Genomic DNA, 57,671 nt, shown 5'->3' on the forward strand with positions numbered 1-57,671 from the left:
TGGGCGAGATCAAATCGGAAAGGTGGGCGACATCGTCTCGGAATCCACGGGCGACTTCATATCGGTACGCCTGGGCGACTTCGTCGGAATCCGCACTTTCAGGCCCACTGATTCACTTAGCCGCAGTGCTTTTACCCAACAATCTCTGGCGGCTCGACCGCCACGGTCCGGACCCGCTTCCAATCCATGCCATCCACCAGTGCCATCAACCTGCGCGGGATTCATCTGCACCCGATGATGCCCGATCCGCGGCCAGTAAAACTTCGCCTTTTCAAGACGTTTCAAATAAAGGCACACGCCAGAAGGGTGCGCACAATGCACCACCATTCAGACGACATAAGACGACCGTCGCCGCGTATCGAAGTGTATACTGGCTCAGGTCGAAAGCAGTGGCCGGCGGCGGATACACTTTCGTTCGTACCCCGTCAGCTAGCCCTCGCATACACCTATGCGTCCGGTCAGCTTCGTCTCGAATAGGTCCGAAGGACGTTTGGCCTACCCAATAAGCTTGGGTGATGCTCATCTGTCATCACCGCGTGTTCAGCCGGCGGCCGCAGGCTGGAGCGAAGGACGGTTCGCCAGATTTTGACCGCGTCCTCCTGGAGGGTCCGTTGCCTAGATGCACTCCCCCGCTTTGGGATCATGGCGCCGATTAAGATTAGCCCTCGTGCTGAGCCTCCATTGGGCATGATATGAACTGCTCAACAAGCCTCGAATGTACTACATCCGGGCTCGCGATAAATAGCCAGAGCAGGTGACGCAGAACGCAGTTTGGAAGTTGTTAACTCGCATGTCCTTCGCCTAGGGTGCGAACTGATGAGGAGACATAGGCAGCTGAGACGAGCTTGTAGCAACAGCACGCCTTTTCCTTGAGTGATTTGGGATTGTCGATCTGCAAGACACCCCGCATCTTGCGAATCAGCCCTTGCTCCTCGAAGTGGATCAAGGTTTCAGTCACCCCGGCGCGGCGAAGTCCCAGCACCGAGGAAAGGTAATCGTGAGTGACCGGCAGCACGCGGGCATCAACAGCTTCGCTAGCAAGGCAAATCCAGGTCGCGAGGCGCTCTTCGCGATGGTGCCGAACCCCGCATAATCCTGTCTGGACGCACTGAAAGGTCAGCGCTTGCACATACTCGAACAGATGGTCTCTGATCTCGGGATGCACTTTCATGATCCGACGAAGAGCCTCGACACATATTCGGTACGCGCTGCCGGGGAAGACGACGACGGATTGATGCGTTGAAAAATGTCCTCCCCACAAAAAGGATGTGCCGACCACGCCCCGATAGCCGATGACGGCCGTTTCGAGCATACTGCCCGCGGCAACAACTTGGAGCGAGACGAGGCCGCTCTCTACAAAGTAGACGTGCTCGACGGGCTTTTTTGGTTCTTGCAGAACCATCCGTTCTTTCAAGACGACCGGCTCGAGACACTCCCCTATTGCGGCAAGCTGTTGAAGTGAAAGACGCGCCAGGATGACGTTTTTCACGAAGGGCCGTTTCGCAGGACGCGCCGGAAGTGAACGCACAGGCTCGGGCCGTGTGACAGACAGCTGCTTGAGAGCTTCATCTTGACAGCAGTCATGCACTTCGAGGACGGCGGGCACGCGATCGGTCATGGTCCCTCTCCCGGCAGGAGACCTTTGCTAGCCTGCACCTGACCGTAACGAGAACGTGACGACGACTATACCGGCATCTTCATCTTGATGGATGCAACGAGTAATCCAACAGCGCGCAAATCCAGCGTTGAGGGCCCTATCTTCGACTAATTTCGACCAAGCCAATGGAGGCGCTCGCGCCATGTCCGGACATAGCGCGCCACATTCTTGCTTTTGCACCGTGCCGTTAGAATGCTGGCGTCCACGACTCTCTATGACGGGGTTTTACCTGCATCTTTTGTGAACGGTCAGGTCAAACCTCGATTGCGGGCGCGAGACGATCGCCCGCATCGGCGCAGTCAATCGTCTCGGGGAAGCTCGACAGGAACAGCAAATCCAACCTTTACACGATCCAATATGACCATGCTCTTGAAGCCCTTGATGTCGCGATTTTCGTAGAAGAAGCGCCGCGTGAACTGCTCGTACTCCTCCATGGACGGTGCGGTGATGTACAGGACGAAGTCGGCATCACCCGTGACGTAAAAGCCGTTGACGACGTCGATTGATGATTTGATCGCTTTTTTGAACCTATCGATGATATCGGCGCTTTCGCGCTCCAAGGTCACCAGTGCAAGCACTTGAATAGGTCGTCCGACCGCCCTCGGCGACACAACCGACACGTCGGCCTGGATGATGCCCTCCGAGCGGAGCCTCTTCAACCGTCGTTGGCATGCGGTAGGAGAAAGCCCGGCCATCTCGCCAATCACATCTGAAGTCAAACGGTTATTCTTTTGCACGATCTCGAGAATGCGGGCGTCTATTCGATCGTACTGCATAATCACCTCCAGCCTGAGACGAATTCCTTCGCGGGATGACCAGTCCGCGCAGGAAATCCTCGATGGCCAAAAATACGATGAAATTTTTCGTGCCAAAGGCTCAACTTGATCAAAACTAATCATGACGGGTCTTGCCATCGGCATTCTGCGGTGCTCCAGGCAGCGAGCCGCAATGCCGGCCTTTCGGATGGGAGATCCGAGCCTTCGTTTTTGGGCGAGGATGTGAACCAAATCGAAACCGAAGCGCAGCCGAAACGTGCCGCGCGATAGGTTTGTGCTGAAACGGCATCTTGATTGAGGTTAAACAGCTACTCGGCCGCTGACGAGCGCTCGCCAAGGCGCCGTTTTGCCTCTGAGAGGAAGAAAACCTTTGGCTCGACTTCGTGCTCCAGCTCGATAACCGCCGCAGGAGCTTCCCTAGCGGTGTTCCTGTTAGCCGTTGACCGGAGATTGCCGCTGGTCAGCTTTTCACCTTTACTGTCTCGATTTTGCAAAGATCGAAACGGTGCTGGCACTGCATGTTTGTTCTCAGCCCCTGCGACGCGCAGCTCATTTTTGGTTGCTCGCCTCGCGTGCGCGCGTCGTCGAGGCGCCGAGCTCGCGATCTTACGCGGGGACATTCCGGATGCCTCGGGAAAGTGCAGCGCCTTGCCGGCGGGCCGGGATCCATCATCACGCACGCGAAAGCGCACTGGCTCGGAGAGAAATGGCCAAGACGGCCGAGCGGGTAGATCCAGAAGCAGCAGAAGTGGTCCGCGTGCGCAGGACCGGCAAGCGCCCGCCGACCGTCATCATCGACGAGGGCATAACCGTAGGCGGCCAAGATTAGAGGCACCCGCGAGTAGACAGACGTGTCTAACGTCGCGCAGGAGCTGCCGCAGGGCGCTGGCCCGTAACTTCGGGCGGAAGCAGTTGCCATCGGACATACGGAAGTTGAGGCTGATTCTCTACCCGACCTTTAGCGGTCAATGGCATGAGTGAGTTCGTCGGAGGGCGCCTAAGCTCCGGCGGCATCAAATCAGGGCCAGGACCGCCGCGGCCCGACTGAAAAAAGATCGAAGATCTTGATCTCTTGCGCCGTCGCCGATAGCAGCCGCCGGAGCAGCGAACGAACTATCTGGCCCATCCAGCACTTTGGAGATCACTCCGAGCCGCTTCCGGCCACAATGAGCATCAAGGGGGAGGTCACTTTTCAGGCTATTCGCAAAAGCGTGGCTGCATCGAGACCGCTCATCTCCGCGACGCTGTCAGGATGCGAATGCCAGTCGCCGAGTAGCAATGGCGCCCGGAAGAGCGCTGGGGCCGGGACCGTGCAGATCGACGATGATGTGGCCCCTTTCGAACGTCATTCCAGAAGGACGCCTCCATTCTCAAGGGCCAGAGATCTCGCGCATACTCGCTTAAAATCTGCATTACGTGCCAGGAGAGCCAAACCGTCATCGTCCGGCTCCGCAGCATTTGGGGTGGGGAGGGCAGCGATGAGCCTCCCAGCGAGGCCGCATGCGGGATCCGTGCTCATTCTTGAGCGTCAATACGACTACGGTCCAGCGCCCGGATCGTAATCTCCATCCGACAGCAATCCGAAGGCCATATGCAAGATTCCGAGCGAAACTTCCTGCAGGTCGAAGCCGCCACCGATGACGGTCGGGGCATTGCAACCGACTGGGATCACCACCGTCTTATCGGAGCCGTGGCTGTGGAATTTCGACCGTCCTTCCAATGTTCGTTGAGGCAACCGAAGCAATTTTCTCCTCAAGGAGGAAGCGCGCGACCAAACCGCTCGCCAGCCCGTGCGTCGCGTAGCCAAGCACGTACGGTACGCCGAATCTTGCAATAGTGCGCTATCGTTCAACTTTACCTGATCACCGTAGGCGAGAGTTCATGTGCAGGGCTCGAGCTTTGGAAAAAATCATCTGCTCCTATCTCAAATGGGACTGGCTGCCACCTCGGGATCAGGTAGTTCTACTGGTGATTGAGTGCTTGAGAAGTGGTTTTCGACAATTGATCCCACGCAAGGAGAAATCCAATGGACGTCAAAAAGCTCTCGGTGAAAGAAGCGGCGGCGGCAGCCGCTAAGTGTGCCGCGACGGCCGCGCAATGCGCCGCTACGGCTGCCAAATGTGCGGCGACTGCCGCGCATGCCCAGGCAAAGGCAGCAACGGCCCGATGCGCGGCCACCGCGGCGCGGTGCGCTGCAACCGCAGCGAGATGTGCCGCCACCGCGGCGAAGTGCGCGTCAGATCATCCCTAACTGATGGAATCCTAATCCGGCGTGGCCTTGGCGCGTCGCCTTTTGCGGGGCTGCCAAGGCTATTGGAGGTCTCGGAAATGAGCGTTCCGCGCTTGGGCGTTGGGCTTCAGTTCAACCCGGAATTAATTGGGTGGTTTCCGTTTCTGAACCAGCCTCTTGACGCGCTGGAAATACTGTTCGACTCGGTCATGAGTCCTCTTGATGGGCCCGGTCTCGTATCCCCTCGCGCCATCGACCTCATGCGCGACATTATGGATGAATATCCGCTCCTCGGACATTCGAACTACGGCGGTGACTTTGGTTTCGACGATCTGATGAGCACGGCGGCCGTAAGACGACACGTTCCGCTGTCTCAGAAATTCAACGTTGCTTCGGTCGCCAACCACTGTTTTTACGGCGATGCCTCCTGGTCAGACGTTTGGAGCAGTCCGTTACAATTCTCGCGGGCTGAAGCCGTTCGTGTGGCGGCGAGGGCGCGGGCGCTTCAAGATCTTTACGGCGTTCCGCTCGCGCACGAAAACGCTGCGTACTACCGCGTGTGCCCCGGTAGCGATCTGCCCGAAGAGGAATTCCTCGCGCGAATGCTTGAATTATCAGGCACCTACCTGCACCTGGACTTACACAATCTGTACGCGAACGAGCAGAACCACCGCGCAAGGGGGTATTCCATCCGCCGGTTTCTGAGCACCATACCGCTCGACCGTATCATCACTATTCATATGGCGGGAGGGCGGTGGATCAAGGGGCAATATCACGATCTTCACGATACCCAGGTTGCAGAAGCAGTTTGGGACCTGCTCGATGATGTTCTGTCGCGGGCGCGGCCTGGCGCCGTCATTCTCGAATATGAGACCCAATCTCTCTACTGCGATGGAGAAATGGCTGATACCGGGCGTACCACCGATCTAATCCTCTCGGACCTCGAACGGGGACGTAAGGCGTGGGATCGCGCCTACGGGGGAGCGAGCAGGCGTACGACGCGCAGCGAGGCTGCCTAGTGGACGCGCGGCTGGTCTGGGATACGTGGCGGCGCGTGCTGAAAGACGATCGCCTCGCGAATTGGGTCGTGAATCCCACGAGGACCGAAGATGTCCATGGCTGCACGGCGGATGAGCTTGCAATCCTGGTGGACTATGCGGGCACCCCCGCGCCGACCGAATCCAACATTGGCATGTATCGCCGCGGATTGGTCAGGAATGCTCTGGGTGCGCTGGACCTTGTCCCGCTTACGCGCCGTCTCCTGCACGCGAGTGGACTCGATATTGAAGCGGTTGCGTCGGAATTTGTGCAGTCAGGCGGTTACGCGGACAATGGGCCTTACTTCTGGCGGACGGCAGGATGTTTTGTCGCATATTTGGCCGGTCGTGCGGAGTTCTTTTCCCCTCGGCACCAGGATGTGCTGGCCATCGACGCGGCTGGCGTTGCGCTTGCGCGCCGGCTCGGCGAAGCCGCTCCCCTGAAATGGCCCAACACCGTGGTTGAGGCCTTCTCAGCAGGGAGCCCGAGTAGGAATTCGCAGTCGGCTCGCTTCGCCGCCCATCCAGCGGCGACCATGATTTCGTCCTCCCATGATCTCACTCCTTGGATTGAGAATCCGTTTGACTTCGACGCCGGTCAGGACCTCGAAGCCTCTTCACGACATTGGCTGATCTATGTTCCGGCCGCTGAGGCCGCCCATGAATATGCGGAGCTTTCGCCGCGAGCTGCGTGCCTCTTTGATGTTCTTCGTGTCCCAAAGAGCTTGGCGGAACTGTCGATGGCACTGAACGATGTCCCCCAGGCCGATGTACTCGCGTTAATCGATTCTCTGGCAGGGCTCGGTGTCATCGTAAGCGGATCGGATGCTCAACCTAACCCGTCGAGAGGTGCAATTGCTTCCCGAAAAGCCTGATCGGCGGCGGCGCGCCCCATGAAACTGCTTGAGAACCTTAAGACCTCCAGACCGGACAGCCTTTCCAAGAAGCTGCCAGACGATGCATTTGTCATGCTCGACCCGGCTGTCGAGGTTCTGGACGCCGAGATTGCCGAACATCGATTGCTCAGTCACGGTTACCTCGAAACCGGCATGGTCGTGCCACCGGGCGATGGTCTGGTGGACTTTGTCACCACGCTCAGCAACGAGCCTGTTAATGTGGCAGTTCTACGCACTCAATTCGATGATCAGTCCCTGATTGACGAGATGCTGGCTTCGCTGCGCCAGCACGGCTTTATGCACATGACCTCGCAAACGAAGCCGTCGACCGAGGAGCTTGAGCATCTGCGACGCATCGCGGAATGTGCACGCACCGCAAGCTTGCGTCGCTCCATCGTAATCGACCTCGATGCTGAAACTTCGCTCGAGCAAATCTCCACACGTTTGAAGGACGAAACGCATCCGCCGGAGTTGCTGCTGCTTTGCGCGCGGCTGGCAGATCACAAGTTGACTTTGGGTGAACTGGCCCGCCTTCGCCAGAAAGGCATTGTTCGAATGCACCAGACGGCGGTGCAAACGCAATGCCTGTCGAGCGACAGTGAACTCCGGCGTTCCCTTAATCGTCTCAGTGCCGCGGTCTACCTGGACGCAATTTCTTGGCCGGCGCCAAAACATCCAATTGCCGGGCTTGAGGAGATGGTTCGCGATTGCGTCGCCGTCCATGTGCTCATGACGCCCGGCCTGTCGATCATGGACGCGGCTGAGCGGAGACGCGTTCTGACCTGGGCGGCCTCGGCCTTCATCTCAGGTCTGTGCTTACGGCTTGAACCGGACGCTCTCTGGCCTGCGGGCGATGCCGCCGAAGATGATTTTGATGCCATTTTCAAAGCCGTCCGCGCAATCGAGAACGCGCTCGGTGACGTCCTGATCGTCAATTTGCCGAGCGACGAGGTGTTGCTGGGCAATGCGGCGTCTTCTGCTTTTCCCGGCCGGTTGTCCGATTTTGCAAAGCGTTTTCGAACCGCGTACTTGCGATGGCGCCTCCCTTTGTTGAAGGCATGTGAGAACGACAACAGCTGGAGCCAGGTACCTGAAGTCGAAGACAAACTGGTCCGTGCGCAAGAGGATCTGCTTCCGAATCACCCGGAACTGCTGCTGCTCAAGCCGGGGAGCATCGTGGTCGACGTCTGCGGCGGGCTCGGACGCGTTGCACGACGCTTGTCGCCGGCTGTTGGCGAAGACGGACTCGTCATTTCTGTCGAGATGTTTCGCTGCCTGAGCGATCGGGCGCGCCGGTTCGCCTGTGAACGAAACTTCACGAATCTCGATTTTCGCCCTGGTCTTGCGCAGCGTCTCGCTCTGCCCGATGCGTCAGTTGATGCGGCCGTCAACGAATGGACCGGAGGCATCTGGGAACTGGGACTCGGAGCCAGTATGGTCAAAGAAATGGCTAGGGTCGTACGCCCCGGAGGCCGCATCGCGGTCACCCATCGGCTTGTGCAGCTTCATCTCGCTTCGCTCCGGCAGCCATGGGTCCAGTACGACGACATCTACGCGTGGATTCGCCAAGCCTTCGTGCATCCGGATCTGACGATCATCGCGGAGCGCATCTGGGGTCAAATCGTCCCTTCGCTCATAGGCGAGCATGCAACCCTTTGGCGCAAGCAGTACATGCCGCGCCTGATAAATCCCTACGACGTAATCTACAGATGCGATGACAGTCCGGATACGCGCGCCGACGTTTATCTAACCATCATCGCGCAACGGCGATGATCTATCAACTAAGTAGCGCGATAACGTGAGGTGCGACCATGAGATCGCGGGAATCCGCACTTGAGCAAGCATGTTCGTCGCTGCGACGGCTCGGAGTTCCGGCGATGTTGCCGGCACTTCATGCCGCCGGAATCGGCATCAGTCGGGCGGTCCTGGGCGGATCGCACTCGGTGGCGATCTACCCGCCCATCGACTCCTTGACACCGCTCGATTCAAGAAGCGTGATCGATAAGATCGATTGGGGCAAAGAAGCCAGTCTCTATGTTCACATAGCATTCTGTGAAACGCGCTGCACTTTCTGTCACTACACGGTCGACCACTACGCTGGAAAACACTCTATCGAGGGCGACGCCAAAGTTGCTCGTTATCTGGCGGCGCTAAAACGAGAACTCGCGTTTTGGGGCGCGCGGCTCGCTCGAAGCGGCACCGTGGTGTCGTCGGTCTATATCGGCGGAGGCACGCCGCTCGTTCTCGATGAGTCAGCGTTGCGAGATTTGATATGTGCCATTCGAAGCGAATATGATCTGCGGTCCGGCGCGGAGTTTTGCATCGAAGGCAGCCCCCTCACGATCACCGCGCCTGAGGGCGAATACAAGCTGCGGTCTCTTAAAGCTCAAGGCGTGACGCGCCTGAGCTTTGGAGTGCAGTCGTTCGATGATGAAGTCCTCAAATATGCGGCCCGCGGCTACAAGCGCGAAACTCCGATTCGTGCATGCGCAATTGCAAATCGGATCTTCGAAAACTGGAATCTCGACCTGATCCAGGGGCTCTATAAGGGGTCGACGTCTGAAGTATGGGACAATCTTGAAGCCATTGCCGAGATCCGTCCACCACACCTCACTTGGTATCACGGGCGATTCGGGGACCGTCCTCAAGGGCACTGGTTTAGGACGGAAACAAAGCGAGTGGAGTTCGAGGACGAGTTCACGACACTTCTTGGCCGGATCCTTATTTGGCAGGAAATGGCCGCGCTCGGCTATGACCAGACAGACGGCAACCGCTTTGTGCGATCGCAGGAATTTACCGATCCATTCAAGAGGATCCGAACGACGGCGGCGAGCGATCTTCTTGGGCTGGGGGCGGGAGCCTACTCCCATGGTGGCGTCAAAGTGGCGAAGGCAAACAGTCTGGGGCACGTGTTTCGCAACGACCCGAATATCCCGTCATATGTGGATGCCGTTTTGACAGGCAACGTTCCGATCGCCACCGGACGCGCCGTCAACGAGGAGGAATTGCTGGCCGCCTCTTACGCGACAGGACTGCGTATCGGACGCATTGAGGACGAGAACCTGCGGTCGCTCCGCTGCGCTCATCCGGAGCTTTCGAGATATTATGACGGTCTTGTCGACGAGCTGAACAATGCCGGCGCATTAGAGGCTTATCTCGACGATAGGGGCCAAGCCGGGCTGAGACTTTCCGCACTCGGTAAACTCTTTGAAGACGAGGCCTTGTGCCTCTTTTTCAGCCCCGCGGTCAAAAGCGAATTGGCCAGAAGAACGACGAGCGAACGCAAAATGCAGCTCGCATAGCCGGAAAGGCCGGGAGAGGTAGTCATGGACAGCTTGGAGCAGTCTGCTGCAAGACAGAGGGGCCCTACCGGAGATGGCATCCGGGCCGAACGCGCCGGCTGGAGCTTCGGCGGCGACACACCTCAATATTTTGATCGCCACGTTGCAAGGTCCGTTCCCAACTATGAAGCCGGCCATAGCCTGATTGAACAGGTGAGTGATTTTTTCGTAAAGAAGGACTCCGTCGCCTATGAAATCGGTACTTCAACCGGAACGCTCCTGCGGCAACTAGCGAAACGCCATCCACACGGCACGCGTTGGATCGGGATCGACAACGAACGCGCCATGATCGAATACGCCCGTAGCGCTCAGCCCAAAGCGCCGAACGTCGAGTACCTGCTCGCAAACGCATGCGAGGTCGACTACGAAGCCAGCGATTTTATCGTCTCCTATTATACGATACAGTTCGTTCCGCCACGACACCGGCAAAGCTTGATAGACTTAATCTACAAGTCGCTCAACTGGGGCGGAGCATTCCTGTTTTTCGAGAAAGTCAGGGCGCCAGATGCGCGGTTTCAGGATATTATGAGCGCGATCTATATCGATTATAAGCTGGAGAACGGCTATTCCCCCGAAGAAGTTCTGGGAAAAGCAAGCAGCTTGAAAGGCGTTCTTGAGCCGTTTTCGACCAAGGGCAATCTCGATATGTTGCATCGTGCGGGGTTTATGGACGCCATGACCATATACAAGCATGTCTGTTTCGAGGGATTTCTCGCCGTCAAATAGGACTGTTTAGCCTATAGTTTGCCTTGGGCAGCTGCTTGGTAAAGATTGTCCCTGATCCATTAATCAGGGTGTTCACCTCGCCATGTCTCTAACGTCGAGATCGCTTGCCGGATCTTCTCCCTTCCGGTCATGGTCGCAGTAGCCAACGTGACCTCCGGCAGCTGATAGTTGCGCCGGAGCGCCGCTCCGCGACAGCCATGTTCACGCCGTCGGTTGGCCCGGGTTCGGCCCTTCCATTGTGGCTGAGGCATCGCCGAGTTGGGGCGATGGGGGGCGCCATGCGCCCACCCGCAATACGACGAGCTATGACGGCCGGACGCATGACGACCGCTTACAACTCGCACACGCGCTTGGTTATCATTTCCGCGCTGCAATGCGCGTCCTTGGACATTGATCGTAGGACCGTATGTCTGTCTCTGACAATGAGGTGGTTCGCCCGACACTGCGGGTCCGAGGGTGTCTCGGGTAGCCCAGCCGATCCTCAACAGGAGGACGAGCCCTGACCTCGTTACTCTCGATGCGTAGTCCACCGCGGATAGTTGGCAAAAAATGTGAAGCCCGTTTTCAATGCGTTTGCGGCACTCGCTCCCGATGCCAGACAATGCGGCAGTTCAAGCGGCCATGCCTCGCGAACGCATCAGGCAATCTGGGGCACTGATGAACTGGAGGAACGCTCGACCAGTGCGGCCGACTTCTGGCTCATGATTGAACCGCCGGAGATCAAGACCTTCGACGATCTCTCGAGTAGCTCTGCAACGATGACTTCAAGCAGGTTTTCGCGCTGTCCGAACTCGCGCAGGCCAGCCAGCAACACGGAGGAGTCCACCATCATTTCTTTCGCGCGCGAGCGGAATCCGACCGAAAGTTACCGCAGGCGCGACAACAGAGATACCAGCTCGGCTTGCCGTCTCGTCCCGGTCCGTAGAAAAACGGCTTTGAGATGATTGCGCGCTGTCCCTGGAGAAATTTTCATATCGAGGGAAATTTCCTTAAGCGTCTTTCCTTCGACCAGCAGCGATCCGAGCCGGGCCTGAGAAGGCGTCAGTCCGAAGATCTCCATCACAGAATTCTGCGATACCTGGAGGGTTTCGTTGAGATCGGTGAGGAGAAGAAGGGCGCCCAAAGCCGGAAATAAGTCCTCGTCCCCCAATCCTTGCACAAAGGCATCAACGATGACCGGACGGCCTTGGCGTCTGGTGACGACAGTTTGCAAGGTGGTACGACCTGCTTCTCTCGATGCGAGACGGATCTGGTTGACCAGCCGATCCAATCTCATTCGTGATTGAAGGTCCGCCGCGAACAGACGCTTTCCCTTGATCGAAAGATCACCATCAAAAAGACTATGGGCCTTCTCGTTGACATCCAGCACCATGCCGTGACGATCGACTACAATCGCCGCTCGTTTCAGCAATCCAAGCGCACCAATCATCCTGCGCTGTTCCCACGAGTGATGCGCATTTTGCTTGGGCAAGATAAAGCTCTCTTTGGACCGGCGCCCGTTTCCTCTTCAGTCTTGAGCATTGATTATATGATCGTGCTTGCCGTCACTAAATAAAAACCAACAAACCCACGGATCAGCCGGCAACTTATAGCTGCGTGCCTCTACGTCGACAGTCCCGTTTGGGATATGCGTCCTTAATTCTGGTCAGCTTCGGACTACGTCGTCTGCAGCCGGACTTTTGGTCTGGAACTGCTTGGTGCGTTTCAGGCAGGCGGCCCTAATGATGGAACCCGTTGCGGTGCGTACGGATGTGTCTATGGCGCACCAGTTCGGTACGTTACGTACTATCAAATCCAGCAGGCATGCTCGATCGGACATTGGCAACTCCCGCGTCATCAGCGAAAAGCTCAATGGGGGCTCGGCACCTATCGCTTGATAAGAAAAAAGCCATTGGCGCGCACGCTTGCAGATGAGGGGAGCTTGGTTGTCACCTCTGGCCAGCAATCGCGATGCGAAGAGTCGGAAAAGCGCACCGCCCGAAGACGAGCGGGTGAAAAGCCGCGAACTTCGGGCAGACGGAGTTCGGCACTTGCGTCGAATCGTACCATCGCGCAGGGCCAGAACTGTTAGCGCGAAGGTTGTGAGCCGCGGCAGTTTGATAGTAGAAGAAGGTTCTATGCAGGCTTTTACCTCGTATTCGGATGCGCGCTGATGCGCCCTCGGCGGACCAGGCAAGGATCCGTATGGGGAGCCCGGGAGCGGGCGGCCGATCTTGGCGAGCAATACCTGCGACATTCAAACGATCGACTACTCCATAGGCCCGTCAATGCGCGGTGGCGCCATTCAAATGGCGCCTATCAAGACGGTGACCTCGCCACAGCGTCCGAGTCTTCCTAGCGTCGAAGCCGATTGTGGGTCGTCACGTATACCGACAACCCTCTGCGTGTACTCAGCAGGTCGAAGCCAACCGTCCTCCTGCTTTAATCCGACATCTCGTCACCTCATCGGCCATGACCGCCTCGAAGTCCTGGACGGATGCAGCAATCCGACATTTTTCCGGACCGGTCAGCTTCTCGAAAGCTAGACCTATCATCCTGGCGTAGTGGAGATATCTCGGGACTGATCTGCGACTACAGCGAAACATCGTTTAACGGAGTTGCGAGATGGTTCGAATCCAAGACGCGCTCGATACGGCAACGTTAGACCCCGCCAGCACGTCAGGCGCCACTGGGCGATGAAACGATAGGTCAGGCGGCGTTTGACCAGCATCTGGACGACAGCTCGCAAGAGCAACAGGCTAGTCCAGGTCCTTCCGATCTCACTATTTTAGACGAGGTGGAGGATCGCCTTGATGCTGTCAACCAGCAGCCCGATTTGAAGCTTGTCGTCATTTCGAACCGCGCTTGAACCCTTCGACCCCAATAAACCCCAGACCGGCGGGCTTGCCGCGGCTCTCGAGCCGGTCGTGGAACGTTCCGGCGCGATTTGGATAGGCTCGTCGGAGATCCGCGGCGACGGGATCGAGCGGCCCCTGCCGCTGGTGCCGACTGGTGCAGGCCACGTCGCCAAGCTCGATCTGCCGGCCGCGGACCGTCCTGGCTACTATCGAGGTTATTCGAATTCAACATTGTGGCCAGCATTGCACTCCTTGCCGGAGCGGATGTCGGGCTCGGAAGAAGATTATGACAGCTATCGAAGGATCAACGACTTTATCGCGCGCGCGGCTTTCGACGTACGAGATAGCGACGCATTCTGGGTGCATGATTATCATCTACTCCCGCTTGGGGCCGAGCTGAAAGACCTTGGCATTGAGCGGCCAACCGGCTTTTTCCTCCATACGCCATGGCCCACGCCCGACATGATAGAGTGCATACCCAACCATCGCGATTTGATGAAATCGATGCTGGAGTACGATCTGCTCGGCTTTCAGACAAACTGGGATCTGAACAACTTCTTGGCATGCCTGCGAACCCATTTCGGCTTGGAGAGCAAGGATGGCGTTGTGACCACAGAACGTGGCCAGACGCGACTTCAAAAGTTCCCAATCGGTATCGATGCCGAGCGGTTCGCAGCGTATCTTGCGGCAGATCTCTCTCCCGCAGAGCAAGAAGAGGTCTCGTCGTTGTTGCAAGAAGTCCAGGGCGCCAAGTTTGCAATCGGCGTAGACCGGCTCGATTACACGAAAGGCATCGATAGACGGGTCGAAGCGCTCAATGAGCTTTTAAAGAAGGAGCCGCAGAGCATCTCACTCGTACAGATTGCCCCCTTCTCGCGCGCCGACGTTGACGAGTATCAGAACTACAAGGAGGACGTGGAGAATGCCATCAATCACGTCAACGACGATCACGGCACAGACGAGTGGAAACCGATCCACTACACGAACGAATCGTTCAGCCAGGCTGCACTCGCGCGTCTTTACCGCGAGGCCCATGTCGGCGTCGTGACACCGTTGCGCGACGGGATGAATCTGGTGGCGAAGGAATATGTTGCTGCCCAGGACCCGAAGAATCCCGGCGTTCTGGTACTGTCGAAGTTTGCAGGGGCGGCTGAAGACTTCAACGAGGACGAGGCGCTGCTGGTGGATCCAAACGATCCCAAGGAAATTGCTGACGCTATTTCAAGAGCGGCCAACATGCCACTTGAGGAACGTATCGAGCGCTGGCGGTCGATGATGGATAAGATTGAATCCTATACCATCCACGACTGGTCGGCAGACTACGTCCGGGAGCTGGACAAAAGCCGTGTCACCGTTCCGGCTGATCAGTGCCTTATTCTCGGTCGCGGCTGGACCAACGTGGCTCAGATGCCGCTGTACCGGAACCATGCCGGGGCGCTCGCCACCTACAACGAGATCGACTCCGCGGATGTCGCTCTGAAGGAGGTTGCCCGTGCAGACGAGAAGAAGGCCTATGAGGCGCTTGAGGCCAGACTGATGCACACACAGGGCAGGCTCTGGGATCTGGGGATAGCCACAGCCTCGCTCAGTGGACGTTCCGAAGAAGAGCCTGGTGCTGGCGCGGACTGATAGACCAGGCGCACAGAAGGCAGATTACGCTGTTCTACAGCAGTCGAGAGAGGAACGATCGAAATCTTTTAGCGCTGACGCGATTCTTGCAGGTCATGCAAACCTGGATCATGCCGGGAATGTCGAGGAGCTGCATTAATGTGTCAAGCGGGTGATCCACAGTGGAATGGTGCTCAGCCCAACGCGTTGTTCCGTACTCGTAAACCACGCTTCTGGTAAGCGTTGCGATGGGAGGCGTGGGCGCGTTCCGCTTCTGGCCGCTGAAACCCAAGAGGCCAGTGCCGTCTGACGGACTGTCCGCCGACACGTTGTCGCTGTCTGCTTAGTAACCTGTGTTGGGAAGCCGACATCGTGCCGAAGCGCGAGCGACTGAAACTTGCGACTCTTTGGCCGGCACGCAGCTTGCAGCTATGGGGCGCGACATGGCGCAAGCCGCGCTATGTCATGCGCTTTAGTGTGCTTTCCGCCGCTTCGGCTTGACGCTCCGCGGCCCGCGAGCGTGGCCGCTCGACCTCAGCCGGAGCACATCTATGAAAACATCACTCCTTCTCGCCGTTGATTTCGATTGCCTGCTTCATCTCCCCGACGCTTTCACAGGAGCGAACCGATGCGGCAGTAACTGATGATCCACTCCGGTGACTCCAGGAGATCGAAGGCTCAACCGCAGTGGCTTGGGTTCGCGCCGAGAACGAGAAGACGATCGGGGTGCTTCAGTCAGATCCTCGCTACCAGCACTTCTACGAACAGGCGCTCTCCATCCTTAAGGATCGGATGGCAGATATTCCATTGGAAGGGCGCGGTTTGGAGCGTTTCTGGCAAGATAAGCAGATCAAATCGAGACCATTCATTGGCTTAACGCGTTCAGGTGCTCCGGTGAATTCATCGAACCAAAGCGAGCCGCCGGCGGCGCGGCGAAGTTCGTCGGATGCGCAACTTGCCGGTTTGAACAGCGGCCGGCTTTTCCGAGTGGGTTTGCCGATTTCCTAAATACAACATGACAAGCGGATAAGTTGCCAAATGCGCTTCCTCTCTCGCCAGACCCTGTTCGTTCGAGAGGGCGCGACGCGCGGTTCACAGCCGAAGACGAACAGCAAAACCCCGTCCCTGCTGCCGTCTTCGTGCTTGAGAAATATGTCAGTCAGCGCGAATGCAGGCATGCGCGGATTGATGATCCGGCTCCGGGGTGTGCGCAAGGCAATTCACGACAGCCCTGTTGTTCGACCTCGATGAAAACGATCCGCCGGCTCTGAATCAGCACGGCGTTTTCGAGGCGCCGCAACTCTTCTGCAAGCCGGGGGCGCGCGAGGAGTGAAGCGAAGGTCAAAAGGTCATCTGGGCTAGAGCGTTGAGGCGAAGTGCCGTCGACGTCAGGTTTTTGTCGCTTGCACAATGCGGCCGCAGCTAGGCAATGCGACAAAAAGCGCAGCACGTGATCAGCGCAGCGAGGCCGGGCCTCTTTTGCCGACCGTCTTGATGGCCGAGAGACTCTTCGCTAGATCATAATGGTTCACTATGGAGATGCCGCCGTGGCAATGGGTATTGTGAAGTGGTTCAATCCGACCAAAGGTTATGGATTCATCAGGCCTGAGGACGGGAGTCCCGATGTCTTCGTGCACGTGAGTGCCGTCGAAAAAGCCGGTTACACCACCCTCGAAGAGGGGGCCCGAGTAAGTTATGAGCTCAAGGCCGGGCGTTCGGGTAAGACATCAGCTGAGGATCTCCGGGTAGGCTGATCTGCCCCGCCTTCCGGAAGCTGCTCTCTGCAAAGCTTGTTCTCGCACCGTCCGGCGATGTCTTGTCACGGCCCGCCGGGCGTTCGACCTCTCGACCGTCTCTTCGAGGCATGGGCTGTCTCTCAAAGCGCTTAAGCCTCGATCTTCTGAAACTGGCGTTACAGAGGTTGCCCAGGCCAGTCGCAGTGCGTGGTGGCAAGATATTTCTGCCAACGGGCGGCGAATGGTTCGAACTGTACGCTCGCGACCAACACGCCGGGAAGTGCACGCCGCGCGGGTTGTCCCAGCCAACGATGCAAAAGCTGGTGCTCTCCTATCCAGGCACGATGCTCATGAAGTGGCTCGCACAACCGCGGTCGTCCGTTATGGACCTGTCCGGCGACAATGCTGATGCCGCGAGCCTGCGAGCGCCGCCAAACAAAGCCGCATTAGCTTGTCGCGCGCGGCGAGCTCAGCTCCCTCACCAATGCTCCAGCTTTGTTTGTATACAGCAGATGCGCGGCTGCGGCCGTCAATCGCAATGGCAGCCGAGCTCTAAGCATGGGGATGCCGGAGAGATGCAATCGCGCGCGTGATCAAGCACGCAGCTTCCTCAAGAGTTGTCAACTATCAGCATCGTCAGTTGTCCCCGCGATGACCGCCATGCAACAGCTGTTTTTAGGCGTTTATATTGGAGAGTAACGATATGTTTTCCGAGCTTGAAAACGAGTGCATAAACCGGGAAGTCGAGAGGCTCAAACTCCCCAATTCTCGGATCAAGCACTTCGCTCCAGCTAGCTACGCACAAGGCGGAGAAGACGTTATTCTGGAAGGAATTTTGACCGCAAGACTCTACAGATGTCAAAGATCCTGGGAGAGTGTGTTCTATATCGAGATTGGCGCCAATCACCCTATTTCCACCTCGAATACCTACCTTATGTATCAAAGAGGCGGACAAGGTGTTCTAGTCGAACCCAATCCTGAATTGGGAGCGCTGATCCGGACAGTGCGCCCAAGAGACGTTCTGGTGCCGTCCGTTGTCTTGCCGGCTCCACAGGCCTCTGCCACGCTCTTCATCGGAAATGCCCATGAACTGTCTTCCTTGGATGAAGCACATATCAAAAGCTTCGGCGACTTCGACGGCCTGGGAGGTATCCGAGAGCATATCAAGGTGAGCGCCGTCGGCATCAACGAGCTCTTGGCCCCTTATGCAAACAAAATCGATTTCTTGTCGATCGATTGCGAAGGGCTGGATTACCAGCTCGTCAAGGCCATCGACTATGAGCGCATCAAGCCTGCCGTGATCCAGTGCGAACCAAGTGAGCATTTTCACGATGGCAACACGGCTCGGATCATAAACCTGTTGGAGAGCAGAGCGTATCGTTTTGCTGCAATGACGGAGAGAAACGTCATCTTCGAGCGATTGACCTGATGAAGTCGCCGATCTTGTCATCAAGGACTCACCTGCAGGCCCGCGATCTCTTCGAGCGGTTGACCGCCGGCATGATAAACTGTACGGCGCGAGCACTGGGAGGGATGAGCCGGTGTATTGGCATCCAGCCCACGATAGAGTTGCGCAAACTCTTCTTGGTTGAGCCGGTGCATGGCCTGGACCTTCGGCGTAGACAGACGTTCGGAGCCGGGTTGCAAGGAAGCTAGAGTCGCGGGGATCGGCTCCGATCGTCGTTGTCGAAATTCATGCCTCAAGTGTGGGCCACGAGGAACGCAACATCATTGGTGGTCGGCCATCGACCGGGTGTCGCATTCGCAGGATCGGCTGGATGAGCTCGACAATCTCAGACTGGATATCGCGCGCGAAATGGTCGCGCCGAGCCTTTTCAGCGATCTTGTTGAGGCCCTCCTGTGGCGCGTCCCGCCGAGTGAAGCTGATGCGGCACCTCCAGGAAGGGCAAAACCAATGGGCTCCACGGTTCGATGAGCGCGCTCGCGTTGACTTTTTCGGCGTCAAGGCTAGGCGCTTCACGCCAGCCACGAGAACGCGGGAAGGGAAGACTCCCTGGTAGCGCGAGCTGTTGCAAACCGCGCGCACTATGTCCGAGGTGCGACGATGTGTGAAGATGCCAACAGGCTGCTTTGGCCGACCCAGTTGTAATTCAAAGAGTTCCTCTTTGGCACGACTGATGCTTTGGGGTAGCCGGCGACGCGCCGGAGCCTTCCCCTTCGTAATCCAAAGCATGGAGCAGCAGAGAGATGACGTTGATCATAATCTCATTCCTTATCCAGAAGAAACTGCGGTGGAGCTTGCAGAAGCGTCCGCCGCTCCGGCGCGCGGCGAACCATACTGGAATCAATGTGGCATCCAAGCAGCCGCCCCATCGTGCTTTTGTTGCGAAAAGTCTAGCTCGAGTGCGGTCAAAGCTGCTGGCATCTTCATCTGCCTCGGTTGCTTGCCTTTTAGCGCTGGCCCTGACCTGCGCCTTTCTGACAGATGGTGTGTCAGCCGAGACTCCCTCCAACTCCGCGCCGTCCACCACGTTCACGCTTGGCAATGGCCTGCAGGTGGTCGTGATCCCGGACCATCGCACACCCGTGGTGACGCAGATGATTTGGTACAAGGTGGGCTCCGCAGACGAGGCGCCGGGCAAATCGGGGCTGGCCCATTTCCTCGAGCACCTGATGTTCAAGGGCACCGAAAAACACCCGGCCGGCGAATTCTCCGAGACGGTGCATCGCATCGGAGGCAACGAGAACGCCTCCACCTCGCTTGACTACACCAACTACTATCAGCGCGTGCCCCGCGAGCAATTGCCAACCGTGCTGGAGTTCGAGGCCGATCGCATGACCTCGCTCGTGCTCAGGGACGAGAATGTGCTGCCCGAGCGCGATGTGGTGCTCGAAGAACGCAACATGCGAGTTGCCAATAGTCCTGCCGCGCGGCTGAGGGAGCAAATTGAGCGGGCACTCTACCTCAATCACCCCTATGGACGGCCAGTGATTGGTTGGCGCCAAGAGATCGAAAAATTGAATCGCGAGGACGCGCTGGCTTTCTATCGCCGCTTCTATGCGCCGAACAACGCGATCCTGGTGATCGCCGGCGACGTCGAGGTTGCCGACGTGCGGCCGCTGGTCGAGCGCAATTTCGGTCCGATCCCGGCTCAGCCGGCTATCCCAGCGCAACGCATCCGTCCGCAGGAGCCGGAGCCGGCCGCTCCGCGCACGGTTACGCTTTCGGATCCGCGCGTCAAGCAGCCCAGCGTGCACCGCCATTATGTGGTGCCCTCGGCGATGACCGCTGCAGCCGGCGAGAGCGCCGCGCTCCACGTGCTCGCGCAACTGATGGGCGGGGATTGCAACTCTTATTTATACCGCGCCCTCGTCGTCGACAAACCGCTCGCGGTATCGGCTAGCGCCAGCTATCGGAGCATGTCGCTCGACTCGGGCGAGTTCTCGATCTCGGCTTCGCCCAAGCAGGGCGTCAGCTTCCCCGTCGTCGAGCAGGTGATTGATGACGTGATCGCAGACATCGTAAAGAACCCAATCCGCGCCGAGGATCTCGAGCGAGTCAAGGCCCAGCTCGTCGCACGCGCAATCTACGCCCAAGACGATCAGGCGGTGCTGGCGAGCGTGTATGGCAGCGCGTTGACGATAGGCCTGTCCATCGAGCACGTGCGCAGCTGGCCTGATCGCATCCGCGCCGTGACCGCCGAACAGGTGCGCGCAGCTGCGCAGAAGTGGCTCGAGAAGAACCGCTCGGTGACCGGCTATCTCATCAAGAACACCGCCATTGCCAAGCCCGAGGAGAAGCGTTCGTGACCTATCCCTTCCTGCCGGTGCGCCGCATCGCGCTCTCCCTCGCCACTGCCGTGACGCTCTCGTTGGCGTCCATTTCGCCGTCTTCGGCCGCGGCCAACATCCAACATCTGACATCGCCCGGCGGCGTCGAAGCCTGGTTCGTCCAGGACTCGTCCGTGCCGCTGATTGCGATGGAGTATTCCTTTGCCGGCGGCACGTCGCAGGATCCCAAGGGCAAACCGGGCGTCGCCAATCTCGTTGGTGCCCTCCTCGACGAAGGCTCCGGCGATCTCGATTCGAAGGCCTTCCACGAGCGTCTCGACCGCCGCGCCATCAAGCTCTCATTCAGTCCTAGCCATGACACGTTCCGCGGCAGCCTACGCACGCTCCGCGACAACAAGGACGAGGCTTTTGACTTGTTGCGGATGGCACTGACCTCCCCGCATTTCGACGCCGCGGATGTCGAGCGCATGCGTTCCCAGGTCATATCCCGCCTGCATCGCAACACCACCAATCCGACCGCGCTTGCCGTCCACAAGTTCTGGGAGATTGCCTTCGGCGATCATCCCTATGGGCGCCCGACCAGCGGCACGCTGGAGAGCGTGCCGAACATCACGGTTGCCGACATGAAGGATTACGTCGGCCGCGTGCTAGCCAAGGATACGTTGAAGGTGGCGGTCGTCGGCGACGTCGACCCGGTAACGCTCGGCGAACTGCTCGACAAGACCTTTGGCGGCCTGCCGGCCAAGGCGAACCTCACACCGGTCGCTGACGTCGAGCCGGTGGCGCCGCCGCAGCGCGCCTTCGTGCCGCTCGACGTACCGCAGACCGTAATCACCTTCGGCGGCCCGGGCGTAAAGCGCCGCGATCCGAACTTCATGTCTGCCCTTGTCGTCAATCATATCCTGGGCGGCGGATCGTCCTCGCGGCTCTATCGCGAGGTGCGCGAGAAGCGCGGGCTGGCTTATTCGGTGTTTGACCAGCTGGTGTGGATGGAGCACACGGCCCTCTTCGTCGGCAATACCGGCACGCAGGCGGACCGCGCCGAGGATACCATCGAAGTCGTCGAGAGGGAGGTGCGCCGCATAGCCGAAGAGGGACCGACGCAGAAGGAACTCGAAGAGGCCAAGTCGTATCTGAAGGGCTCGCAGATGCTCGCTCTCGACTCCTCCTCCAAGCTCGCCAAAACGCTGTTGCACTATCGGCTGGACAACCTGCCGATCGACTATATCGAGAAGCGCAACGCCAGCATTGATGCCGTGACCATTGACGACGCCAAGCAGGCCGCCAAACGGCTATGGGGGCAGGGCCTCCTGACCGTCGTCGTTGGCCGGGCGCCCCAGGCGGCCACGCAGCCCGCCGCAGTGACGGCGCCAAAGTTGGACTGAAGTGTTCTATTGCCAGTGGCGCTCGAAAAAAAGCTCGGCACTTCGCCGGCGCAAAAGCCCAAACAATGGGGTTTTTCTGCACAGAATCGATTGCAGTGGGCTGGACTGCAGTTGCTCACAATGCTCATTTTGAACCGGGGGGCCTCCGGCAGCACCGTCGGCGCTTCCTTCAAGGAGAAGTGGCTGAGCGTTGGACTGCCCTTTGTGGCAACAAGCGCCTCGGCCATGCGCGGGAGAGCGTCAAATGCGTGATTGGAAGAGCGAACTCGATGCGCTCGTTGCTGAAGCGATGGCGTTCGCCGGATCGCTGAAGGTGGAGCCCGCACCTCCCCGGCCTCCACTGAAGGAAGTCGACGACATTGATGGCCCAATCGTATCCGACTATAGCAGCAGCGAACGTGATCAAATCAGGAAGCGGGTCGAGAGATTCAAAGCACATCAAGAACGACTCATGCGCGAGCGCGAGGAATATGCCAATTCCCTGCTGCGCCGAATCAGGCCCATCGAGAAAGATTAGAAGAGCTCCTTGAACTTTTCGCGAGCGCCGATCGGCAGCCGCGGATTGCGGCAATGTTTGCATAGCTCGCGATGATGTCCGGCGGCCATAAAGCTTCCGCCGTTCTCATCTGCCGCCAGAAGCGCAGCGTGCTCCGTGTACACGATTGAATTGACCGCGATGTCGGGGATCGAAAATCCCAAGGAGCGTCCTATCTAATCGTCTGCGCTGCCGATGCGGCTAAAGTCGTCTTACCAGCTGTCGGTCACAGCCGCATCCGCGACGTGGTTGAGAGAAGTTTTGCGTCTGTTTTCCTGATCTCGCGCCGCCCCTCGCTCTCGGCTCAATGAGAGCTTTATCGCATGCCACTTTCATAATGCTTGCCGAAGCGAAGCCGAGCGAGAAGCTCTCAAAATGAAACATCAGAATTGGTACAGGCCGACGAGGTTTCTTCCGCGTGAGCAGGATTAGAGCTTCTTCCCGTGGATCTCGCGGCCGATCGACGCCGTCGTAAGCTGGCAAGTCTCGCATCTTCGAATCGCAATTCCGAAGGTAGAACTTAGGCACGAGATGGTGTTTCTTGTTGTGCGGCATTCAACCAGCTGACTTGAAGCGCGCGACCGATCGCGAAAGTGGCGTGCATGAAAGTCTCTCAAAAGCGATCTGATCTGGGCGGGTCCGCAACCATGGTCGAGAGTTAGACCTTTCCTAGGATACGTTGGCAATCCTTTGCTCTTGCGATCAACTGTTTGGCTAAGCGCCCGATAATGGCGTTGTCGAGCCCCTGTTGCTTTGCGCTAGCACACACGGTAGTCGTGTTGTCAGCGATCTGCGCGGCCATAGAGGCCAAGGCCGCAATCACTTTGTCGGGGTCCAATCGGGCTTCGCGGGCGAATCTCTGCCAGTCGCGCAAGCTGATCTCGTTCAGCTTGTATTCGCCACCGATCTTCATGGCGAGCTTGACCTTCTTTAGATCGACGCCGTCGTAAGGAAGAATGCTGGCGATATCGTAGAGTGGCGCAAGCCGCACCGTGGGGCCGCTGGCTAGAAGCAGTGAATAGTTTTTGCCGTGCGCGTCCGTACCGGCAATGAGCCAGTTAAAGGCGAGGGCCTCGACGAATGTATCAACGTCGGTGACGCGATCCGTGGAGTGGGTACGCAATAGTTCAATGATATCGCCGGGTGTCGGTCCGCCTTCACTTTGATATTTTTGTGTCGGCATCGTACCGCGCGCCTGGCAGATGTCTTCCTGATGGACTCGGACAATCCGGTTTCCGCTGAGTTGTCGGTCGTAGCGTTCGATGACGATGGCAATTTCCTTTTCGAACCGCATGACCTTGGTTTCGGCGACGGGCAGGCCAAGATTGCGTCCGAGCATGAGGCAGATATGCTCGTTCTCGGCATGGCCGTCGAAATGGCCGGTCGGCGGCTTCAGAATATGGGTTGTCGGAATGCGCCCGGACGGGATGCCCCATTGGTTCTTTTGCAGAAGCAATGCGGTTTTGGGTTGGGCGCCGGCAAGACTGAATTGCCCCGTATCGCGCGGCAACCGCCATGCAGCGTGGTCTTCACGGAGCGTTTGCAGGCGATTTGCGATGGCTGCTTCGTCGAGCCATTCGACCTTGTCGGCGGCGCCGCTTTGTAAGACGTCCAAGCGCTCGGGGGTGACGAACTGAACGGCGCCAGCGCAATCTTCGCCAACATGGGAGATGAGCGCAAATACGTTTCGGGCTGAGACCTGAAATTTCTTGGCCCACCGATCGAGAACGCGCTCGTTATCCGGCAGAAGCCCCCAGAGAAAAGCCTGAACGGCAGAGGGGCCATGCTCTTCAGCCGCAAGCGGCAAGGAAAGCGATAGCGGATAAGCTTCCTGCGCGTTACGCCAATCGCCGTTATAGACAAAAGTCAATCGGGCGCGCGCGGCGTTATGCACCCGGCCAACTTCCTTGCCATCGAGCAGAGCAATGAGCTCCTTTGTCATGTCTTGCTCTTTTTGGCTTTGGCGACGATGGCATTGATATCGACCGCAGGCTTTTCTGAGGTGCGGCTCTTGGTCGGCTCGCTGCTCGCGTCCAGGCGAATATCCAGGGCATCAAGGGCGCGGAGTACAAGAGCGAGTTCGGCGCGCGCGTGTCCCTGCTCGACCTCGATCACCCACTGACGACTGACGCCAATGCGTTTGGCAAAACTCGATTGGTCGAGTTTCAGCCGCTTGCGTCTGTCGCGAATGACGGCGCCGAGATCGGTGGCGGTGCGGATTAACATGGCGAGCCTAGATGTCAGCGTTCGCTTACAGTTACCATATGTCGCTGAGCGACGACAATTGGAAATGTAAACGATCGGCGACATCTGGTGATGTCGTTGATCGTTGATATAGGAGCCGCAGTATCGGCAAATAAATACATAGTATCAATGGTTTATGGCAAGATCTGGCGGGTCCGCTACCAACCATATTCCCAAGGTGAGACACGGTCCAATTCGGCCTCCTGCGCCCGAAATCTCTGTCTCAGTTTGAATTTTCGACGCTTCGCGCTTCTTGTCGGGGCCGCGAACAGCCGTGACCGGGTTGGCGGCATCAATCAGCGCAACCACGCCAACCTTATCCACAGTCCAGAGGCTATTGCGGGGGTCACGCCATCAGATCTTGTGGACGAGGCAAAAGTTGTAGAACTGACCCTAAGCATATTACAGGTCGCTCCTGCGTCGAAGGTCTGTGTGAATTTGGGAATTACAGGGCCTAAACGGCGAAAGAGGCCCCCTTTCGGGAGCCTCTTTCAAAGATGTTTAGACTCAGGTAGCGGCCCAAAGGCAAATGTCGCGACGCGGCATCACTCCCGGAGTGGTCAGGGTTATCGCTGACTCACATGAACCTGTCAAGTTCCTTAAACAAATAGTCGGTAGCAGGCTAAATGCCAGGAATGCCGTTTATCACCATCGCTCACTTTCCGGGATGTCAGACGTCGTGACGGCGGCGGAGGAGATTTTGGACAAACTCAATTTCTGTCTGAAATTCGTTCACGGGAAGATTTTGGAGTGCGAACCAAAAAGCCTTTCGTTTTTGGTCGATCCAGAAAAGCGTCACCGCGCTTGGACGCAGTGATTTCAAACTGAGACACTACCCGATGCTCGTTGCCCGTACGAAGACATTTGGCCTTGGCCGGTTCGGGATGATTCCAGCCTCGGATCAAAGGTGCCCTCGGCTTGGCCGACGGCGACGACAAAGCACACGCCATTGCGAATGAGAAATCGGGTAGTCAACCGTTCTGCGTTCGGCGGGGACGCTAAATGTCCGTACGATTGGGGCCGCGACAACGATTTCTCGCAATTGCATCGGTGTGTCGTTCGAACCTCGTGAGAGCACGGACTTGCAATTTGGCGGCCCGCAATCATCCGCCAGGTTCATGAGTGCCGCCATGAGCAGACCGCCGGGGCAGGTCAGGTGCGACTTCGTGCTCCAGCGAAATGTGTCTGATCGTCAACGCTCCAAATGCTTGTCTGCGCCGTTTGATGGATTTTGATCAACACGGTCCGGGATTGCGGGCATCGGCCTCAGTATCACTGATCTCACTATTTTGATCTTCGGAAGAACTGAGGACGAAACGGGAGGATGACGACAGGCACGGAATTGCGTGCGGGGCTGATCAATTTGGCCGATGAGCCAGGCTCCTTGTTGATCTTGATTCTGTCGACGGCTGCGAGACTGCCTGTCTTGGAGCTCGGGCGGTATTGCGCCTGCCCGGGCGTATCGTTCCCCCCAATCGTCTGTTGCTTAGCTTGTGAACCGGAAGCTGGTGAGCTGGAGGAGATCTCCGATATGAGTATTGAGCTTACGATAAACAACAAGCCTCACATTGTCGATGTTGCGCCCGACACTCCGCTGCTATGGGTCCTCCGCGATGTGATCGGACTGACGGGCACGAAATATGGGTGCGGAATTGCCCAGTGCGGCGCCTGCACGGTGCATGTCGGCAACGATGCGGTGCGTTCGTGCATTACGGCCGTAGGTGACGTTGCCAAACCAATCACAACAATCGAAGGGTTGGATGCAAACGGCAACCATCCCGTTCAGCGCGCATGGCGCGAGGAGGGCGTCCCCCAATGCGGGTATTGCCAGGCAGGGCAAATCATGCAGGCAGCGGCGCTCCTGGCTGAGACCAAGAATCCCTCTGATCAGCAAATCAGCGATGCGATGTCGGGAAATATTTGCCGCTGCGGCTGCTACCAACGAATTCAGTCTGCGGTGCGCAAAGCCTCAAGGGGGGTCTAACCATGAACATGCTTGCGCCGAGAACCTCATCCAGTCCTTGCGTGAGGCTTGAGAACGTCAGCCGCCGTCAATTCCTTCGCTCGACGGCCGCGGTCGCCACATTTGTTTTAGCTGCCGAGATCTATAGCCAGAAGAGCTTCGCATACGAGACCGGCGGAGCTCAGATGCCGCATGGTATCGTCAACGATCCACACGTCTTCGTATCGATCGACCCCTCTGGTATCGTTTCGATGACCGCCCACCGCGCCGAGATGGGCACAGGGATTCGAACGTCACTTCCGATGGTGGTGGCGGACGAGTTGGAAGCGGATTGGTCGAAGGTTCGCATCGTCCAGGCGCTGGCAGATGAGCCGCGCTATGGAAATCAAAATACCGACGGCTCGCGCAGCATGCGCCACTTTTTCCAGCCGATGAGACAAGTCGGAGCGGCTATGCGCCAGATGCTGGAACAGGCGGCGGCGATCCAGTGGGGCGTCCCGTTAGTAGAGGTGCAAGCGACAAATCACTTGGTGATACATCGACCCACAGGACGCAAGCTCGGTTACGGTGAACTTGCCAAAGCTGCGATGGAGTTGCCGACACCGCCGGTAGAGAGCTTGAGATTCAAGCCCGACAATGCGTTTCGGTATATCGGCCACGGCAACATCCCCCTTTATGACCTGTTCGACATCACTGTCGGAAAAGCGCAGTACGGATACGATATCCGGTTGCCCGGGATGAAATACGCGGTGATCGCTCGTCCTCCCGTTGTTGGCGGGAGGATAAGATCATTCGACGCAACGGATACCCTCAGAGTTCCGGGCGTCGAAAAGGTATTGGAGCTCAAGGTCGACTGGGCGCCGCCGGCCGCATACTCACCTCTTGGAGGAATTGCGGTGGTGGCCACCAACACGTGGGCGGCCATAAAGGGTCGAGAAGCCCTCAAGCTTGAGTGGGAAGACGGCGAAAACGGCGGTTATGAGTCCGCCGGGTATCGACGACAGATGGCCGAACGCGCCAATAAGCCGGGTCGCATCGAGCGCAATCAGGGAGATTTCGACAAGGCGTTCGCCGCCGCCTCGAAAGTGCTATCCGCCGAGTATTACGTGCCGCACCTTGCTCAAGCAGCGATGGAGCCGCTGGTCGCCACCGCAACCATTCGCAATGGCCAATGTGAGGTTTGGGCTCCCTTGCAGGATCCGTTCGGCGCACGCGAAGCATTCGCGAAACTGCTTGAGCTGCCGATCGAGAAGGTGAAAGTGAACGTCACTCTGCTTGGCGGCGGCTTTGGCAGGAAGTGTCAATCAGACTTCGCCCAGGAAGCCGTACTGCTCTCCAAGGCACTCGATGGCGCACCTGTCAAGCTCGCCTGGACGCGGGAGGACGATTTCCATCATGGATTCTACCATACGGTCACATATTCGCGCTTGGACGCAGGCCTTGACCCATCGGGCAAGGTGATCGCATGGCGACATCGTTCGGTCGCGCCGACTTTGTTTGCGAATTTCAAGCCCGATCCAAAGCGCGAGCAATCAATTGAACTTGGTCTCGGGCTTGCAGATATCGCATTGGACGTCCCTAACGTGCGGGTTGAGACCGGCGAAGCGGCGGCTTTGACGCGAATTGGCTGGTTTCGGTCGGTTAACAACATACCTCATGCGTTTGCCGTCCAATCCTTCATCGCAGAGCTGGCGCACGCCTTGGGGCGCGATCCCAAAGACTTCCTGCTCGAGATCATCGGCCCACCACGAAAACTTGAGCTTGAAAAACTCGCGCTGACGGATCCGCTTTGGAATTACGGCGATCCGTATTCAACCTACCCAATCGATACCGGGCGTCTCGCCAATGTGGTGAGCTTGGCGGCTTTGCACGCGGACTGGGGAAGACCTCTCTCCAAGGGGAGCGGGCTTGGAATTGCAGCACACCGGAGCTTCCTCTCATATGTGGCGACCGTCGTCGAGATTAGCGTGGACAGCCGGGGAAAGCTGACCATCCCGCGTGTAGAAACCGCAATCGACTGCGGTTTTGCGGTCAATCCCGAGCGGATCCGGTCCCAGCTAGAGGGGGCGGCCGTCATGGGTCTCAGCAATTTCATTGGCGAAATTTCGTTTGTGAACGGCCGCGCCGAGCAGGGTAATTTCGATAACTATCCGGTGGCCCGCATGGACAATGCACCGATAAATGTGCGTGTTCACATTGTTCCGAATGGCTCTGACGTTCCTGCGGGCGGTGTCGGAGAACCAGGCGTGCCGCCCTTTCTGCCGGCGCTCTGCAACGCGATCTTCGCCGCCACAGGCAAACGTATTCGTTCGCTGCCAGCGAGCGATCAGATCCGCCTCTAAGACGACCAGCGACAGACTCGATCGCCTTGAGCCGCGATTGAGCTCGAACAAAATCGACAAACAATCAGCCCGAGAGGAGCAAAGGGATGTTCAAGGCGGATGGGACAAGAGTTGGAGCTTGGGAGACCCTCAGTAGGGTCTTGGGGTTTGGCCTAATGGCAGGCCTGCTCGCAAGTACGGCGGCTGCTTCCGATGAGACGACGGACAAGCGGCTTCTCAACGCAACGCAGGAAACCAGTAACTGGCTGCATCATCACCATGACTACACGGCGCAGCGGTATTCGCCGCTCAACCAGATCAATCGCAACACCGTCAAGGGGCTACACGTGGCCTGGACGATGGCTCTTGGCGGTATCGAGGGTGGCGGTATTTGGAGCCATGGCGGTCTTGAGGGCACTCCGATTGTCGAGAACGGATTCATGTATGTGACCGATGGGTGGGGATCTGTCTACAAAATCGATCTCCACGGCGGCAACGGAAGCCTGGTCTGGAAAATGGATCCAAAGACCGATCACGACTGGGCCGGCGCCATTGCTTGTTGCGGGGTCAACAATCGAGGCGCCGCGCTTTGGGGCAATTTTGTCGTCTCTCATACGCTCGACGGGCGATTGGTTGCGACCAGCAAGGAGGATGGCAAAGTCGCTTGGGAGCGCAAGGTCGCCGATCCCGACAAAGGTGAAGTGATCACGGGCGCGCCGTTGATCGTCAACAACATGGCTATTACGGGCGTGGCGGGTGCCGAGTACGGTATCCGTGGCTGGATCGCTGCCACTGACTTGAAGTCCCAAAAGGAAGTTTGGCGAACCTATACGATTCCGGGCAAGGGCGAGCCAGGCAACGAGACCTGGAAGGATAATCACGATGCCTGGAAGACTGGCGGGGGATCGACCTGGGTGACCGGGTCGTACGATCCCGATGTTCACCTAATCTACTGGGGCGTCGGAAATCCTGGGCCGGATTTTGATACCGAATACCGTCAGGGCGATAACCTCTATACCAACAGTACCCTTGCGCTGGACCCGGACACCGGGAAGGTCAAATGGCACTTTCAGCACACACCGAATGATCCGTTCGACTATGATAGCGTTGCGGAACGTGTGCTGGTTGACATTCCGTTGAAGGGAAAGACGCGCAAGGTCGTACTTGAAGCCGATCGCAACGGCTTTGGTTACGCGCTCGACCGTACTGACGGCTCTTTCCTTTGGGCAAGCCCGTTCGTGAAGAAGGTGAGCTGGACCAGGGGTATCAACCCAGAGACCGGAAAACCGATTGAGTACGATCCTACTAAGGCGGTGCAAACCTATGATCCCCAGGCGACGCTGAACCGGAAGAACACGCACGTCACCATCTGCCCCGGACATAACGGTGGCAAGAACTGGCCGCCTACCGCGTATAATCCAGACTTGAGGACCTGGTACATCCCGGTCATCGAGAGCTGTGACGAGTTGGACAACAAGGAAACAAGCCCTGGCGATTGGAAGCCTCGTGAATTCTTCACAGGAGGCGGTCCAGTCGTGAAGACGCCGATAACCGGAAGTGTCACCGCCATTGACGCGACCACAGGCCAGGTCACAGGCAAGTACGAGACCAAGTATCCAATGCTCGGCGGGTTACTTGCAACGCCCGACTTGGTGTTCGCTGGCCATCCGTCCGGAGAGCTCTACGCCCTGGATGCGAAGACTCTGAACAAGGTCTGGGAATTCAATACGGGCGGCGGCCTCAACGCTCCCCCCATGACGTTCGCGGTCGACGGAAACCAATATATTGCGATCCTCGTCGGGCTGGGCGGCGCCTGGGACAAGTGGAACCTGGATTCCACAAAAGGCCTGGAGAAGGTCCCACCGGGCTCCATGCTGTACGTTTTCAAGCTGTGATCCGCAACGCGGCGAAGTGGGACGCAAATATGCTCGTCCCACTTCGTAAGAAGGCTAAGAGGCAAGGATGGAATTGAAAGTCGTACGCCCGAACATGGGGGCAAACTGCGCACTTCGCCTTAGCGTGATCGGCTTGATCGTGGTGGGTGGCTTGGCTTTTCTCGCCACAGGAGACTCTGCTTGGAGCGAAGGCGGCACGCCTGTACCGGGGCAGGTTATCAACGGCGCGCACCGCACGCAGGATGAAGGGCAGCGCATCTATGAAAAGGCAAATTGCGTAGGCTGCCATAAATGGCATGGCGATGGGGGCGGCGGCTACGGAGGCGCAGCGCTCTCCTTGCGAGCTACGCAGCTCACGCGCGATCAAATCGTTGAGGTTGTCCATTGCGGACGGCCGGGAACTGGAATGCCGCATTTTGATCGCGAGGCGTACAAGGACTACCGGTGCTATTCGGGCCTCACGGCTCAGGATCTGAGCAGGGACCTGCCTCCGGATGCTGCTACATTTCTCCGGGCGAGCGAGATCGAAAAGGTAGCTGATTATGTTCTGAATCATATCAAAGGTAAGGGACCGGCAAGCTATCAAGACTGCACTGACTTCTTTGGAGAGGGCTCAAGGGCTTGTGATGTCTACAAGAACATCTCAGGTCGTCACTCCCAAGCAATTGGCACGGAAGATCAGCAATGACGCCTCGACTGTTGATGTGGGCGTTGCCGCTGTCCCTTCTCTTGGCCGTTGGCTCCAATGCCGATGTAGGCCAAGCTGCCGACTTGCGCGACCTCAGTCTTGGGATGTCGATCGCTAACATTCCAGCGCAGGAATATGTCGGCCTTGCTTGTGCCGACAAGAAAGGAGCCGAGCTGGCGGCGTGGGGCGAATTTCGAACATGTCCTCCTGATGAAATGGGCTTGCGGGCTATTTCCTTTCGTTTCAACATCGAAACTAATCCGCTCGCGGCTGTGAACGACAAATATCAGGGCACGAAGCTCGGCGGCCATCCCGTTCTGCTGACGGGGCTCGTCGAGGGAAGCGGAGTGTTAAAGCGCATTCGGATCGACACGGATCCGAACGCACGCCCGTTCTGGCATAAAAAAGCACATCTGTTGGCACTCATAATCAGAGCTCGATATGGCGACGACGGTTGGACTTGCCGAGACGCCGAGCGCGACGAGGGAGAAACGTCGGTGGGCGGGTTGCTTATCAAGGAACGTTGCGAGAAGCGCTCAGAGCACCGTCAGTTGATTCTGTATCGGGAGGTTTATCGTCGTGCCGGTCAGCCTCTGTCGGATTTTGTCAATGCCACCCATTTCATCATCGAAGAAGCGATGGACTGATGAACGAGCGGTGCGAGCGACTAGCTCACGACATCCTTCATTCTGCGCTGTCTCTGCCCACCAAGACTGCTAGCGTGGAATGGTGAGTGGCGCCGCTCACTGTCCCAGCCTGCTATGATGAGCCAATAGGCGCGCGCCTTCTGTGCCGGCTGTGGAGCTTGTCGTGGCCGAGCGCAATGAACCCGCTGGCAGACCGGCCTCGTCTGCTTCCTCCCTCAACTTAAGCCGCTGTTGGACAGGTCCAGCAGCGGCCTTTTTCTTTTGCGCCAGTGCCGGGGGGCGACGATCGGACTTCAGCTGACGAAAGCTCGAGCTGATCGATAGGAGCCGCCACACGCGGATCGAGAGGTTCTGAGCGGGAGTGGTGAGAAACTGGACAAGGACGCTGCTCACGTTCACATCGATAATCCGAGGCGACGAAGCACCGTATTGAGCGAGCGCGGCGCTTGGGTTTCCTGCGCCTCCTCGATGCAGATGTCCATCAAGCCGAGCCGCAGACGCTTTGCAGTCCTGAGCGTAAGCGCGTGTCAGATCCAGAAGATCTTGGCGGAATAAACCTTCTACGCTGCCGCGATTTCCTCTGTTCCGGCGCCCACACTGTCGGGCGCCTCAAATGCCTGCCTGCAGTGGTTGATGGATTTTGATCAACACCGAACGGGATTGTGAGCTCTGGCTTCGGCTTACTGCTTCGACCTGATCTTCCGCAAGTAAGGACCGTTGCGGCCGAAAGTAGTAGGCGGTTTTCACCGCGACGGCCGCACTTACAAGCGCTCGGATAAAATCTTTAGGAGAGCCTCGTGTCAGTTGCCCTTCCAACCTCAATCCAGCTTCGCAGCGTCGCCGAACAATGCGGCCTCTCACTGACTGACGAAGATGCCGCCTCGTTTCGCAGCCTGATGAAGAGCTCGATCGGCGCCTATAACCTCATCGCGGCTATGCCCGACGAATTGCCGCTGGTCAAATACCCCCGCACGCCAGGCTATCGGCCATCGGCGGAGGAGAACCCGCGCAATGCCTGGTACCGCAAGACCAAAATTCAGGGCGCGACAAGTGGAAAGCTGAAGGGCAAGACGGTGGCGCTGAAGGACAATATCTTGCTGGCCGGCGTGCCGATGATGAACGGCTCGGCGACGCTCGAAGGCTATGTCCCCGAATTCGACGCCACCATCGTCACACGCATGCTCGACGCCGGTGCCGAGATCGTCGGCAAGACTCATTGCGAATCGTTCTGCCTCTCTGGCGGTAGCCACACCAATGCGACCGGCGCGGTGCACAACCCACACCGGATGGGCTATTCGGCTGGCGGTTCGTCCTCTGGAAGCGGAGTTGTGGTCGCGCTCGGCGAGGTCGACATGGCGATTGGCGGCGACCAGGGCGGTTCGATCCGCATGCCATCCTCGTTCTGCGGTACCTACGGTATGAAGCCGACCTGGGGTCTCGTTCCCTATACGGGAATCATGCCTATCGAGATTTTTATCGATCACACCGGACCGATGACGGCAACCGTGGCCGACAACGCGCTGCTGCTTGAGGTGATCGCCGGTGACGATGGCTACGATTCGCGCATCAAGGCACCTAAGTTTGATGAATACACGAAGGCCCTAGGAGCGGGGATCAAAGGGATGAAGATTGGTATCCTCAAGGAAGGCTTCGAGCAGCCGGGCGCGGAGGCTACGGTCAATGAATGCGTGCGCGAGGCGGCCAAGCGCTTTGCGGATCTCGGTGCGAGCGTCGAGACGGTCTCGATCCCGATGCACCTTTTGGGGGCGGCGATCTGGACCCCGATCGGCACGGAGGGGTTAACCCAAACTCTCATGTTCGGCGACGGCTATGGCATCAGCCGAGGCGATCTATACCCGACCTCGCTGATGGATTTCCACCGCGGCTGGCGGCGGCAGGCGGATTCGCTGTCGAAGACGAATAAGTTATTCCTGCTGCTCGGCGCTTACATCAACAACACCTTTGGTTCCCGGTTTTACGGCAAGGCCCTCAATATCTCCCGCCGGCTGGCTGCCGCCTACGACAGGGCCTTGGGGACGTACGACCTCCTGCTCATGCCGACGACGCCGATGAAGGCGACGCCGCTACCGCCGGCCGATGCCAGCACCGAGGACTACTTCACCCGTGCGACGGAGATGTTCACCAATACCGCTCCGTTCGACATTACGCATCATCCAGCGATGTCCTTGCCCTGCGGCATGGTTGACGGGCTGCCCGTTGGCCTGATGCTCGTCGGCCGCCATTTCGAGGAAACCACCATCTACCGAGCCGCCCATGCCTTTGAGCAGATCGGCGACTGGAAGAAGATGTGAAACAGAGGTGATCGTGGCTGGATGGATCGCAGCTTATGGCTAACGCGTTCGTCGCTTTGTTCGAAATCCTGAGCTTCGGCGCGATCATCGTCCTGATCGTGCTAGGCCTGGGAATCATCGCCAGCATGATGGGAATTTTCAATTTCGCCCAAGGCGAGTTCGTGCTGCTCGGTGCCTACATCACTTACCTCGGCCATAGCCGGGGCCTTCCGGTCTGGATCGGTATGGCGGTCGCCCCGTTTCTGGTGGGGCTGGTCGGTTTTGTGCTCGAAGGGCTCCTTATCCGTCGTTTCTATGCGGCGCCGATCGTGGCGATGCTCGGCACGTACGCGCTTGGCTTGATCATCCGCGAAACGGTGCGCGGCCTGACCGGCGGCCTCTATCTGACGGTGCCGGAGCCGATCGGCGGCTCGATCGATCTCGGTACCTTCCATATATCGGCTTGGCGCTTCACCATCGTTGTCATTACGATCCTTGTCATGGGCGCCTGCCATGTCCTTCTATCGCGCACGAGCTTTGGCCTGCGCGTGCGGGCGACGCTGGAAAATCCGGCGCTGGCGCGGGCCTCAGGCATTTCGACGCCGTTGATCTATGGCGCCACCTTTGCCTTCGGCGCGGCGTTAGCGGGCCTCGCGGGGGCACTGATCGTGCCGGTGTTCACCCTCTTCGCCGATCTCGGCATTCGCTTCCTGATCCAAGGCTTTGTCGCCGTCATGGTCGGCGGCGTGGGCTCCTTCATAGGGCCGGTGATGGGTGCCGGTGTTATTGGCGCACTGAGCGCGGCGCTGCCCTGGGCGATCACGCCTGTCCTCGCCGATGTCTTCGTCTTCGTGCTCGCCATCGCGTTCATCAAAATCCGGCCGCAAGGCCTCATCGCGGGAAAGAGAGTATAGCCATATGATTGCTGATCGCGCTCAACTCACACGCCGTCGTTTTCTTTCGAAATTTGCATTCGCGGCCGGTGCAATGACCACGGGTGCTGGGAGCTGGGTCATCCGTCCCGATTGGGCCAATGCGGCGGAAGGCCCGATCAAGGTCGGTATCGCCACTGATCTGACCGGACCGATCGCCTATGCCGGGAACGCTGACGCCAATGTCGCCAAAATGATAATCAAGGAGATCAACAATGCTGGCGGCCTTCTGGGCCGTCCGCTGGAGCTCTATATCGAAGACACCGCCTCCAATGAATCGGTTGCGGTCGGCAACGTCCGCAAGCTGATCCAACGCGACAAGGTCGACATGGTGTTAGGGGGCATCACAAGCTCGATGCGCAATGCCATCAAGGACCCGATCACGGCGCGCGGCAAGACGCTGTACATTTATCCGCAGCTCTATGAAGGAAAGGAATGCACCCCTTACGTCTTCTGCACCGGCCCCACCCCAGCGCAGCAGTGCGACGAATTCATCCCGTGGTTGATCAAGAATGGCAGCAAGAGGTTCGCCCTACCAGGTGCCAACTATGTCTGGCCGCGGACCCTGAATGCCCACGCCCGTACATTGATCGAATCCCATGGTGGTGAGGTTGTGTTTGAGGAGTATTACCCACTGGACCAGCTGGAGTTCTCTTCAACTGTCAATCGCATCATTTCCAACAAAGTTGACATGGTCTTCAACGCCGTCATTCCGCCTGGCCTTGGTCCATTCGTCAAGCAGCTCAACGAAGCGGGCTACCTCAAGAACGGCGGTCGGCTGTCTGCCGTGACGTACGATGAAAACATGCTCAACATTCATCAAGCAAATGAAATCGAGGGGCTTACAAGTTGCCTCGACTATTTCAGCGCGGTTGCCAAAGATGATCCGGTGTCTGCCAAAATCCAGGCGGCCTATGATAAGGACTTTCCGGGCCCCTTCTTGTTTGCCGCGGGAAGTGCTGCGACCGGCACCTATCGCGGACTGAAATTATGGGAAGCGGCCGTCAAAGAAGCCGGCAAGACCGATCGGGAATCGGTTGCCGCGGCCCTCGACCACGCCAAAATCGCCGAAGGTCCGGGCGGGCCGGCCGAGATGGTGCCGGGAAAACGGCACTGCAAGATGAACATGTACACGGCAGTGGCGAAGGGTGGCAAATTCGAAATCGTCAGGCGCAGCAACCAACTCGTCGATCCCAAAGAGTGCTGAGGAAAATGCGAAAGGCCATGAGCGCTGGGAGAGAGCATGAACGCTAACATCGGCGGTGAAGCCGACGCCATGATGGCTGCAGGCGAACCCGCGGAAAGAGCCGGCCTTCCGAGAAAGATCCTGCCCATCATCGAAGGGCTGCTGCTCATCGCGGCATCAGTCGTGCCGTTGGTGCTTGCGGACTACCTCACGGTGTTCGCAACGCGAGTGGTGATCCTGGCGCTCTTTGCGCTCTCGTTTGATCTGGTCTGGGGCTATGCCGGGATCATGAGCTTTGGCCAGGCTCTGTTCTTTGGCTCGGCCGGGTACGGCGTGGCGCTCCTGGCACGCGACCTCGACATCACCTCGATTCTTGTGGTGCTGCCGATCGGTACGCTGATCGGCCTTGCCTTAGCCATTCTGCTCGGCGGATTCCTGCTGCTCGGCCGCCAACCGTCGAGCGTGATCTTTGTCGCGCTCGGTACCTTGACGGGCGCGTACGCAGCCGACCGCCTCGGGCGCGGCTGGTACTATCTTGGCGGCCAAAACGGTATTGCCTCAATCTCGCCGATGACGTTCGGCTCCTACGAATTCGCGGAGGGCCCCGTCTATTACTATCTTGCGCTCGGCCTCCTCGTCATTGTCTATCTCTTCTGCCGGTTCCTTGTGCGCTCGCAGTTCGGCCTGGCCCTCGCGGGCCTGCGTGAGAACGAGCAGCGCATTGCTTTCTTCGGCTATAAGGCACAGCACCTGAAAGCAATCGTGTTCACGGTTGGCGGCGCCATCGCTGGGCTCGCCGGCAGCCTCTATGCCTTTCACGAGGTGTTCGTCTGGCCCGATATGGTGGGTGTGGTGGTCTCGACGCAGGTCGTACTGTATGTATTGTTCGGCGGCTCTGGCACGCTGGCCGGCGCGGTGGTCGGCACCGCAATTGTCGAGGGTCTCAGCTTTTGGTTGTCGGACAATTATCGCAACATCTGGCCGATCATTCTCGGGGTCCTGCTGCTACTCGTCATTCTGTTCCGGCCGCTCGGGCTGATCAGCTTCGTGCTCGGTGAGCGCGAGCGTGTCGGCAGGTTCGGTCTGACCAGCAAGGAGAAGCGCAATGCCGCTTCTTGAAGCCTCCGGCATCTCCAAAATCTTCGGCAAGCTCACCGCGCTAGACGGTGCCGCGCTTGTCGTGCGCGAGAGGGAGTTTCATGGTCTGATCGGGCCGAACGGCTCAGGTAAGAGCACGCTGATGAAGTGCATTGCTGGGGCCGAGGCGCCAAGCCGGGGAGAGGTCAGGTTCATCAACACGGACATCACGTCATTTACGCCGACCGAGCGCGCCCGCGCCGGCATGAGCCTCAAGTTCCAGATCACATCCGTGCTGCCGACCCTCACGCTCTACGACAATATCCTCCTCGCGTCCCAAGCGCGGTCGTCGCTGTTCGATCTCGTGTTCTCGCGGACTCGCGGCGTGCTGCACGACCAGGTCATGACATTGCTAACTCAGTTCCGCCTTGCCGACCGGGCGCATGACGCAGCCGCAACGCTGGCGCATGGCCAACAGCAATGGCTGGAGATCGCAATGGCGCTCGCCGGCAAGCCGCGCCTTCTGCTGCTGGACGAGCCAACCGGCGGCATGAGTCCTGAGGAGCGCCGCGTCACGGGCGAATTGCTCCAGCCGATTAAGCAGCATTGCTCGCTCGTCATCGTCGAACACGATTTGGATTTTATTCGCGACATCTGCGACCGGCTCACTGTGCTCGACCAGGGGCGTGTGCTGGCGTCCGGCACGGTTGCGGAAATTCAGGCCAACAAGGACGTCCAGGAGATCTATTTGCGCCGTGCCTGACAAAGAATTTCTCGACATACGGCATCTCGATGCCGGTTATGGCCGCAGCCAGGTGCTGTTCGATGTCACACTGGGCATTCCCTGGCGCGGCGGCGTGGCCGTGCTCGGCCGCAATGGCGCCGGCAAGACTACGCTGATGAAAACGATCATCGGTGAGCTGCCGACCTCGAACGGCGAGGTGTTCTTTGACGGCCGTGATATCAGCCGCCGCCGGACCGAAGAGCGGGTGCGCGCAGGCATCGGTTATGTGCCGCAGGAGCATTCGGTCTTTGCGCGGCTGTCGGTACGCGACAATCTCGCGGTCGGCTCTCTGTTCAACAGGGCTGCAGGCGCGGCAGTCGATCGCGTGCTGACGATGTTTCCGAAGCTTGGCCAGCGCCTCGATCAACCCGCCGGCACACTCTCGGGCGGCGAGCGCAAGATGCTCGCGATAGGTCGCGCAATGCTGGGCGATCCGAAACTTCTGCTGCTGGACGAGCCGACCGAGGGAGTCTGGATCGGCGTCATCGAGGAGATCGCTGAACGCCTGACTGATCTCGCCAGGGAAATTGCGGTCATCATCGTTGAGCAACATCTCGATCTCGCAATGCGTGTGGCAGACCGCGCTTACGTGCTCGATCGCGGTCGCATTGCATTGGAGGGCCCGTCCGGCGAGGTCCGCGCCAATCCGGAGCTTCTACGATACCTTGCGCCTTAGCTTGTGGCATCAAACCGAGACGGAAGCGTTTGACGGCTCCGGCAGACCGCCGCCTTCAGCACCTCAAGCCTGTCCAAAAAAGAAAATAATGCGGGGCCCTTGATTGTGACGTGAGACACGAACCGCTCAAAGAATAGGGGCTCTGACGTGTTCGGGGATCCGGTGGTCGCTACCGCGATCCTCGAGTAGACCTTGCACCACAGCCATTTGCTGACTATCCGCGGCGACAGCTTGCGGCTCCGCGCTATGCTAAAGAGCGTCCTCGTCAAGCTGATCGCCGCTGATGACCCTCCGGTCGGCTCCGCATTCCTCCGTCCCGCCAGCGGCGGAGCCAACGTTCAACCGACTTCATGAAGGCGAGGGTGAGGCAGTTCTGGATCAGGCAAAAGGGGCAGTTCCGGATGGCGTTTGACCACAGAAAGATTGAGTAAGACCGGCGAGCGGCGAAAGACAGCGATCAACACGCGCGGCGCCTGAGGGCGGTGACGCGCTTGAGTTTGTCGTGCCTGATCACAACGAACCCGCCGACAGTCGGGGCCCGCGCGCTCCCTGGACTTGAGCCGCGTTGGACAGCTCCAGCAGCGACTTTTTTTCAGCCTCCAGGACCACGCTGGGCGCGACGTCAGGCGGCTATTCGCCTGGCTGTATCGATAGCATCCCGTCGCGAAGACGGCTCTCGTTGTAACCGTCAGATGCGGCTAGAGATTCTGCGGTGATGGTGAGAAACTGGACGGGAGCGCCGCTCACGTCGACGTCGATGAGGCCGAGACGGCGCAACACTGTATCGAGTGAGCGTCGCGCCTGGGTTTCCTGCGCCCCGTCGATACAGATGTCCATCAATCCGGACCGGAGACATTTTGCAGTGCTGTGTGTGCGGGCGTGTCCGATCCAGAAGACCTTGGCTGGATGGGCCTTCAAAGCTGCGGCAATTCCCTCGATTCCGGCGCCCACACTGTACACTCCGATAACGGAGCCATCGTCACGCAGGGCTTCCGTCAGCCTCTCTGCCGAGAATAAATTGTCGTCACGTCCGAAAATGACCCGGTAGAAGCCGTGATCGCCACTCATGTGCTGCGACAGATAGTCGGAGAAGCCCCGTATGCGCTCCCTATGTGCCCGGTAGGCTCCGCTGTGACAGATGGCGAGCAAAGTCCCGCTACTTCCTCGCAGCATACGCGACATGTAATAGGCGGCGGTCCGTCCCGCCGCGTAGTTGTCGATCCCGATGTAGGGCACATCCGTGCCGGCGCTTCCGGTAAGCATCTGTACGACTTCCACCCCGGAGGCGCGGGCTTGGCGGATGCTCTCTGTAATGTCAGGATGGTCTGGAGCCAGAACAATGAGACCGGCTCGGCGAAGAGGGGGCTTTGCAATATGTCGGGCGACGCCAGGAATGTCGTCCTCACGCACGATTGTCCGGTGCACTAAAATAGTTGGGTCCAATGAGGCCGAGATCCGCTGGAAAGCAGCGTTGAGGTCGGCATAAAAAAAGTCGGCTTCGGGCTGCACCAGAAGCACCTCAATCCGAATGATGCCGCGGTGAGGCGTCAACCGCCGGTCGCCATATTTCAGCTTCTTGGCTGCCTTGATGACCCTTTCTGCAAGTTCGGTCCTCACGCCGCCGCGATCGTTAAGAACCCGCTCGACGGTTGCGGTGCCGACATTCGCCTCGCGCGCAATATCTCTGATGGTCGGACCACTCAAATGCCTGCCTCCGGCTTGAATGCTGATCGACACGGAACGGGTATTTGCGGCTTCGGCGCGCCTACTCTCTCGACTTCGCCTTATGGACGTAAGGACCGTTGCCGTCGAAAGTATAGGCCGTCTTCACCGCGGTATAAAACTCCTGCGCATAGCGGCCCTGCTCGCGCGGACCATAGCTTGAGCCTTTACGGCCGCCAAATGGCACGTGGTAGTCCACGCCGGCCGTTGGCAGATTCACCATCACCATCCCGGCCTCTGCATTGCGCTTGAAGTGGCTCGCGAATTTCAGGCTGGTGGTGCAGATGCCCGACGACAGGCCGAACGGCGTGTCGTTGGCGAGCTCTAGCGCCTCGTCGTAGTCCTTCGCCCGGATAACAGTGGCCACTGGCCCAAAAATCTCCTCGCGCGCCACACGCATCTCATTGTTCACTTCCGTGAGCAGTGCGGGCGCGAGATAGAATCCAGGCGCCTCACGTTTCAGCAGCTCGCCCCCGGCAACAAGCTTTGCACCTTCCGCCTGGCCAATGCTGATATACTTCAGGTCCTGTTCGAGTTGCGTCTGGTCGACCACCGGGCCGACATGCGTGCCAGCTTTCAAGGCGTCGTCAACGACGAGCCCCTGCATTCGAACCCGCATGGCGGATATGAATCGGTCGTGGATGCCGTCTGTCACGATCAGGCGGGACGCTGCCGTGCAGCGCTGGCCGGTGGAGAAGAAGGCGCTGTTCACCGCGCATTCCACCGCCAGCGTCAGATCGGCATCATCAAGGACCACCATAGGGTTCTTGCCGCCCATCTCGAGCTGAAGCTTCTTCATCGGTTCAGAAGTGATGCAGGCCTGGGCAATCTTGCGCCCCGTCGGCACTGAGCCCGTAAAGGAGATGGCAGAAACATTCGAGCTGTTCAGCATCGCCTCGCCAACCACCGGGCCCTGGCCCATGACCAGGTTGAATACACCTGCCGGTACTCCGGCGCGGACGATGATCTCGGCGAGCGCATGAGCCGAGCCAGGCACGAGCTCGGCAGGCTTGAACACAACGGTGTTGCCGTAGGCCAGCGCTGGTGCGATCTTCCAGGCGGGAATTGCGATCGGAAAATTCCAGGGAGTGATGAGCCCGATGACGCCGACCGGCTCGCGGGTGATCTCCACATCCACGGACGGCCGCACTGATGGCAGCTTTTCGCCCGCCATCCGCAGGCACTCGCCAGCGAAGAATTGGAAGATTTGTCCAGCACGCGCGACCTCGCCAATACCCTCTGGCAAGGTCTTGCCCTCCTCACGGGAGAGCAGGCGGCCGAGATCGTCCTTGCGAGCGTGGATCTCGTCGCCAATCGCCTTGAGAATGTCATGTCGCGTCTGGATGGTGGAGCGCGACCAGGCCGGAAACGCTTCATGAGCGGCGGCAATCGCACGCTCAGCCTCAGCAGCTGAGGCACGGGCATACTCGCCCACAACGTCGTTAGTATTGGAAGGATTGATATTTGGGGAGGCCTCCGCGGCCCGAAGCCACTCGCCGGCAATATAGTTGCTTGTCATTTGACGCTCTGAGCTCGATTGAGTTTTGTAGGCTGCATAGACTCTCCAGCTTGCACGTTAGCTCGCCGCTTCAGGCAGAACTGTTCAGCGTCCCCAATGGAGGGCCAATGGGTCGAGCCCGCGCGCAAGCTCAATCAGCCCCGCTTTGGTTCTGGGGTGAATTTGCTCCAGGGGATGCCGCACCGCGTCACATCTGATGACGTTGCCTTCTCTCATGACGCTCTTGGCAGCGCGCAGTCCACATTGACGGTTCTCGTAGTTGATGAGTGGCAGAACTTCTGCATAAGCCGCGGCCGCTTCCGTGCTCCGACCCGCCATGTGGTGATCGAAAACCGGGCGCAACAAATCCGGACATAGCGCGCTTGACATCGTTCCGGTCGCGCCGGCTTCGAGATCTGCCATCATGGTAATGGCTTCTTCCCCGTCAAACGGACCTGCTATGGCGGCCTTCCCCGTCTCGATCAGATTGCGTAGCTTCGCTGCAGCAAACGGGACTTCGATCTTGAAATAGCTGACGAGCGGGACCTCTTGTGCCAGCCGTACGAGAAAGGGGACCGAGAGCGGTACGCCACTGAGCGGCGCATCCTGGACCATAATCGGGATTCTTGCCGCATCAGCCACACGAGCGAAATGCTCGATCATGTGAGCTTCATTCGCCTGGAGACCCGACCCATGGTAAGGCGGCATCAGCATGAGAAGAGTTGCGCCTCGTTCGGCCGCATAACGTGCCCGTTCCACCGCGATACGAGTGCTGAAATGGCTGCATGTCACCATGACCGGCTTGCGGCCATCAACATGAGAGAGGCAGAGCTCAACCAGTAACCTGCGTTCGTCGTCTGACAAAAGAAACTGCTCGGAATAGTTGGCCAGGATGCAGATTCCGTCGACCTGCTGATCGATCATGCAATCCAAAACACGTCGTTGCCCCTCAAAGTCGATATCTCCAGATTCGGTGAATGGCGTTGGCGCGACGGGAAACAGGCCACTATAGAGGGGAGTCTTTTGAACTTGCATGAGCCAAGATCTCTTTTGGGACGCTATGAAAAGCATAGCGGACAAGCAGCTGGGGGCTGTCCGTGCAGGGGGTGCGAAGGCGCTACGGCTTGAATGTGAGAACTCTCGTTCGGTTGGAGGTCCTCCTGCTGGTGGTCCGGGATCTGAGAATCGGCATGAGGTGGGCGCGAACATTGGTCAGGAAGAAGGAGAGCAGCCAGGCACCACACGCGGAGGCGGCTACTGTCATCGTCGATCTCTCGCGGGCGCTGTCGATTCCCGAACGATCAACCGCGTTTCGAGCTCCACCCTGGAGTGTATATCCAGCGAATTCTGATCGGCCAGAAAGTAGTTGGCGGCCTCTTCGCCCATCAGACGAGCGGGGACATCAACCGTGGTCAGGCCGGGAGTGAGATATTCGGCGATATCGAGATTATCGAAACCGATCATCGATATGTCTTGGGGGACGCTTAATCCGGCATCCTTACAACCACGCAATGCTCCAACAGCAAGAACATCGCTCCCGCAGAATATCGCCGTCACATTTTTATTTTGGTTGAGAATGATTTTAGCTGCGGCTCGGCCGCGGCTGAACTCGTAAGGTGATTCCACAACAACAATGCTGGAGCGCTCTATTCCACGACGTTCAGCCGTGGCGAGGAAACCCTCAAGGCGACCAGATGCGCGATCGTTATCGCGCGTTACGCCGGCAATGACTGCAAGATTCTTGTGGCCGAGGTCTGCGAGGTAGTTTGCGGCCAAAGCCCCGCCGCTGCGATTGTCAAAACCCATGCTGGGGATCGAAACGTCGTCCGAGAGGGCGTAGGTGACAGCAAATCGGACCTTGTGTTCACGCAGGAGTTTAAGGGTTTCCTTTCGATGGCAGGAGCCCACGAGAATAACGCCATCGACGCCTTTTTCGATGAGATTGCGGACGACGCGAATTTCCCGGTCCAGGTCGTAACCTGTTGCGGAGTAGACCAGCGACGCACCGGCCGGCGCTAGCCGGCTCTCCAGACCTTCAAGCATTCGAGTAAAGATCGCAGCGTCTAACGTCGGAACGATCAAGCCAATCAGTCGGGAGCGCGAGGATCGCAGTGCGCGTGCTGATCCGTTGGGAACGTAGCCGAGTTCATCCACAAGCCGAAGAATGCGTTCTCTCAAATCGATTGCGACGGTTTCTGGTCGATTCAGCACACGCGAAACGGTGGCGATGGAACATCCCGCGCGTTTCGCTATCTCGACCACGGTCGGTGTTTGCCGGCCTTGGTCAATGCGGGCCATTTTTTCTAACGCCATGAGCCTACTTCCATTTTGCCTGTCGCCCGGCAAACCGCGCGCGAGACGCCTTCGATGAAATCGTTATCATGATACATGGAACTGTTTGGTCGATCAATCCCGCCGAAATGCCCACAAATCGCGCATATTGGCGCCGATTTCGGCCGTTGATAATCTTTTCTCTTGCGTGATAGAACAAGGTAATGTAAACCTTTTCATAACGCCTGCGGAACGCAGGTGCAAGGCGCGTTCGGCTGCAGCGCATCAGGAACAGTGGCCGGCGGTTCAGTGGAGAGAGTATGCAAGCGAAGAAGAAGCGAACGGGCGAGGTGCCAATTATTACGGCTGAGGAAGCCGTCTCGCTGATTTCCGATGGCGATTGCGTCTATTTCGGTGGCTCAGCCGGCGTTGCGATCCCCGAGCTCATCATCGACGCGCTCCGCGACGTTCATTCCGGGCGGGGGTCTCCTAAGAACTTGATGCTGGTCGGTACCGTGGCCATCGGTGATTGGGCCACGACCGGATTCAACAAATTGGCGGCTCCGGGTCTGGTACGCCGCGTAGTGGCGAGCGGTTTGAATAATTGTCCTGCCCTTGGACGACGTGCGCTGGCCAATGAAATTGAAGCGTACACCTTGCCGCAGGGCGTCTTGGCGCAGCTCGCTCGCGAAAACGCAGCAGGGCGACCGGGCGTGATTACGAAAGTTGGGCTGCGGACATTCGCCGACCCCCGGATCGGCGGCTGCAGGCAGAGTGAGTGCAGCAAAGAGGATATGGTTGCTGTTGTTGATATCGAAGGAGAAGAGCATCTGCTCTACAAGACCTTCCCAATCCAGGTCGCGATCCTCAGAGGCAGCATTGCAGACGAGAAGGGTAATATCTCGCTCGAGGAAGAAGCTTATGTCGGCGAAAGCATGTCGATCGCGGCAGCAGCGCGCCGCTCTGGTGGGATAGTGATTGTCCAGGTGAAGCGGGTAGCCGCATCCAATACCTTGAACCAACGAGAGGTAAGAATACCCGGGGTTTTGGTCGACTATCTCGTCGTGGATCCCAATCAGCGGCAGACCTATGCGACTGAGTATAGCCCCGCCTATGCCGGGAAAATGCGCGTGCCGGATGGCAAAATCGCCTCGCTCCCGTTCGATGTGAGAAAGGTAATCGCCCGGCGCGCGGCGCTTGAGCTGACCCCCGGAGCTACCGTCAACATCGGCTATGGCATCTCGAACGGAATTGCGGTCGTCGCCGCCGAAGAAGGAATATATCGCTCAGTCACACTGACAGCTGAGCAGGGTGTTATCGGCGGCATTCCTGCACCCGGACAGGATGCCGGCGCCGGCACGAACTACGACATGATAGCGCCGCAACCGGATCAGTTCGATTTCTATGACGGTGGCGGGTTGGATATTGCGTTCCTGTCTTCTGCGGAAGTCGACCGGCATGGCAACGTCAATGTGAGTCGATTCGGCGACAAGATCATAGGACCTGGCGGCTTCATCAACATCAGCCAGGGCGCCCGAAAAGTCGTTTTCTCGGGCACTCTCACGGCGTCGGGACTGAGGGCGATACCGCATGATGGCTCTCTCGTCATTGCTGAGGAGGGCACGGTCAAGAAATGGGTGAAGGACGTCTACCAGATCACCTTCAGTGGCACATTTGCAAAAGAGCGCGAGCAAGAGGTCGTATTCATCACAGAGCGTGCCGTATTCAAGCTTACGCCGGACGGCTTGATGCTGACCGAAGTCGCGCCTGGCGTGTCGGTCGAAGAGGACGTGCTGGCGAACATCGAATTCGACGTGCTCGTGTCGCCTGACCTCAAGCTGATGGACGCGCGGATATTTAAGAACGAGCCGATGAACTTGGCGGTTCGGTTCCACGATCGTGCCGGACAAGCGTAAGGAGCGGCTGACGTGAAGTTCGTTTCAAGAGAATGCGAGGACAAGGTCGAGATCCTGGCGATGAATAGGCCAGAGCGACGCAACGCTCTGGGCGAAGACATTCTGAAAGATCTGGTTGAATCGGTGGGTAGGGCGGCGAACGATAAAGACGTCAACGTGATCTTGCTCACTGGCAACGGCCCGGGCTTCTCAGCCGGTGCAGACCTTAAGGATTTTTCGGCTGGCGACACCAACGACACCTTTGACCTGAATCGCCGGCTGGGCGCATTTGTACGCTCTCTCGCTCTTATCAGGAAACCTGTCATCAGCGCTGTCGATGGGTTTGCCTTGGGCGGCGGCTTGATGCTGGCAGCCTCGTGCGACGTTGTCGTAACAGCTCGCGCAACGCGCTGGCATTTGCCGGAAGTCTCTCTAGGCTGGTTGCCGGGCTTCGGGCTAGACACCTTAGCTGCACGCGTTGGACCATTTGCGGCTCGCTCCTTGAGCTGGAGCCCGACTGCGATCGACGGGGTAGAGGCTCATCGATTGGGGCTGGCTGACATTCTGTCACCGCCTGCTGAAACTGCTCGCGAGACGGCGCTCCGTTACGCCAAAGGCCTAGCAGCAATGCCGCCTCATGCCGTGCTGACCACCAAGCAGTTCTTCTCGACTTCGATAACCGCCAGGGCAGAAGTCATGGATGATTTGGCGAACCGCTACTTTGCTCAGGACATCCTCCACGAAACGGCACGAGCGAATATGCAACGCTTCCTTCCGAAAAAGACCGCCGGCGCCTAGCCTGCGGGGACAACAAGACTGTTCACATGGCTTGTTTTTCAAGGAACGATATGAACCACGACAGCCGCCCCCTCATCATCGCCGAGCGGCGCGACCCAGCCATACTCCTGCTGCGGCTCAATCGGCCGGCGCAAAGAAATGCACTGAGTGCCGCACTGCTCTGTCGACTCGCCAATGCACTTAGCGCAGCTCGTTCCGATGAGTCTGTGCGATGCGTCGTTCTCAGTGGGGATGAACGCGTCTTCTCCGCTGGTGCTGACATCAAGGAGATGCAGCAGCACGGCTTCGAGGCGCTGAGCGATCCTACACGGCAGGATGCATGGGATATCATCGCCACCTTCCCCAAGCCGCTCATTGCGGCTGTCCGCGGCGTGTGTCTCGGCGGCGGCCTCGAACTCGCGATGCTCGCCGACATCATGCTGGTGGCGGAAGACAGCGTGCTCGCGCAGCCGGAAATCACGATCGGGATCATGCCAGGCGACGGCGCTACCCAGCGATTGACGCGGATTGTTGGCAAATCCCTGGCCATGCAGATGGTGTTGACAGGTGAGCCAATCAGCGCGGAGCGGGCCGTTGCTGCCGGACTCGCGTCCGAAATGCTGCCGGCATCCGAGGTACTCGGACGCGCGCTCGCGATAGCGCGGGTCATCTCGACTCGCGCCCCGGTCGCTGCCCAGCTAGCCAAGGAATCGATCCAGGCAGCTTACGAAACTCCCCTGTCGGCCGGCTTGGCAGTCGAACGGCGCGCGATCCAATACGCATTCACCACCGACGATCAAAAGGAGGGCATGGCCGCCTTCACCGAAAAGCGGCAGCCGGTGTTCTCCGGACGTTGACGGGGACAAACGAAGGCGACTTAGCGCTCGTCCGCAATGCGGCAGTACTCAAATGGTGCTTCCGCGCGAATATGTAAACGTTTTCATACAACATAACGGAGGGAATGAATGACGACTATTATTGAACCCATTGCTCCAGCCACGCCGCAAACCATGGCGCCAGCCGCCTCCCATGAAAAACAAGTCGCCACGAAGAGCATGACTATAGCCTTGGGCGGTGGCGTCGCTCTGGAGTGGTACGACTGGACCGTCTACGGAATGATGGCTGCTTTTCTGTCGCCACTCTTCTTTCCTTCCACTGACCCGACGACATCCCTGCTCGCGGCACTTGCGGTGTACGGCGCGGGCTTCTTCGCGCGGCCAATAGGCGCAGCGATCCTCGGTCCTATTGCCGATCGCATCAGCCACAAGCGGGTAATGATGATCTCCGTCACCGCGATGGCATTGTGCTCGCTGCTGATTTCCGTCTTGCCAGGTTACAAGGAGCTTGGCGTTGGGGCGGCAGTGATATTGCTGCTCGTCCGGCTCATCCAAGGGCTCGCCACTGGCGCTGAGGCAGGTGTCGCCAACGCCATAGCGATCGAACTCGCCCCGCCGCGCCAGGAAGGGCGATATCTTGGTCTGATCAGTGGCACATTTATCCAGCTCGGTGTCTTCGCATCCAGCCTGGTCGCCTTTCTCGTGAGTGCCTCGGTCGCGCCCGAGACCATGCACGAATGGGCTTGGCGGCTGCCCTTTGCGGTCGGCGGAGCGCTCGGTCTGCTGATCATCTATTTGCGCAGCAAACTGCCAGAGACCTTGATCAAACACGTCATGCATCGCGACGAACTGTCGCGCACTCAGGAGACCACGGCCGGCGTTTGGAAGACGCTCTGGAGCGTACGGCTTTCGCTGCTCGCCGTCATCCTGGTCGTCGGAGCGGTGCAGATCGCAAACTACGCCTGGAATGCTGGTTTGCCCAACCTGGCAAACGGCGTGTTCAAGGAGAACAGCACCTGGGTGTACGGGATTACGACCCTTATGGGCGTGATCTGGATCGTTACAGCGCCCTTCGTGGGCGCCTTCGCAGACAAGGTCCGACCGTCTCGCGCGTTCACGCTGCTGCGGCTGCTGCTCGTCGCGTGCTTCTTCCTCACGTTGGTCTATTCCGAGAAGAGCATTTCAACGTTCTTCTTCGTGATGGTGTTCGGAGGTGCGATCGTCGGCTTCAACATGGCTCTCTACAACTTCATCGCAACCACCCTGATGCCGCGCGCGGTGCGTACGACGGGTATCGCTGTCGGTTATGCGCTCGGAGTATCACTGTTTGGCGGCACGTCACCCTATCTGCTCGTGTGGTTGCAGCATGCGCAGATGGCCTGGATGTTTCCAGTCTATGGATCTGTGATCGCGGTGCTGAGCGTGGTCGTTTATCATGTCGCAAAGAAGCGCGGTCACGTCTACATCGGCGACTAGATTCAAGGCTTCTCGCTTCACGTTTCGGGCTCCGTTGGGGCCTCACATTTTTCTTGGGAGAAAACATGTCGAGCAACGACTTCCTCGATGCGCGCGAGCGCATGCTTATGCGCATTGCGCAAACGCGGGATGCTTGCGCAGCTGGCCTGCCACATTGGGCTCGCATCGAGGATGGAAACTGGACGTTCACGCCCGATGGTGATTGGACCGGCGGAGCCTTCGTCGGCGAACTCTGGCTTGCCCATCTCGCTGATCCGCAACGCTTCCCGATATCTGATGCGCATGCTGGGCTCGTCCGGATGCTGCCTCGAGCCCAACTCCGGACGGCATTTAAGGGATTTGGCTTCTATCACGGTGCGGCGCTCGGAAGCATCCTCTTCGGGGATGAAATGGCACGCGACGCTGCGCTCACGGCAGCCAGGTCGCTGGGGCAGATGTTTGACCCGAAGTTGGGCTTAATCCCGCTAGGCCAGGATGCCGAGGAGGCGAATGCTGTCGGTGCAGCCGAAAGCAGTATCGACTCCCTCCAAGCCACCAGCCTGCTTTATTGGGCCGCGGACCAGCTGGGTGACTCGTACCTGGAGGATGTCGCTAACTCCCACATGCGCAGGGTATTGGAAATCCATGTGCGGGCCGATAACTCGGTGATCCAGTCATCCACACTCGACCCGCAAACCGGTAAGGTGCTGAGAACACACACGCATAAAGGATACAGCGATGTGAGCACCTGGGGACGTGCACAAGGCTGGGCGATGCTCTATACCGCTCATGCGGCCATGGTTCGCCCCAAAGAGCCCTTGTGGCGCGACTATGCGGTGCGCGTGCTCGACTGGTGGATCGACCACGTCCCTGCGGACTTGGTTGCGTACTGGGACTTTGATGATCCTGCCATTCCGAGGACCAGCAGGGACACCGCGGCCACTGCTATCGCGGCAGCAGCATCCTTGCGGCTTGCGTCCGCACTCGGCTCCACTGGTGGCGCCAAGTATCGAGAGTTCGCGGAACGCACCGCCACCCAGTTGATCGCGCGCTACCTGACGCCCACCCAACCAGGCGATCTGCGTCCGATCGGAATGCTCACCGGGGGATGCTTCACCCGAAAAGCCGTGGCGCGAGACATCGACACAGTGCAAGACGCAGAACTGATATTTGGTAGTTACTTCCTGTTCGAGTGTCTTGTGGTTCTCACCGGCCTCATGACCGTGGGTCGGATTTGACCCTATGTTCGGCATTGAGGTCACGGTCGCGCCGAATTAGTCGCGCAGAGCCGGAGGCATGGGAAATGCGCCTGATTTGCATCCCGTTCGCGCCCACGGCCTACGCCTTTGGCTCTCGATGCCCGGGGAGACGCTCCACGCCGGAATTGGTGCAGGCCGGTTGCGAAGATGATCTCGGTCATCATTTCAGGTGACCGTGGCATTCGCCAATTGCTGCATTTGGTCTTGCCGCGTGGGCTACTATTATCCTCAACGCAGTTGTTCAGACCACTAACCGCCGACCTGCCGCGCGGCCTCGAACGTGCGCTGGCACGAGAAGGGTGTCACCCTGCCGATCCGGTTTTCGTTTGCTGCCGTGCTCCTCGTTGAAGACACGGACGAGCGGCCTGCGCAAAGCCACTTCCGTTTGATTTCAGATCGCAACATCGGCATTCCGTTACTGGATCACTTGGCGCGTGAGGTCATAGCTTCTCCATTAATCTGGGACTGGCCTGACTTCGAAGCATCCCGCCTGTCGACACGAACAGGACGTGCGGCTGGCAATCATAGGCACGCCCGATCACCTAGCACCTCATGTCTTGACGCGGTTTCGCGGCACCGAGATCATCGCCTATTTCGCCGTCCGCTGCCGGTTCGTGAGCCGCACAAGATCGCCGAGATCGTTGTGAGGCCGGTAGCGCCGACCGGGACCGCCTCTACGCTGGGACGTGCTTCGCTCGAGGGATTGGCGGGGATTGGATGTTCTGTTTGCTAAGCGGCAGAATTCCCGATCGGTAACTTTCTCGGGCGCTGAGCCTCGCGTTGATGAAAATGTTCCCGATCGGTAACTTTTTGCTATCTCTCCCTTGGAACTCACTGAAAGTTCCCGTTCGGTAACTTTTCTGTGGACATCTGCTGTTTCAACCCCTAGAGTTCCCGTTCGGTAACTTTACGAGGAGAGAGTTATGAATGCGCCTACAAAGAGCACTCCCCCCTCGGGTGGAAACGAGGCTCCTGGCGAAACCGGTGTCGCGTGCCAAGCCGCCGAGTTCGCTGCAGCATTCGGTCGCCTCATCCAGGAAGAACGCAAACGACAGGGGCTCCGGCAGGACGAGCTGGCCATGGTGAGCGGGACAGGAAAGCGCTTCATCGTCGACCTCGAGGCAGGAAAAAGCACCTGTCAGCTCGGGCGCAGCCTGCATGTGGCAAACGTCTTGGGGCTGCGCATCGAGGATGTTCTGACGGATGTCCAAGCCCGCCGCGCCAACACTTCCCATGCACCAGACATTCCCGACAGCGACGAGGAGGAGCCTGATGGACCGTCTTCCGGTCTACTTTGAGACGCGAGAGGTCGGCTGGATCACGGCCGTCGACGACAGGTCAGACTTCACCTATGCCGAATCCTGGCGCGAGCTGACCGGCGCCTTCCCTGTGTCGCTCACCATGCCGCTGTCGCGGGCGTCGCACGATGCCTCGGCAATTCTGTCATGGGCGGCAAATCTCCTGCCGGAGAACGCAACTCTCGGGACCGTAGGTCATGTGCTCGGCAAGTCGCCGGCCGATGTCATCGGTCTTCTTGCCGAAATGGGCCGCGACACCGCCGGCGCGCTCTCCATCGGACAACCTGGCACCGGGCTGATCGCAGGCAAATGGCGAGAGATCCCCGACAAGGCCTCGCTCGAGCGCATCCTCAGTGAACTACCCCACAAGCCCTTCCTCATCGGCGAAGATGGCGTGTCGATGTCGCTTGCGGGCGTGCAGACGAAGCTCGCTGTCGCTGTGGATGGCGACACCCTGTACATACCGATCGGCGGCGCGCCATCGACCCACATCATCAAACCCGATGGCGAGCGCTTGCCCGGGGCCGTCCAGAACGAGGCCTTCTGCCTGACGCTCGCGCGCATGATCGGAATCCCGACGCCGAAGGTGACGACGGGAACGGCAGGCGAACGCAGCTACCTGCTGGTTGAGCGCTATGATCGCCGTCATGACGGCAAGAGGTGGCGGCGGCTGCATCAGGAGGACTTCTGCCAAGCCCTGGGTCGACCGCCAGTTGCCAAGTACCAGAACAACGATAATGGGCTAAAAGGACCATCATTGGCCGACATGGTCGGTGTGACCCAGCGCCACATGACAGCACAGGAGACCGCCCGCTTCGTCGATCTTGCCATTTTCAATCCGATGGTGTGGAACACGGATTCCCACGCCAAAAATTACTCGCTGATGCTATCGTCGCGCGGCGCCGCCATGGCGCCAGGCTACGACATCGTGTGTGCTGCGCCCTATCCGAATATCACCCGCAACATGGCGCAGAAGATCGGCGGCCAGAAGCAGGCTGACCAGCTCGGACGCAACCATTGGGAGCGCTTCGCCATCGAGTGCAAGCTCTCTCCGGCGCAGACGATCAGGCGCGTCTCCGAGATTGCTCAGGCCGTGACGCACCATGCAATGGCGGCAAAGGCCGAGGTCGAAGCGATGCCCGCCGGCGGCGATCCCGTCCTCGACACGGTGGTCGAGGCGATGACTTCGCGCGCACGCAGCTACCTAGAGCGCCTGAAGCGAGGGGATCCAGCGCCCGAAGGCGCAGCTGCCCCATCGCCCTTGCGATAGCCGCATGTCGCGACGAAAGCCGAGGATTTCTCATCCAAAGTTGACCCCGATCAATACGAAAAAAAGCAAGCTCAAGAGCCTTTCGAGGCGACTACGTAGTGCGCTACGGACGCGACATAAATCGCTGATTGAAAAGCGCAAAATCCGAGCTTCGGCAAAGAAGGCAAGCAAGTCCAAGAAGATTGGAGCTAAGGAACGGATTGGGATGCGAGGATACAGCGTTCTTCAACGATATTTTGCGGAGGTGCCGCCGCGCGATGGAAACCTGGCAACCTGACAAAGTCCTGAGAGAGCTGCTTGCAATCCGACCCGAATTCGGCGGACAGCTACACGCTTCGTGCGCAGCGGCAGGCAACTGCGACGGAAGAAGCGGGTACATGGTCCACTCGGCGAGGATCGCAAAATGCTGATTAGCTGCCTGCGAAACGCCTATCACGCGCTGGACAGCTTTCTTCATGTCCCGACCATTCGTCAGTCCAATCTGGAATGGGTTGCCGCGATAGCCGCGTGCGGGCCCTCGAAATCCATAAACGCATGTCGGACGTACTCGCCCAGCAGGTCGCGTCATCGGAAATCTCGGAAATTTCTGCCACTGCAATTGTCGCTAATGCGAAGTGCCGGTCGGTCGCCGCCGGTCACGGGGCGACGTTTAGCGCCAAAATTGCGATCACCGCCGTCACGACTGCGACTGTCATAGTGACGGTTTCGAAGCCAATCCCCCAGTCGCGGCCTTCACCAAAGGTCCACCACAAAAGAACCAATCCAAAAAGTACGCACGCACCGCCGTTAACGATGACGCGATTGGATCTGATGTCGACAGCGCCAGAAGCAAAAATGACTATTCCCAAAGTCAGAAGCGCTAATGCTGTTCCGCCAGTCAGAAAGTTAGAACCGCGTTTACGGGGCATCTCTGGCACTCCGTTTAGTGGATCAGACCGAAATCGCCTCCGTACAACTTTCGAGGGTAATCGCCCAGCGGCGGATGTCGAGGCTTTTCCAATGGAGGCGGAGGGGAGCGGAAACCGCCGACGAGCCCGCCGCAAGACTATCGCGATAGCTACAGTTCCAGATTTAACCCGATCCCGCTACATCAAGCTTAACTCTCGGCTTCGATTGCAGCCGTACCTCCAGCTGCTAACTTTCGGGCACCGGACATTGCCCCGTCCGGGTCCACCCAAGGTGAAGTCGTCGCGCCAATATATTCGGCGCGACGCTTCGTTTGATCACGGGCCGTTTCAGTTGGAAGAGCAGCCGGACCATGACAGGCTTGATCTGGTCGAGATGCGTCGGCAACTCACAGCGCTGCGATCGCAATACTCAGACAATCTTCAATTTGCGTCTCTGTTGAACCGCCTTCTTGTGAAGGTCGCATTTCTGACGGAGCCAACGGACCTCGCACACGAGCGATATCTTCAATCGGAATTCGAAAGGACGTTGGCCAAGGTCAAACAGATCGCTGCGGGCGCCAACGCCGCTTGAGGGCATCCCGCCATTATGTCCGGGGCTGTTGGTCTTTCGGCGAACTCCAGTCCGCGCCGTGGAGACGGACCATCTCACGATGGGACCACTTGACCGAGGCGCGCTCAAAGCAGAAACCCGCGGCGACCGAAGCGCCCAGCGCAAGCCCGCAGGCGACATAGCTGTTCATGTCCCACAAGATATTGATGCTGGCGACTACTATGAAAGTGAGAGCCATGACCGTATTGCGACATGCCGTAACCATTTTGCTCCCCGGCAAACTGCTGAGGACCTCCTACCATTGCAACGATGACGATCAGCGGCGTCGATGTGACGCCCCGCGCCGCTTTTCTGCGCGGAGACGCTAGGGATAACCGGCTTCGGGCTCCGCGGACGTGGGACGCAAGTGGCTGACGTTCTCGCCGGCGGCAGCGCGATCGATTATCGACGCGCGTTCCTCGGCCGCAATCTTGGCGAGGACGTCAAGTTCGTTATCCAGCGACATACTTGAAGGTGCTGATGCAATCGCGGAATTCCTGTTTGGCGGGAAGAACGAGGATGATCGGGACCGCAACAAGCGAAAGGTCTAGTATCTCGCCGAGAGGTCAAGGCTCCCGCTTTTCCGGCTAGAGACCATGTTGTGCGCGCGAATATCCGTGCTCCTTGGATTTATCTCCAACCAGGAACGGCGCTTTGCGGCGGAGCAGGGCTAGGTTGCTTGCCCTGCCCAACTATTCGGCGGCAATCTGTACTCGGCCTCGCCGTCTTCCTCGTCGCCTTCCACATCCACTCCCTCCTCGGAAATGGCGCCGGGTAATCCCCGTCGCCGTACCAGTCCTTGCGAAGCTCATGCCTATCCGCCGCATAAATGGTGGTGACGAGCTCAAACCCGTCGAGAGGCATTCCGCCCGTGTTTACCTTTTCAAAGACGACGCAAACGGCCTCCTTGGACGTGGATCGGTCGAGGGGGACGACCGGGAGGCGGTAGTATTTGAAGTTTCGAGCACGTCCCGCTTGACTTGCGAAACTCCTCGCGGGGACGGCGGCTGATCGATGCGCCAATGGCATCGAAGCCGTCCTGCCATTTGTCCCAATCGAACACCTTCGTGACGGGTACATCAGGCTGCGCGTATTCCTGCTGGGGGGATCGAGAGATCGAGCTCCACGGAGCGACCGAAATTGCCACGGTCGAGCCGACATCCAGCTACCGATTTGGAAAGGTGGAAAGTCTCCGCAATCGCGAGAAGGCGAGACGGGCGATCTGGGATCGTGGCCGCCCGACCACCGAGACCTATAGTAACGCCGAGCTAACCCTCCAATCAGATGCCGCAAACGTTTTCCTCCAAGCCTGATTACTTAATCCGGTATTGGCGCGAACATGAGCTTCGCCCTCCCAAAGTATCCGTCGTCGACGTCCTGGCGAAAAAGCTCGAACGCATTACCGATCTAAATGCGAGGTCGCCCACTCGCATCCAGAACGTGAAATGCCTGGACGCACGCAAGGCTGGCTCCTCTAGCAGGATAAAGGGGCCTGACAGTGACCGACACCTCTCCGACGTACTATGGCATGCGCACCTACGTTAAAGATCTGTGGTTGAGAATGTGGTTTCTCGGAGGCGCCGAAGAAGTCGACGCGGCGACGCTGAAGGCCGCCGTGGCGGCGCTAGCAGATGGACGCCTACGGTGATCCCCATCGCGTGGGTTCGGGTGTGGATTTGATATGCGCCGCCGCAGCCGCTTCGCCCGTCGAGGCGAGGGAACTCGCCAGGCCCCGTCCGACCCGCTGTATGGCTCTTGGTGAACTGGTCGGCCAGATCGAAGTCGCGCGGCCCCGGATACGATCGGAATGGCGCTCGAGGGGCGTAAGTCCGATAGCAGGGAGACCATGCTGGCGCTGTGGGGAGTGTTGCAGTTGCGGCGAGGTCATCGGCTAGTTGACCGCCACTCCCATTTCGCCAGCCGACGAGGCCGCGATGCGGGCGCCTTTTTGCTGTCCTCCTCATGGACACGCTGCCCGGGACTGCGCGCGTTCGCTATCGTTTCCCTCGCTGACATGATCTTGTCGCTCCGGTTGCGTTCGCATCATCGGCGCCAGGACAGCAATAACATCTTCTCACACTCAACGCACCGCTCAGAGATGGTGAGAGCATTCTGGGCGAGGTCCGCAAAATCGTCTCTCTATATTGCCGCTGCCATCGTTAGCGTTGCTATGGCCCGTCATGATTGCGGCTTTGGTTGTCTCGTTCAAGACGTCGTTTGTTTCAAGCGCGACAACAGCACCGCCTGCAACTACGTGCTGCGGGCGAACCGACATTGTTGCTTCAGAAAAACGCTCAAGCGGCATTGGCATGCCGGTTGCTTGAAGATGTGACGAAACGATCTGTGACGATAATGCTCGTCTGGCAACCGATCTAAGTTTCCAGATGAAACTTGCCCGCTGATCGATTGCAGAGGTCTTCTGATGCGCTTTCCCAGCCGCGCAACTGCGGTCGCGAACTCCGCGGTTGGCACGTCGGTTTTCCGGGCAGAATCCGATTGTCTTGTAACGGGCTCGCGACCAATGGCGCTCCTCAAGAACACGGTGCAAACCAGGGTGAAGGTGTTATACGTGAGGACAATGGTTTGCATCACTTTGGTCGGTGTCCCAGGCGCGCGTATCTGCGAGGTGCCGGGCCTGAATTCGTGAAGCTAAGCGGTGGCCTCCAACAGGT

42 protein-coding genes are annotated in these 57,671 nt (G+C 58.5%); 31 read left to right on the top strand and 11 right to left on the bottom strand.

Going from position 1 to position 57,671, the window contains the following annotated elements; all coding sequences use genetic code 11:
- Window positions 1–781: 781 nt before the first annotated feature.
- Together BM374_RS32795 and BM374_RS32800 are read right to left on the bottom strand one after the other, a co-directional pair.
- Window positions 782–1,618, bottom strand: a complete 837-nt coding sequence (locus tag BM374_RS32795) for a Crp/Fnr family transcriptional regulator (protein WP_092302408.1) — start codon at window positions 1,616–1,618, stop codon at window positions 782–784.
- A 338-nt stretch (window positions 1,619–1,956) separates the two neighbouring features.
- Window positions 1,957–2,433 carry an Lrp/AsnC family transcriptional regulator gene (locus BM374_RS32800; RefSeq protein ID WP_092302409.1) on the bottom strand — a complete coding sequence of 159 codons (477 nt, stop codon included), beginning with the start codon at window positions 2,431–2,433 and terminating at the stop codon, window positions 1,957–1,959.
- A 706-nt stretch (window positions 2,434–3,139) separates the two neighbouring features.
- Here BM374_RS32800 and BM374_RS40025 point away from each other — a divergent pair.
- From BM374_RS40025 to BM374_RS32830, 6 genes are all read left to right on the top strand, one after another.
- Complete coding sequence (locus BM374_RS40025) at window positions 3,140–3,262, top strand: hypothetical protein (RefSeq protein WP_283807099.1); 123 nt, start codon at window positions 3,140–3,142, stop codon at window positions 3,260–3,262.
- A gap of 1,499 nt (window positions 3,263–4,761) precedes the next feature.
- On the top strand, window positions 4,762–5,682 hold the full coding sequence (locus BM374_RS32810) for an MbnB/TglH/ChrH family RiPP precursor modification enzyme (protein ID WP_092302412.1): 921 nt from the start codon (window positions 4,762–4,764) through the stop codon (window positions 5,680–5,682).
- Window positions 5,682–6,575, top strand: a complete 894-nt coding sequence (locus BM374_RS32815) for a hypothetical protein (protein WP_143270310.1) — start codon at window positions 5,682–5,684, stop codon at window positions 6,573–6,575. Before BM374_RS32810 ends, BM374_RS32815 begins: the two co-directional genes overlap by 1 nt.
- An 18-nt stretch (window positions 6,576–6,593) precedes the next feature.
- On the top strand, window positions 6,594–8,369 hold the full coding sequence (locus BM374_RS32820; RefSeq protein WP_092302416.1) for a class I SAM-dependent methyltransferase: 1,776 nt from the start codon (window positions 6,594–6,596) through the stop codon (window positions 8,367–8,369).
- A 104-nt stretch (window positions 8,370–8,473) separates the two neighbouring features.
- On the top strand, window positions 8,474–9,898 hold the full coding sequence (locus tag BM374_RS32825; protein WP_177248698.1) for a radical SAM protein: 1,425 nt from the start codon (window positions 8,474–8,476) through the stop codon (window positions 9,896–9,898).
- Window positions 9,899–9,922: 24 nt separating this feature from the next.
- Complete coding sequence (locus BM374_RS32830) at window positions 9,923–10,663, top strand: methyltransferase domain-containing protein (RefSeq protein ID WP_092302420.1); 741 nt, start codon at window positions 9,923–9,925, stop codon at window positions 10,661–10,663.
- Between the two features lie 637 nt (window positions 10,664–11,300).
- On the opposite strand, the gene BM374_RS32835 is transcribed toward BM374_RS32830, so the two are convergent.
- Both BM374_RS32835 and BM374_RS32840 read right to left on the bottom strand, forming a co-directional pair.
- Entirely contained in the window at window positions 11,301–11,495 is a 195-nt protein-coding gene (locus tag BM374_RS32835; protein ID WP_092302422.1) for a hypothetical protein, read from the bottom strand.
- 33 nt (window positions 11,496–11,528) lie between these two features.
- Window positions 11,529–12,134, bottom strand: coding sequence for a helix-turn-helix transcriptional regulator (locus BM374_RS32840; protein WP_244552775.1), 606 nt, complete (start codon window positions 12,132–12,134; stop codon window positions 11,529–11,531).
- 1,351 nt (window positions 12,135–13,485) lie between these two features.
- Here BM374_RS32840 and BM374_RS32845 point away from each other — a divergent pair.
- The 7 genes from BM374_RS32845 to BM374_RS32880 all read left to right on the top strand — a co-directional run bounded on the left by BM374_RS32845 (window position 13,486) and on the right by BM374_RS32880 (window position 22,499).
- On the top strand, window positions 13,486–15,129 hold the full coding sequence (locus tag BM374_RS32845) for an alpha,alpha-trehalose-phosphate synthase (UDP-forming) (RefSeq protein ID WP_244552776.1): 1,644 nt from the start codon (window positions 13,486–13,488) through the stop codon (window positions 15,127–15,129).
- 666 nt (window positions 15,130–15,795) lie between these two features.
- Complete coding sequence (locus BM374_RS38950) at window positions 15,796–16,116, top strand: hypothetical protein (RefSeq protein ID WP_177248699.1); 321 nt, start codon at window positions 15,796–15,798, stop codon at window positions 16,114–16,116.
- Window positions 16,117–16,655: 539 nt separating this feature from the next.
- A complete protein-coding gene (locus BM374_RS32855; protein WP_210188616.1) occupies window positions 16,656–16,862 on the top strand; it encodes a cold-shock protein in 207 nt (68 codons plus the stop codon).
- 685 nt (window positions 16,863–17,547) lie between these two features.
- Window positions 17,548–18,273, top strand: a complete 726-nt coding sequence (locus tag BM374_RS32860; protein ID WP_092302426.1) for an FkbM family methyltransferase — start codon at window positions 17,548–17,550, stop codon at window positions 18,271–18,273.
- Between the two features lie 1,010 nt (window positions 18,274–19,283).
- A complete protein-coding gene (locus BM374_RS32870; protein WP_502689478.1) occupies window positions 19,284–20,615 on the top strand; it encodes a M16 family metallopeptidase in 1,332 nt (443 codons plus the stop codon).
- Window positions 20,612–21,982: a M16 family metallopeptidase gene (locus tag BM374_RS32875; protein WP_177248700.1), complete on the top strand. Its 1,371-nt coding sequence runs from the start codon at window positions 20,612–20,614 to the stop codon at window positions 21,980–21,982. The genes BM374_RS32870 and BM374_RS32875 overlap by 4 nt, the downstream gene beginning before the upstream one ends.
- 244 nt (window positions 21,983–22,226) lie before the next feature.
- Entirely contained in the window at window positions 22,227–22,499 is a 273-nt protein-coding gene (locus BM374_RS32880; RefSeq protein WP_092302433.1) for a hypothetical protein, read from the top strand.
- A 676-nt stretch (window positions 22,500–23,175) separates the two neighbouring features.
- On the opposite strand, the gene BM374_RS32890 is transcribed toward BM374_RS32880, so the two are convergent.
- Entirely contained in the window at window positions 23,176–24,459 is a 1,284-nt protein-coding gene (locus BM374_RS32890; protein ID WP_092302437.1) for a type II toxin-antitoxin system HipA family toxin, read from the bottom strand.
- Entirely contained in the window at window positions 24,456–24,743 is a 288-nt protein-coding gene (locus BM374_RS32895) for a helix-turn-helix domain-containing protein (RefSeq protein WP_092302439.1), read from the bottom strand. The genes BM374_RS32890 and BM374_RS32895 overlap by 4 nt, the downstream gene beginning before the upstream one ends.
- Before the next feature lie 1,549 nt (window positions 24,744–26,292).
- On the opposite strand from BM374_RS32895, the gene BM374_RS32900 reads away from it, so the two are divergent.
- The 11 genes from BM374_RS32900 (at window position 26,293) to BM374_RS32950 (ending at window position 39,221) form a co-directional block, all read left to right on the top strand.
- Window positions 26,293–26,745 (top strand): (2Fe-2S)-binding protein, encoded by a 453-nt coding sequence (locus BM374_RS32900; protein WP_092302552.1) that lies wholly within the window; start codon window positions 26,293–26,295, stop codon window positions 26,743–26,745.
- Between the two features lie 2 nt (window positions 26,746–26,747).
- A complete protein-coding gene (locus BM374_RS32905) occupies window positions 26,748–29,066 on the top strand; it encodes a xanthine dehydrogenase family protein molybdopterin-binding subunit (RefSeq protein ID WP_092302441.1) in 2,319 nt (772 codons plus the stop codon).
- A 155-nt stretch (window positions 29,067–29,221) separates the two neighbouring features.
- Window positions 29,222–30,940, top strand: a complete 1,719-nt coding sequence (locus BM374_RS32910) for a PQQ-dependent dehydrogenase, methanol/ethanol family (protein WP_092302554.1) — start codon at window positions 29,222–29,224, stop codon at window positions 30,938–30,940.
- Window positions 30,941–31,007: 67 nt separating this feature from the next.
- On the top strand, window positions 31,008–31,628 hold the full coding sequence (locus BM374_RS32915) for a c-type cytochrome (protein WP_244552777.1): 621 nt from the start codon (window positions 31,008–31,010) through the stop codon (window positions 31,626–31,628).
- Window positions 31,625–32,275, top strand: a complete 651-nt coding sequence (locus BM374_RS32920; protein WP_092302443.1) for a glycoside hydrolase 64/thaumatin family protein — start codon at window positions 31,625–31,627, stop codon at window positions 32,273–32,275. The genes BM374_RS32915 and BM374_RS32920 overlap by 4 nt, the downstream gene beginning before the upstream one ends.
- A 797-nt stretch (window positions 32,276–33,072) precedes the next feature.
- A complete protein-coding gene (locus tag BM374_RS32925; protein WP_092302445.1) occupies window positions 33,073–34,587 on the top strand; it encodes an amidase in 1,515 nt (504 codons plus the stop codon).
- A gap of 35 nt (window positions 34,588–34,622) precedes the next feature.
- On the top strand, window positions 34,623–35,480 hold the full coding sequence (locus BM374_RS32930) for a branched-chain amino acid ABC transporter permease (protein WP_092302446.1): 858 nt from the start codon (window positions 34,623–34,625) through the stop codon (window positions 35,478–35,480).
- A 7-nt stretch (window positions 35,481–35,487) separates the two neighbouring features.
- Window positions 35,488–36,705, top strand: a complete 1,218-nt coding sequence (locus BM374_RS32935; protein WP_092302558.1) for a substrate-binding protein — start codon at window positions 35,488–35,490, stop codon at window positions 36,703–36,705.
- 36 nt (window positions 36,706–36,741) lie between these two features.
- A complete protein-coding gene (locus BM374_RS32940; RefSeq protein ID WP_092302448.1) occupies window positions 36,742–37,803 on the top strand; it encodes a branched-chain amino acid ABC transporter permease in 1,062 nt (353 codons plus the stop codon).
- A complete protein-coding gene (locus BM374_RS32945) occupies window positions 37,790–38,524 on the top strand; it encodes an ABC transporter ATP-binding protein (RefSeq protein ID WP_092302450.1) in 735 nt (244 codons plus the stop codon). Before BM374_RS32940 ends, BM374_RS32945 begins: the two co-directional genes overlap by 14 nt.
- A complete protein-coding gene (locus tag BM374_RS32950; protein WP_092302451.1) occupies window positions 38,517–39,221 on the top strand; it encodes an ABC transporter ATP-binding protein in 705 nt (234 codons plus the stop codon). Before BM374_RS32945 ends, BM374_RS32950 begins: the two co-directional genes overlap by 8 nt.
- A 630-nt stretch (window positions 39,222–39,851) precedes the next feature.
- Here the strand turns inward: BM374_RS32950 and BM374_RS32960 are convergent.
- The 4 genes from BM374_RS32960 to BM374_RS32975 all read right to left on the bottom strand — a co-directional run bounded on the left by BM374_RS32960 (window position 39,852) and on the right by BM374_RS32975 (window position 44,754).
- A complete protein-coding gene (locus BM374_RS32960; RefSeq protein ID WP_092302455.1) occupies window positions 39,852–40,925 on the bottom strand; it encodes a LacI family DNA-binding transcriptional regulator in 1,074 nt (357 codons plus the stop codon).
- A 61-nt stretch (window positions 40,926–40,986) separates the two neighbouring features.
- Window positions 40,987–42,462, bottom strand: a complete 1,476-nt coding sequence (locus BM374_RS32965; protein ID WP_092302457.1) for an aldehyde dehydrogenase family protein — start codon at window positions 42,460–42,462, stop codon at window positions 40,987–40,989.
- 84 nt (window positions 42,463–42,546) lie between these two features.
- Window positions 42,547–43,476, bottom strand: coding sequence for a dihydrodipicolinate synthase family protein (locus BM374_RS32970; protein WP_092302560.1), 930 nt, complete (start codon window positions 43,474–43,476; stop codon window positions 42,547–42,549).
- 225 nt (window positions 43,477–43,701) lie between these two features.
- Window positions 43,702–44,754 carry a LacI family DNA-binding transcriptional regulator gene (locus BM374_RS32975; RefSeq protein ID WP_092302459.1) on the bottom strand — a complete coding sequence of 351 codons (1,053 nt, stop codon included), beginning with the start codon at window positions 44,752–44,754 and terminating at the stop codon, window positions 43,702–43,704.
- Window positions 44,755–45,032: 278 nt separating this feature from the next.
- Here BM374_RS32975 and BM374_RS32980 point away from each other — a divergent pair, with 278 nt between their 5' ends.
- From BM374_RS32980 to BM374_RS33010, 7 genes are all read left to right on the top strand, one after another.
- Window positions 45,033–46,628 (top strand): acyl CoA:acetate/3-ketoacid CoA transferase, encoded by a 1,596-nt coding sequence (locus BM374_RS32980; protein ID WP_092302461.1) that lies wholly within the window; start codon window positions 45,033–45,035, stop codon window positions 46,626–46,628.
- Window positions 46,629–46,640: 12 nt separating this feature from the next.
- On the top strand, window positions 46,641–47,405 hold the full coding sequence (locus BM374_RS32985; protein ID WP_244552778.1) for an enoyl-CoA hydratase/isomerase family protein: 765 nt from the start codon (window positions 46,641–46,643) through the stop codon (window positions 47,403–47,405).
- 50 nt (window positions 47,406–47,455) lie between these two features.
- On the top strand, window positions 47,456–48,241 hold the full coding sequence (locus BM374_RS32990; RefSeq protein WP_092302463.1) for an enoyl-CoA hydratase-related protein: 786 nt from the start codon (window positions 47,456–47,458) through the stop codon (window positions 48,239–48,241).
- 108 nt (window positions 48,242–48,349) lie between these two features.
- Window positions 48,350–49,696 (top strand): MFS transporter, encoded by a 1,347-nt coding sequence (locus BM374_RS32995; protein WP_092302465.1) that lies wholly within the window; start codon window positions 48,350–48,352, stop codon window positions 49,694–49,696.
- A 65-nt stretch (window positions 49,697–49,761) separates the two neighbouring features.
- Window positions 49,762–50,913 carry a glycoside hydrolase family 88 protein gene (locus BM374_RS33000; RefSeq protein WP_092302467.1) on the top strand — a complete coding sequence of 384 codons (1,152 nt, stop codon included), beginning with the start codon at window positions 49,762–49,764 and terminating at the stop codon, window positions 50,911–50,913.
- Window positions 50,914–51,857: 944 nt separating this feature from the next.
- Window positions 51,858–52,232, top strand: a complete 375-nt coding sequence (locus BM374_RS40345) for a helix-turn-helix domain-containing protein (RefSeq protein ID WP_092302469.1) — start codon at window positions 51,858–51,860, stop codon at window positions 52,230–52,232.
- Entirely contained in the window at window positions 52,207–53,502 is a 1,296-nt protein-coding gene (locus tag BM374_RS33010; protein WP_092302471.1) for a type II toxin-antitoxin system HipA family toxin, read from the top strand. Before BM374_RS40345 ends, BM374_RS33010 begins: the two co-directional genes overlap by 26 nt.
- Before the next feature lie 635 nt (window positions 53,503–54,137).
- On the opposite strand, the gene BM374_RS33015 is transcribed toward BM374_RS33010, so the two are convergent.
- The gene (locus BM374_RS33015) at window positions 54,138–54,410 is read right to left on the bottom strand and encodes a hypothetical protein (protein ID WP_092302473.1); all 273 of its coding nucleotides are present in this window, start codon (window positions 54,408–54,410) and stop codon (window positions 54,138–54,140) included.
- Window positions 54,411–57,671: the final 3,261 nt, after the last annotated feature.

The organism is Bradyrhizobium sp. Ghvi (assembly GCF_900115265.1).
Lineage (GTDB): Bacteria > Pseudomonadota > Alphaproteobacteria > Rhizobiales > Xanthobacteraceae > Bradyrhizobium.

Bases quoted from the DNA above. Each gene is read 5' to 3' on its own strand.
- BM374_RS32795 (WP_092302408.1), bottom strand. From the start codon at position 1,618: ATGACCGATCGCGTGCCCGCCGTCCTCGAAGTGCATGACTGCTGTCAA.
- BM374_RS32800 (WP_092302409.1), bottom strand. From the start codon at position 2,433: ATGCAGTACGATCGAATAGACGCCCGCATTCTCGAGATCGTGCAAAAG.
- BM374_RS40025 (WP_283807099.1), top strand. From the start codon at position 3,140: ATGGCCAAGACGGCCGAGCGGGTAGATCCAGAAGCAGCAGAAGTGGTC.
- BM374_RS32810 (WP_092302412.1), top strand. From the start codon at position 4,762: ATGAGCGTTCCGCGCTTGGGCGTTGGGCTTCAGTTCAACCCGGAATTA.
- BM374_RS32820 (WP_092302416.1), top strand. From the start codon at position 6,594: ATGAAACTGCTTGAGAACCTTAAGACCTCCAGACCGGACAGCCTTTCC.
- BM374_RS32825 (WP_177248698.1), top strand. From the start codon at position 8,474: ATGTTGCCGGCACTTCATGCCGCCGGAATCGGCATCAGTCGGGCGGTC.
- BM374_RS32830 (WP_092302420.1), top strand. From the start codon at position 9,923: ATGGACAGCTTGGAGCAGTCTGCTGCAAGACAGAGGGGCCCTACCGGA.
- BM374_RS32835 (WP_092302422.1), bottom strand. From the start codon at position 11,495: ATGATGGTGGACTCCTCCGTGTTGCTGGCTGGCCTGCGCGAGTTCGGA.
- BM374_RS32860 (WP_092302426.1), top strand. From the start codon at position 17,548: ATGTTTTCCGAGCTTGAAAACGAGTGCATAAACCGGGAAGTCGAGAGG.
- BM374_RS32880 (WP_092302433.1), top strand. From the start codon at position 22,227: ATGCGTGATTGGAAGAGCGAACTCGATGCGCTCGTTGCTGAAGCGATG.
- BM374_RS32890 (WP_092302437.1), bottom strand. From the start codon at position 24,459: ATGACAAAGGAGCTCATTGCTCTGCTCGATGGCAAGGAAGTTGGCCGG.
- BM374_RS32895 (WP_092302439.1), bottom strand. From the start codon at position 24,743: ATGTTAATCCGCACCGCCACCGATCTCGGCGCCGTCATTCGCGACAGA.
- BM374_RS32900 (WP_092302552.1), top strand. From the start codon at position 26,293: ATGAGTATTGAGCTTACGATAAACAACAAGCCTCACATTGTCGATGTT.
- BM374_RS32905 (WP_092302441.1), top strand. From the start codon at position 26,748: ATGAACATGCTTGCGCCGAGAACCTCATCCAGTCCTTGCGTGAGGCTT.
- BM374_RS32910 (WP_092302554.1), top strand. From the start codon at position 29,222: ATGGCAGGCCTGCTCGCAAGTACGGCGGCTGCTTCCGATGAGACGACG.
- BM374_RS32915 (WP_244552777.1), top strand. From the start codon at position 31,008: ATGGAATTGAAAGTCGTACGCCCGAACATGGGGGCAAACTGCGCACTT.
- BM374_RS32920 (WP_092302443.1), top strand. From the start codon at position 31,625: ATGACGCCTCGACTGTTGATGTGGGCGTTGCCGCTGTCCCTTCTCTTG.
- BM374_RS32930 (WP_092302446.1), top strand. From the start codon at position 34,623: ATGGCTAACGCGTTCGTCGCTTTGTTCGAAATCCTGAGCTTCGGCGCG.
- BM374_RS32940 (WP_092302448.1), top strand. From the start codon at position 36,742: ATGAACGCTAACATCGGCGGTGAAGCCGACGCCATGATGGCTGCAGGC.
- BM374_RS32945 (WP_092302450.1), top strand. From the start codon at position 37,790: ATGCCGCTTCTTGAAGCCTCCGGCATCTCCAAAATCTTCGGCAAGCTC.
- BM374_RS32965 (WP_092302457.1), bottom strand. From the start codon at position 42,462: ATGACAAGCAACTATATTGCCGGCGAGTGGCTTCGGGCCGCGGAGGCC.
- BM374_RS32970 (WP_092302560.1), bottom strand. From the start codon at position 43,476: ATGCAAGTTCAAAAGACTCCCCTCTATAGTGGCCTGTTTCCCGTCGCG.
- BM374_RS32975 (WP_092302459.1), bottom strand. From the start codon at position 44,754: ATGGCGTTAGAAAAAATGGCCCGCATTGACCAAGGCCGGCAAACACCG.
- BM374_RS32980 (WP_092302461.1), top strand. From the start codon at position 45,033: ATGCAAGCGAAGAAGAAGCGAACGGGCGAGGTGCCAATTATTACGGCT.
- BM374_RS32990 (WP_092302463.1), top strand. From the start codon at position 47,456: ATGAACCACGACAGCCGCCCCCTCATCATCGCCGAGCGGCGCGACCCA.
- BM374_RS32995 (WP_092302465.1), top strand. From the start codon at position 48,350: ATGACGACTATTATTGAACCCATTGCTCCAGCCACGCCGCAAACCATG.
- BM374_RS33000 (WP_092302467.1), top strand. From the start codon at position 49,762: ATGTCGAGCAACGACTTCCTCGATGCGCGCGAGCGCATGCTTATGCGC.
- BM374_RS40345 (WP_092302469.1), top strand. From the start codon at position 51,858: ATGAATGCGCCTACAAAGAGCACTCCCCCCTCGGGTGGAAACGAGGCT.
- BM374_RS33010 (WP_092302471.1), top strand. From the start codon at position 52,207: ATGGACCGTCTTCCGGTCTACTTTGAGACGCGAGAGGTCGGCTGGATC.
- BM374_RS33015 (WP_092302473.1), bottom strand. From the start codon at position 54,410: ATGCCCCGTAAACGCGGTTCTAACTTTCTGACTGGCGGAACAGCATTA.